The sequence below is a fragment of the Flavobacterium poyangense genome (assembly GCF_011751075.1).
Classification (GTDB): Bacteria; Bacteroidota; Bacteroidia; order Flavobacteriales; family Flavobacteriaceae; genus Flavobacterium; species Flavobacterium poyangense.
The window spans coordinates 57,672-100,309 of sequence record NZ_JAALLN010000017.1 but is presented as its reverse complement, the minus strand read 5'-3'; the positions used below and the strand labels follow the sequence as shown (position 1 = coordinate 100,309).

At 35.0% G+C, this 42,638-nt stretch carries 37 protein-coding genes (1 of these 37 only partly in view); 9 read left to right on the top strand and 28 right to left on the bottom strand.

Annotated elements, in window-relative coordinates:
- The first annotated feature begins 390 nt into the window (after positions 1–390).
- Positions 391–786 (top strand): hypothetical protein, encoded by a 396-nt coding sequence (locus tag G3A47_RS19210; protein WP_166925339.1) that lies wholly within the window; start codon positions 391–393, stop codon positions 784–786.
- A gap of 183 nt (positions 787–969) precedes the next feature.
- On the opposite strand, the gene G3A47_RS19205 is transcribed toward G3A47_RS19210, so the two are convergent.
- Positions 970–1,464, bottom strand: coding sequence for a TlpA family protein disulfide reductase (locus tag G3A47_RS19205; RefSeq protein ID WP_166925337.1), 495 nt, complete (start codon positions 1,462–1,464; stop codon positions 970–972).
- Positions 1,465–1,882: 418 nt separating this feature from the next.
- Here G3A47_RS19205 and G3A47_RS19200 point away from each other — a divergent pair, with 418 nt between their 5' ends.
- Both G3A47_RS19200 and G3A47_RS19195 read left to right on the top strand, forming a co-directional pair.
- Positions 1,883–2,182: an ArsR/SmtB family transcription factor gene (locus G3A47_RS19200; protein WP_166925335.1), complete on the top strand. Its 300-nt coding sequence runs from the start codon at positions 1,883–1,885 to the stop codon at positions 2,180–2,182.
- Positions 2,183–2,188: 6 nt separating this feature from the next.
- Positions 2,189–3,295, top strand: coding sequence for an NADH:flavin oxidoreductase (locus G3A47_RS19195; protein ID WP_166925333.1), 1,107 nt, complete (start codon positions 2,189–2,191; stop codon positions 3,293–3,295).
- A gap of 134 nt (positions 3,296–3,429) precedes the next feature.
- On the opposite strand, the gene G3A47_RS19190 is transcribed toward G3A47_RS19195, so the two are convergent.
- The 5 genes from G3A47_RS19190 to G3A47_RS19170 form a co-directional block, all read right to left on the bottom strand.
- The gene (locus G3A47_RS19190; RefSeq protein ID WP_166925331.1) at positions 3,430–4,572 is read right to left on the bottom strand and encodes an acyltransferase family protein; all 1,143 of its coding nucleotides are present in this window, start codon (positions 4,570–4,572) and stop codon (positions 3,430–3,432) included.
- Between the two features lie 781 nt (positions 4,573–5,353).
- Positions 5,354–7,570: a glycoside hydrolase family 3 C-terminal domain-containing protein gene (locus G3A47_RS19185; protein WP_166925329.1), complete on the bottom strand. Its 2,217-nt coding sequence runs from the start codon at positions 7,568–7,570 to the stop codon at positions 5,354–5,356.
- A 208-nt stretch (positions 7,571–7,778) separates the two neighbouring features.
- Complete coding sequence (locus G3A47_RS19180; RefSeq protein WP_166925327.1) at positions 7,779–9,422, bottom strand: DUF6377 domain-containing protein; 1,644 nt, start codon at positions 9,420–9,422, stop codon at positions 7,779–7,781.
- 75 nt (positions 9,423–9,497) lie between these two features.
- Entirely contained in the window at positions 9,498–11,756 is a 2,259-nt protein-coding gene (locus tag G3A47_RS19175; RefSeq protein ID WP_166925325.1) for an acyl-CoA dehydrogenase family protein, read from the bottom strand.
- A gap of 123 nt (positions 11,757–11,879) precedes the next feature.
- Positions 11,880–12,800, bottom strand: coding sequence for an EamA family transporter (locus tag G3A47_RS19170; protein WP_166925323.1), 921 nt, complete (start codon positions 12,798–12,800; stop codon positions 11,880–11,882).
- Positions 12,801–12,904: 104 nt separating this feature from the next.
- Here G3A47_RS19170 and G3A47_RS19165 point away from each other — a divergent pair, with 104 nt between their 5' ends.
- Complete coding sequence (locus tag G3A47_RS19165) at positions 12,905–14,323, top strand: aminotransferase-like domain-containing protein (RefSeq protein ID WP_166925321.1); 1,419 nt, start codon at positions 12,905–12,907, stop codon at positions 14,321–14,323.
- A 575-nt stretch (positions 14,324–14,898) separates the two neighbouring features.
- On the opposite strand, the gene G3A47_RS19160 is transcribed toward G3A47_RS19165, so the two are convergent.
- From G3A47_RS19160 to G3A47_RS19145, 4 genes are all read right to left on the bottom strand, one after another.
- Positions 14,899–15,846, bottom strand: a complete 948-nt coding sequence (locus G3A47_RS19160; protein ID WP_166925319.1) for a bestrophin family protein — start codon at positions 15,844–15,846, stop codon at positions 14,899–14,901.
- Between the two features lie 49 nt (positions 15,847–15,895).
- Entirely contained in the window at positions 15,896–16,618 is a 723-nt protein-coding gene (locus tag G3A47_RS19155; protein ID WP_166925317.1) for an adenine nucleotide alpha hydrolase family protein, read from the bottom strand.
- A 78-nt stretch (positions 16,619–16,696) separates the two neighbouring features.
- Entirely contained in the window at positions 16,697–18,100 is a 1,404-nt protein-coding gene (locus G3A47_RS19150; protein ID WP_166925315.1) for a sensor histidine kinase, read from the bottom strand.
- A 3-nt stretch (positions 18,101–18,103) separates the two neighbouring features.
- Positions 18,104–18,778 (bottom strand): response regulator transcription factor, encoded by a 675-nt coding sequence (locus tag G3A47_RS19145; protein WP_166925313.1) that lies wholly within the window; start codon positions 18,776–18,778, stop codon positions 18,104–18,106.
- Positions 18,779–19,368: 590 nt separating this feature from the next.
- Here G3A47_RS19145 and G3A47_RS19140 point away from each other — a divergent pair.
- Together G3A47_RS19140 and G3A47_RS19135 are read left to right on the top strand one after the other, a co-directional pair.
- Positions 19,369–19,947 carry a pentapeptide repeat-containing protein gene (locus G3A47_RS19140; RefSeq protein ID WP_166925311.1) on the top strand — a complete coding sequence of 193 codons (579 nt, stop codon included), beginning with the start codon at positions 19,369–19,371 and terminating at the stop codon, positions 19,945–19,947.
- Between the two features lie 131 nt (positions 19,948–20,078).
- On the top strand, positions 20,079–20,804 hold the full coding sequence (locus tag G3A47_RS19135) for a DUF6090 family protein (protein WP_166925309.1): 726 nt from the start codon (positions 20,079–20,081) through the stop codon (positions 20,802–20,804).
- Between the two features lie 300 nt (positions 20,805–21,104).
- On the opposite strand, the gene G3A47_RS19130 is transcribed toward G3A47_RS19135, so the two are convergent.
- From G3A47_RS19130 to glyA, 5 genes are all read right to left on the bottom strand, one after another.
- Entirely contained in the window at positions 21,105–21,626 is a 522-nt protein-coding gene (locus tag G3A47_RS19130) for a hypothetical protein (RefSeq protein ID WP_166925307.1), read from the bottom strand.
- 75 nt (positions 21,627–21,701) lie between these two features.
- The gene (locus G3A47_RS19125) at positions 21,702–22,199 is read right to left on the bottom strand and encodes a GNAT family N-acetyltransferase (protein ID WP_166925305.1); all 498 of its coding nucleotides are present in this window, start codon (positions 22,197–22,199) and stop codon (positions 21,702–21,704) included.
- Between the two features lie 20 nt (positions 22,200–22,219).
- Positions 22,220–23,260, bottom strand: coding sequence for a GMP reductase (locus G3A47_RS19120; RefSeq protein ID WP_166925303.1), 1,041 nt, complete (start codon positions 23,258–23,260; stop codon positions 22,220–22,222).
- A 160-nt stretch (positions 23,261–23,420) separates the two neighbouring features.
- Positions 23,421–24,014 carry a tRNA-(ms[2]io[6]A)-hydroxylase gene (miaE, locus tag G3A47_RS19115; RefSeq protein ID WP_166925301.1) on the bottom strand — a complete coding sequence of 198 codons (594 nt, stop codon included), beginning with the start codon at positions 24,012–24,014 and terminating at the stop codon, positions 23,421–23,423.
- Positions 24,015–24,156: 142 nt separating this feature from the next.
- Entirely contained in the window at positions 24,157–25,431 is a 1,275-nt protein-coding gene (gene glyA, locus G3A47_RS19110; RefSeq protein ID WP_166925299.1) for a serine hydroxymethyltransferase, read from the bottom strand.
- A gap of 108 nt (positions 25,432–25,539) precedes the next feature.
- On the opposite strand from glyA, the gene fahA reads away from it, so the two are divergent.
- Positions 25,540–26,823: a fumarylacetoacetase gene (fahA, locus tag G3A47_RS19105; protein WP_166925297.1), complete on the top strand. Its 1,284-nt coding sequence runs from the start codon at positions 25,540–25,542 to the stop codon at positions 26,821–26,823.
- A 274-nt stretch (positions 26,824–27,097) separates the two neighbouring features.
- Here the strand turns inward: fahA and G3A47_RS19100 are convergent, their stop codons facing one another.
- The 4 genes from G3A47_RS19100 to G3A47_RS19085 form a co-directional block, all read right to left on the bottom strand.
- The gene (locus G3A47_RS19100) at positions 27,098–28,258 is read right to left on the bottom strand and encodes an agmatine deiminase family protein (protein ID WP_166925295.1); all 1,161 of its coding nucleotides are present in this window, start codon (positions 28,256–28,258) and stop codon (positions 27,098–27,100) included.
- A gap of 56 nt (positions 28,259–28,314) precedes the next feature.
- Positions 28,315–29,142, bottom strand: a complete 828-nt coding sequence (locus tag G3A47_RS19095; protein WP_166925293.1) for an AraC family transcriptional regulator — start codon at positions 29,140–29,142, stop codon at positions 28,315–28,317.
- 32 nt (positions 29,143–29,174) lie between these two features.
- Positions 29,175–29,870 carry a hypothetical protein gene (locus G3A47_RS19090; protein WP_166925291.1) on the bottom strand — a complete coding sequence of 232 codons (696 nt, stop codon included), beginning with the start codon at positions 29,868–29,870 and terminating at the stop codon, positions 29,175–29,177.
- A gap of 211 nt (positions 29,871–30,081) precedes the next feature.
- Positions 30,082–31,122, bottom strand: coding sequence for an agmatine deiminase family protein (locus G3A47_RS19085; RefSeq protein WP_166925289.1), 1,041 nt, complete (start codon positions 31,120–31,122; stop codon positions 30,082–30,084).
- A 186-nt stretch (positions 31,123–31,308) separates the two neighbouring features.
- Here G3A47_RS19085 and G3A47_RS19080 point away from each other — a divergent pair, with 186 nt between their 5' ends.
- Positions 31,309–32,832, top strand: coding sequence for a choice-of-anchor I family protein (locus tag G3A47_RS19080; protein WP_166925287.1), 1,524 nt, complete (start codon positions 31,309–31,311; stop codon positions 32,830–32,832).
- Between the two features lie 69 nt (positions 32,833–32,901).
- Here G3A47_RS19080 and G3A47_RS19075 read toward each other — a convergent pair whose 3' ends face one another.
- From G3A47_RS19075 to clpB, 6 genes are all read right to left on the bottom strand, one after another.
- Complete coding sequence (locus G3A47_RS19075) at positions 32,902–33,789, bottom strand: carbon-nitrogen hydrolase (RefSeq protein WP_166925285.1); 888 nt, start codon at positions 33,787–33,789, stop codon at positions 32,902–32,904.
- 10 nt (positions 33,790–33,799) lie between these two features.
- The gene (locus tag G3A47_RS19070) at positions 33,800–34,057 is read right to left on the bottom strand and encodes a hypothetical protein (protein WP_166925283.1); all 258 of its coding nucleotides are present in this window, start codon (positions 34,055–34,057) and stop codon (positions 33,800–33,802) included.
- Positions 34,051–34,296, bottom strand: coding sequence for a hypothetical protein (locus G3A47_RS19065; protein ID WP_166925281.1), 246 nt, complete (start codon positions 34,294–34,296; stop codon positions 34,051–34,053). Before G3A47_RS19065 ends, G3A47_RS19070 begins: the two co-directional genes overlap by 7 nt.
- 280 nt (positions 34,297–34,576) lie before the next feature.
- Positions 34,577–34,999 carry a hypothetical protein gene (locus G3A47_RS19060; protein ID WP_166925279.1) on the bottom strand — a complete coding sequence of 141 codons (423 nt, stop codon included), beginning with the start codon at positions 34,997–34,999 and terminating at the stop codon, positions 34,577–34,579.
- A gap of 192 nt (positions 35,000–35,191) precedes the next feature.
- Positions 35,192–36,067 carry a DUF808 domain-containing protein gene (locus tag G3A47_RS19055; protein ID WP_166925277.1) on the bottom strand — a complete coding sequence of 292 codons (876 nt, stop codon included), beginning with the start codon at positions 36,065–36,067 and terminating at the stop codon, positions 35,192–35,194.
- A gap of 334 nt (positions 36,068–36,401) precedes the next feature.
- Positions 36,402–39,005: an ATP-dependent chaperone ClpB gene (clpB, locus tag G3A47_RS19050; RefSeq protein WP_166925275.1), complete on the bottom strand. Its 2,604-nt coding sequence runs from the start codon at positions 39,003–39,005 to the stop codon at positions 36,402–36,404.
- A gap of 155 nt (positions 39,006–39,160) precedes the next feature.
- On the opposite strand from clpB, the gene ytxJ reads away from it, so the two are divergent.
- Positions 39,161–39,550: a bacillithiol system redox-active protein YtxJ gene (ytxJ, locus tag G3A47_RS19045; protein ID WP_166925273.1), complete on the top strand. Its 390-nt coding sequence runs from the start codon at positions 39,161–39,163 to the stop codon at positions 39,548–39,550.
- A 207-nt stretch (positions 39,551–39,757) separates the two neighbouring features.
- Here the strand turns inward: ytxJ and G3A47_RS19040 are convergent, their stop codons facing one another.
- The 3 genes from G3A47_RS19040 to argH all read right to left on the bottom strand — a co-directional run.
- A complete protein-coding gene (locus tag G3A47_RS19040; RefSeq protein WP_166925271.1) occupies positions 39,758–40,927 on the bottom strand; it encodes a hypothetical protein in 1,170 nt (389 codons plus the stop codon).
- Positions 40,924–41,919, bottom strand: coding sequence for a DUF2157 domain-containing protein (locus G3A47_RS19035; RefSeq protein ID WP_166925269.1), 996 nt, complete (start codon positions 41,917–41,919; stop codon positions 40,924–40,926). Before G3A47_RS19035 ends, G3A47_RS19040 begins: the two co-directional genes overlap by 4 nt.
- 161 nt (positions 41,920–42,080) lie before the next feature.
- Positions 42,081–42,638: the end of an argininosuccinate lyase gene (argH, locus tag G3A47_RS19030; RefSeq protein WP_166925267.1), read on the bottom strand. The gene runs 723 nt beyond the window's last position; only the last 558 of its 1,281 coding nucleotides appear in the window; its start codon lies beyond the right edge, outside the window; its stop codon occupies positions 42,081–42,083.

Sequence of the window (42,638 nt, the reverse complement as noted above, 5' to 3'; positions counted from 1 at the left end):
AGATTTTAGATTTTAGATTTTAGATTTTAGATTTTAGATTTTAGATTTTAGATTTTAGATTTTAGATTTTAGATTTTCTAATAAAATGATCTTGCGATCATTTTATTAATTGTTGTGAGCGACACCATCTTGCAAACCTTTCCGACAAAATAGACAAAGTAAGTTTCAGCATTCCAAAAAATTAAAAAATCCGTTTTATCAGCGTCCAAAAAACACTACTGTGCTTGTTACCCAAAAGGTCATCAAAACTTTATAAACCACTGGAATAATGCGAATTAAAACCTTAAATATCAGGCGAGAAAAAATTTAGAATCATTCTACTGGCTCTTATTTAACTATTCTTATTCATTTAACTTAATTTTACTTACAACTAGAAAAATCACACAAATTATGAGTGTTATCAAAGATGTAGACACGTTTCATAGCACCCTAAAAAGCATCGATCAGAAGATTAATATACTGAATGATGAAAAAATAGTTGCTTTTTTTGAGTCGCTTGGTCTAAATGAAAGAGAAGATATCCCTAAAGATTTCCTGCAATGGGAAACGATACTTGTTATTGTTCCCGATCGCCATGTTTCTAATGAATTAAAACCATATAAGTATTCTATTTCAAGGCTTGCCTTCGTTACCAATCCGTATGCCAGCCAGATTCATATTCTTGATTTTCAGGAATGGAAAAATACGACCAGAAGCAAAACACAGTTTCAGATCAGAGAAATGCTCAAAACGAGCTTTGGTGGTGTTAAAAAAACACCCAATGACTCTGAGGAAAATATAGGTTAAATTTCAATAAAGAAATTCCAAATTCCAATAGTTTTAGATTGGGAAAAGGCAAGACAACAACTTCGGGGTACTAAACAAAGAAGGAGAAATTCCAATAAAAAAATTCCAAATTCCAGCTTTACACTTGGGATTTGGAATTTGGAATTTGGAATTTCTTTAATTGGAATTTTAAATTTTACATCTTTATTTTGTTGTAACTAAGCTTTTAACTAGCTCATTCAATGCATTTCCGTGAATATTCTTCGCCAATATGACTCCGTTTTTATCTACTAGAACATTAAACGGCAATGCCTGAATCATATAATCCCCAACAACGGGTGAACTCCAATATTTTATATCGCTAACCTGAGGCCAGGGTTGTTTCAGTTTTGCAACCATTGCAACCCAATTCGGTTTTTTATTGTCTAAAGAAACACCGTAAATGGACAATTGATCCGGATAAGTGTTGTAAAGCTTTAGTAATTCTGGCTGTTCTTTAAGACATGGTCCACACCAGGTTGCCCAAAAGTCAACTAAAACTAATCCGCCTCTTAAGGACGAAAGTGCGATTGTATTTCCTTTGGTGTCCGGAAGATCTATTTCAGGAGCAATATCCCCGACTTCTGTTCCAACTGACTGCGCGTTGCTATTGTATAAGGTAAAAAATGTGAAAATTATAACTAAGTAGCTTTTTTTCATAGGTAATGGAGTTTATAAGATAAATTTGGGACTATCTTCTTTTATATTAATTTATAGATTCTTGATTCTACATCTTTTGTAATTCACAATAATGTAAACTTTGCGTGCGAATTTTAACCATATAAGTGATGTAAGTTCATTTAAACTAACTTTATGATGCAGTGCTCACTTATACAGTTAAACTTGCTAAAGCTGTTTGATAAAACTCACATTAAAGCAAGTCAAAAAAACCAGTATTTCTGCGACTTGCCAGAATAATAATTAATGGTCTAAATCAAAAACAAATATAATGACTTCCTGAAACATTTCTATAACCCACTGAAAATTTAAAGCGAGATCCCCACCTGCTCCATCTTAAAGTTATCCTAAATATCAATCAGCAAATAGATATATCGGGAAAAGTCGATATCTTTGCTGCATGGAACATATTGAAATATTCAAAGCACTGTCAAATAAATCCAGATTACAAATGCTGGAATGGTTAAAAGAACCTGAAATAAACTTCCCGGATCAAATCGCTGCAGGGTTTGAACATGGCGTTTGTGTTGGGCAAATACAGGCCAAGGCAGGCCTTACACAATCAACAGTTTCAGAATACTTGTCGATTTTACAACGTGCAGGGTTTATCGAATCTAAACGTGTTGGACAATGGACATACTACAAACGCAACGAAGGTGCCTTTGAAGCACTCAGTAAATTAATTAAATCTAATTTATAAATTACTATGAGTACAAATAGTTTATTTACACCCTTTCACTTAAAAACTTTAAGTCTCAAAAATAGAATCGTAATGGCGCCAATGACGCGTTCCTTTTCTCCTAACGGAATCCCAACTAATGAAGTAGCCACTTACTATCAAAAAAGAGCTGAAGGCGAAGTCGGATTAATCTTGTCTGAAGGAACTGTAATCGACAGAGCTTCCTCTTCAAATGATGCAAATGTACCTCGTTTTCACGGAGATGCGGCTTTACAAGGCTGGAAAAAAGTTATAGATGAAGTTCATGCAGCCGGAGGACAAATGGGGCCACAGATCTGGCATATGGGAATTATGGACAATCACCATTCAGGATGGGTACCTCCTGTTCCGTTTGAAGGACCATCCGGATTAAACCGACCTGATTTTAATAACGGAAATGCAATGTCTGAAAAAGATATTGAAGAAACTATAATCGCTTTCGGAAAAGCTGCTGCCGACGCAAAAAGATTAGGTTTTGATACCATCGAAATTCATGGCGCACATGGTTATCTGATTGATCAGTTCTTTAGAGCTGAAACCAATTTACGTACAGATGGCTATGGTGGAAAAACATTACCGGAACGCAACCGTTTTGCAATAGAAGTGATTAAAGAAATCAGAAAGCAAGTTGGAGAAGATTTCGCCGTTATCATGAGATTATCTCAATTTAAACCTTCCGATTACAACTACAAACTCGCTAAAAATCCACAGGAAATGGAAGCCTGGCTTACTCCCCTTGTTGATGCCGGAGTTGATATTTTACATTGCTCGCAACGTCGTTTTTGGGAACCTGAATTTGAAGATTCTGATTTGAATTTTGCAGGTTGGGCTAAGAAAATTACAGGAAAATCAACAATTACAGTTGGTTCTGTGGGACTTTCGAGTGATTTCTTCGGTGCTTTTGCCGGTGAAAGTTCTCAACCAACATCATTAGAAGAACTAAACAGACGTTTCGACAGAGGTGATTTTGACCTGGTTGCCGTTGGAAGACCACTTTTATCTGATCCGAATTGGGTAGCAAAAATCAAAGCCGGAAAAACAGAACAATTAAAAGGTTTTAGTAAAGAAGCCTTAGTGCAATTGGTTTTAGAATAATTATTCATTTAAGAACTTTTCTGTTTTTAAACCTCAAATTTAAAAAAGACTTTAATAATAAAGGGATGATGGTTGTTAACCTCATCCCTTTTATCAATTTGTAGCTAACAAAATTACAAATGAAATTTTATCTTTTATAAAGCAGACACACTTTGCTTTTGGAACTTTCTCTGCAACCAATTCCTCACCGGTTCATCATATAATTTCAAACATAAATACGCCAATACGATACTGGTAATCAAAACTCCGATTCCCAATACGTAACCTTCTTCTATAGTAACTTTATTATTTACAACCCAAGCCGTATACCAATAAATAAGTGGGTAATGTGTAATGTAAATCGGGTACGAAATAGCTCCCAAAAACTGGCATGCTTTTATTGAAAATGGATTTTTTAATTCCCCACCTGCGCCAATAGAGACAATTAAAGGAAACAATACAATAATACAAACGGATTCATAGATCCCATTCATCCATAAAGTGTTTTCATTTCCAATTCTTGGAATGGCCAATAATATTGTGATTAAAAAGCTACAGATCCAAAAAGCTCCTTTTATGTGAATTAATTTTCCTAAACGAGAAAGCAAAACTCCGGCAAAAAAAGGATACAATAAACGGGTAAAACCAACATTCATTTGTTCCAGATTTAAAGACCAGCCCCCAATTACATCCCCTTTTGGCCCAAAAACAGTATAGTTGATTAGCAGTCCGGCAAATATCAGAACAAATAATACCATAACTTTATTCGAAAATTTACGAAAGAACAAGGCATAAAGTATATTGGCGATATATTCAAAAAACAAAGACCAGGCCGGTCCGTTTAGCGGATGCATTTCGCCCCATCCTCTAATTTCTGCTGAGGGCGTCAACGGAATTAAAGTAAATCCAACGAACATCACCAGAATCACTTTCCAGACCGGCATGGTCGCAATTTGTGGAAATAAAACGTCTGAAGCCTGAAAATAATACAATGCCGCCCCAATGATCATTCCCATGATTACCATAGGTTGCAAACGAATTAAACGTCGTTTGTAAAATTCCCATTGTGTCATTTTTACCCAACGATCATCATAAGCATATGCTACTACAAATCCTGATAAGAGAAAAAAGAAATCCACAGCCAAGTAACCGTGATTGATAATTTGTACGAAACGATTCCCTCCCGAGAAAGCTTCAAAAATGTGAAAAGCAACTACTAAAATTGCCGCAACACCACGCAATCCGTCAAGAATCTCGTAATGTTTTTTGGCTTTGATATCTGATAAAATGGTACTCATAAAGTATTCTGGTGGTTAAAGATTTATTTTGGTATAGTCTAAAGTATTAAAATTCAAATAAAGCTTTTATTTTTTAACACATAGAAACATAGTTTTGTAACTTAAAAAGAGGCGTTTCACTTGTTCAAACAATCATAGCTTCATGGAATGCCACCAATAAAGATAGTAAGACTTTGCACCGAAAACTGCTGCAACAAAAGAAAAACACCTCCAACTAATACAATTCGTTTCATGCTATATTTTTTTAATTAATTCAAGTTGCTAGTTGCAATTGTATAAAAAAAGAAGAGGTTCACTAAATTTATTTTGCGAATCAATGCATAAGATTAGGAAATCTTTTTATATGAATTAGCCTAAAAAGGGTATGTCTTTTTTTTTTGAATTTTTAATTGGCCTCCATCAATTGCCTCCAGTTTTTAACTGGAGGTAAAGAATTGATTAATAATAAAGAGGCTTTAGCCAAACTCTTTGAAGGTTCGGCTAAAGCCTTTGTCTCCTTCCTTACAAACAACCTCCAGTTAAAAACTGGAGGCAATTCACATAAAACCTACCTTATTTGTATTCGAATTCCAAGTAAATAAAGTGATCAACTAACAACTTGAATTAATTACTATAATTTCAAAACCCATCTCCACATTTCACATCTCCACATTTCACATCTCACATCTCACATCTTCACATTTCACATTTCACATCTCCACAAATAGCCACTTTAAAAAAAAGCTGCAACTTTTTATCATTGCAGCTCTACAAACCAACCAAAGTTTAGAAATAATGAAATTTATTGAAGCGAGAAACTCACTTTAGATTTTATATCAATTGCTGAAGCCCCAATTATGGCTTCAAAAGCTCCGGGCTCTGCCACCCAGTCGTGTTTTTTATCATCAAAAAAGCTTAAAGCTGTTTTATCTACTGTGAAAATTACCGTTTTCTCTTCTCCCGCTTTAAGCGAAATTTTTTCAAATCCTTTCAATTCTTTAATCGGACGTGGCAAAGACGATTTTAAATCACTGATATACAGCTGAACTATTTCTGATCCTTCTCTGTTTCCTGTATTTTTTACTTTTACCGAAAATGTAATCTGGTCTCCGACTGTCATTTGTTTTTTGTCTGCCGTAACTTTTCCGTATTCAAAAGTAGTGTAGCTCAAACCATGTCCGAAAGCAAATAAAGGTTTTGCTTTTTGCTTGTCAGCCCAACGGTAGCCAACAAAAATCCCTTCTTTATAGGTTACCTCATCTCCGCCGGGAAATTCTCCTAAAGCATGAGCACCGTTATCCGACAATTTTGCAGGAAAAGTAAAAGTCAGTTTTCCTGAAGGATTTACATCTCCGACTAAAACAGCTGCCAAAGCATTTCCGGCCTCCGTACCTAAAAACCATCCCTGAACAATACCAGGAACTTCTTTTACCCACGGCATCGCCACAGCATTTCCTGAGATATTTATAAAAACAATCTTTTTATTTACCTTAACCAATTCAGCAATTAATTTATCCTGACCGTATGGAAGGCCTAATTCTGTACGATCATACCCCTCGGCATCCTGAAGATCACTTTTATTCAATCCTCCAAAAAACAACACTATATCAGCATCTTTTGCCACTTTTAAAGCTTCGGCAGTCAACTCTTCCGGAGAACGTTTGTCTTCTAAGCTAACTTTAGCCACCACACCGTTATACTTACTTGTCGGGTCTCCCACATAACCACGAGCGTATACAATTTCGGCTTGTGTACCTACTCTTTTCTTTAAACCGTCTAAAGGCAGCACCTCGTATTTCGCTTTAAGCGAAGAACTTCCACCACCAACAGTCATCATTTTGATCGCATTTTCTCCGATTACGGCAATTTTTCGGGTTTTAGAAAGATCGATTGGCAATACATTATTTTTGTTTTGAAGCAATACAATTCCTTCTTCGGCAATTTTCAAACCGGCATCTGCGTGTTCTTTTGTTCCGAAAGAACCAAAAGGCCTTTCTTTATTCATAGTAGTTAAGAAGGACAAACGTAAAATACGACGTACTTTTTCGTCCAGTTCTTTCGTCCCTACTTCTCCATTTTTAATCTTATTTGAATAAGGCTTAGCTAAATAATAGTTATCGTAAGCATTACTCGTTCCCCACGAAAGTCCGTTTGTCCATGAACCAAACTCCATATCCAAACCATTGTAAATTGCTTGGTTGGTATCGTGAACTCCTCCCCAATCTGAGATTACAACACCCTTAAAACCCCATTCTCCGCGAAGAATATCATTCAATAAAAACTCATTATGACAACAATGCTGTCCTTTGTATTTATTATATGACCCCATAATCGCCCAGGCATCACCATCCTGAACAGCCGCTTTAAAAGCCGGTAAATAGATTTCGTATAAAGCTCGATCATCAACAATTACGTTTACGGCGTTACGATTGGTTTCCTGATTATTTAAGGCAAAGTGTTTTACGCAGGCAGCAACTCCGTTGGACTGAACTCCTTTGATATAAGGGACAACCATTTTTGAAGTCAAAAAAGGATCTTCTCCCATATATTCGAAGTTACGGCCGTTTAATGGTGTTCTGTAGATATTTACACCGGGGCCCAGTAATACATTTTTATTACGAAAACGCGCTTCTTCACCTATTGATTTTCCGTATAATGCTGCTAATTCTTTGTTCCAGGTAGCAGAAAGAGCCGTAAGTGCAGGAAAAGCAATACAAGAATCATTGGTCCAGCCGGCCTGATCCCATTCGTCCCATAATACCTCTGTACGTATTCCGTGTGGCCCGTCTGTCATCCAGTTTTCCGGAATCCCTAATCGGGGAACACCCGGTGAACTAAATTTTGACTGGGCATGAATCATGGCAATCTTTTCGTCGGTAGTCATTCGCAAAAGCGCATCTTCTACGCGCTCCTGAATTGGCTTTTTATCATCCAGATAAACCGGAACTTTATTTTGCGCATTCAATCCGAATGAGCTCCATAAAACTAAAACAACAATTGTTTTAACGTTTTTAAACATAACTATGTAATTTATTAAAGCGTTTACGTTAGTAAGGAAACTCTTTTAACAAAAAGCGCCTTTTAATACTATTGTAAAGCTAAAACGTTATCGTACACATTACATTTCTAAACGAAAAAAAGTAGCGATTTAAAAATTCAAATCACTAATAATCAATTATTTAAATTGTTTAATAAGACAAAAAAAGTAGTAGATTTAAAACTAATCCTTAGGATTTCGGAGAAATTAAACCGATTTTCATGACCATTTCTTCAAAATCATTTCGCGAAACAGCGGCTTTATTTCGGGCTCTGGTACGGTAATTATAAATCGTACTTAAAGAGTATCGAAGAAAAGCGGCAATTTTTACACTGTCGGTAATCCCAAGACGGATTAAGGCAAAAATTCTAAGCTCTGTATTGAGTAGTTCCCCCTGCTTTAAAACGATCTGTTCTTCTTTAATAAGCAGTTCATTAAAATCTTTTACAAAACTTGGGTAAAGGTTTAAAAAGATAGTATCGAAGTTTTTGTATAATTCCTCCAATTCATTATCAACCAATGTGGTTGATTTTAGTATTTTGTATATCTCATCAAATTGTTTAGCCGTTGCTTTTTTGTTCAAAATGATTCGGTAATTCTCCAATTTATTGATATAAGTAGAACACAAACTAAAAAAATGAGCAATATATTCTTCTTTAATATGATTGGATTCTGATAATTGTGCGTTACGTTCCTGCAACTGATTATTGGTTTCGGTAATATCTTTGTTTAATTCGGCTAATTTTTGACTGCTTTCATAAAGTTCGCCACGAATTCTGGACACTTTTTTCATTTGTTTGTAAACGTAAATCACCGCTACAATCAAAAACACCGAGAGCAAACTGATACATAAAAGGTAAAGCTGCAACTCTGTTTTCCTTTTAGCTTCTTTTTCTAAATAAACGGTATTGATTATCGAATACACTTCCGACATCAAAAGCGTTCTAAACTGTACATTACAATACAAGGCATCTTCGATAGCAGACTGCGTCAATTTATAAGCCATATCTACATCGCCCGCTTCATAATACACCAATGCCAATTCCTGAAGGGAAGCATTGTCTTTATTTGCATTTTTTATATCTGAAGTAGCCGAAAGGGCGTAGTATTTTTTTCTTAACTCAAGTTGATGCGTTCCTTCATAAATAGTTCCCAGAAGGTAGGCTATCATGGCATATTCCGGATTTTCTTCTCTTTGATTCTGCAATAGAAAAACTAATTTCTTTTGGGCAACAGCATATTTTTTCTGATAAATTTCCTGCTGAATTTTATTTATCTTATAATTTAAAGAGTTTGAATCTAAAACAGCCAGTAAAGAATCACGATACTGCTGTATTTGATCTATATACTTTCTATTGTAACTATTGGCCGCATAATGTTCAAAAAACTCCCGATAGGCAATGTAATAAGTCGGAAGCAACGATACGGCTAATTTTCTTTTGTCAATACTTCTTAAAATCGCTTCCGATTCGCGGTATTTCCCGGAAGAGGAATAGAGTGTTACCAATTGCAGGTTTGCTAAATCGGAAAGCTCTTTGTTCTGAAGTTCAGCAGCTATTTTCAGATTCTTTTTTACATAAAAAATAGCCGAATCTGAATTGAACTTCTGATATTCTGCATATAAAGCTTTATTGTAATTGTACTCCTGCTCTTTGGTTAAATTATCCGATTTAATTTTCTTAAAGTTCAGAATTCGCTCTTCCTTGAGCTTCACGTAATGCTGCTTATTTTTTAAAGCATCATTCAGTTTATCCACAATAGTAGCGGTACTGTCCGAGGAGTAGACCGGAAAACAAATCAAAAGGGTTAAAACAAACAGATAATATTTTTTCAAGCTACTAAAAGATAAAAACAGAATTACAAATATAACGAAAGCGATAGTATAAAAGGACTTCTTTCGAAAGTCACACTAAACTGCAATTGGCGCGGCAAGGCAGCTCTCCGGAATGTCGAAGGCATTCACCAGAGCGACAGCATCAGGTCGGATATCCCAACAAAGCTGATTGACCATTTTACGAATTGCTTTCGTTTTTACTGCTTCCATATAACCGTCTTCAAGATACCAGGCTTTATTTTTCTCTATTTGTGAAAGCGCATACAACTGATTTAGCTTTACCAGAATAGCTTTAGATTTCTCGTCTTCTACCGTTTGAATCACGGCTTGAAATTGCTCTAAAACTACTCGTTCCAAGTAAGCTTGTGCTACGTCTATCATTTGATGTTGCACCACATTAAAAGCATCATAAGCCTCTAAACCTTCGGCAACCAATTTTTTGATTCTCTTTGCTGCCGATGCCAGAATTGTTTTTTCTCTGTGTTGAAAGGCCAGTAAATGAAAGCTTCCGTCTAATAAATGTTCCTCATCGGTTTTACGGGTTGTAATTGGGTTTTTCTCGGCAATGGCGGTTTTTGCATTCTCGTACACATAATTAATGATTCCTAAAGACCCCATTTCACCAAATGTTTTTCTGAATTCAGCCAAACGGTTTTTGGCTACCAATTGCATTAAAACTGTATTATCTCCTTCAAACGTGGTATAAATTTCGGTATCGTTTTTTAAAGCATCAATTCTGTTCTCTGACAAATAGCCTTTACCACCGCAAGCTTCGCGGCATTCCTGCAAAATATCTCTTGTACTCCAGGTCGAATAGGATTTCATTCCCGCTGCCAAAGCTTCTATCTCCTGCATTTCTGATTCGGTTCGATTGAGAAAACGATTGGTAAGGTACTGTAAAGCAAAATGCATGGCGTACGTTTTTGCTAAATGAGGCAATAATCTGCGTTGGTGCATACGGTAATTCAGTATTGGTACTTCTGATCCGCCTTCAGGACCAAATTGCCTGCGTTGATCGCTATAGCGAATGGCAATAGTAAGCCCTGATTTGGCAGCTGCCAAAGCGGAACGCGGAATCCCAATTCGCCCCCCGACCAGAGTTCCTAACATCGTAAAAAAACGTCTGTTGTCACTCGGAATCGGGCTTTCAAATTCTCCCTTTTCATTTACAGAAGCAAAACGATCGAGCATATTTTCTTTTGGAATTTCGACCTGATTAAAACTGATCGTTCCATTGTCAACACCATTCAATCCCATCTTGTGACCACAATCTCCTATAGTGATTCCTTTTAAAGTAGTTCCGTTTGTATCTCGCAAAGGAACCACAAAAGCATTCACACCATAATTATGTCCTTCAATAATTAGTTTCGCGAAAACGGTAGCCATTTGTCCGTGAACAGCGGCGTTACCTATATATTCTTTTTGCGCATTTTTATTGGGTGTATGAATTGTAAAAGTTTGATTGCTATGATTGTATGTTGCGGTAGTCTCAAGCCCTTTTACATTCGAACCATGATGGGTTTCGGTCATTGCAAAACAACCCGGAAGTTTCAGGGAACCGATATCTTTTAAATATTTTGCATAATGTTTCTCTGTTCCCAACGACTGAACGCTCATTCCCCAAAGCCCAAATTGAACTCCAAACTTAATAACCAAACTTAGATCATGGTAACTCAGTGTTTCCATAATAGCAAAATAGTCGGCTATGTTATCTCCGCCACCATATTGTTTTGGATATGCCATGTTGCCGAGGTTTTCTTCGGCCAGAATTTTACACCAATTATAAACCGTCTGCCTATAGATAGCCGTATCTGTCGAAGTTTCGTAAGCAAATTCAGGTTTTGATATAATCGATTTTACCTTTTTAATAATTTCGGCTTCTTTCCCGTCTAGAAGTTTTGTTATTTTCAGGACATCAAAATTAGAACCGGTTTGCGAATTGGCTGTAAAAGAACCGGTTTTGGTTTTAAAATTCTGAATTACTTCTTCTCCTAAAATCCCAAGATCATTTTCCAGTTTTATAAAATCTGATTCCAATGCCGAAATATCCAAATCTTTCTCTGAGAGCGCTACTGCAATATCAAAAATAGATTTTATAGCTGTCTTATCTTTTATGCTATTCTCAATATCTGACTTCCATGCTGCAAGTTCATTTCTCGAAGGCGGATTTGCAATATCTACTTTAGAAAGCAGGAACTGTCTCTCGTCCGGTGCAAGCATAGACAAAGAGGTTATAAATTCCTGCAAAGTCGCAAATTCTTTCTGAGTCAAAAGATCATCAGACCATACCAGATAAAACAACGGAATAAAGGCTTGGAGCTTCGTATTTTTCATAAAAAATATTGAATCGGTTTCGGAAATTAAACTTAGACTGTCTTTCCACAAACAAAAAAACAGAAATGAAAAATACTCATTCCTGTTTAAATATGTTGTTAAGATTCTGGTAATTTTATCTTTCTATGATACGGTATTCTTTGTAGTCGACAGGTATTTTTTTCTGAAGGCGAAAATATGATGCGAATTAAAAACTAAAACCGCTATGAAAATAATACTATAAGCTGCAATCTGCAAGGCTCCGATTTTTTCGTGATAGACAAAGGTGGCCAGACAAAAAGCGATCATAGGATTAATATTCAAGAGCATACCAACCGTTGATGAATTGATTCCTGAAAGGGCATACAAATTCAAAAACAACGGAAAAATAGTAAAAAGTATGGCTATGGTTTCAATACAGAAATAAAACCTGAATTCTGTTGGAACCGGTCCGCTGTATGCCGGATAAAAAGGCAATAGAACCAAGGCTGAGAAAGTGATATGAAAAGTAAGTACAATAAACTTGTCAAACCCTTTATTGATACGCTGACTCACCAAATATGAAGCATAAGTTAAACCGATTATAATACTAAAAAACATGTCCATAATGGCCGTGTAAGACAATAACAAGCAACCTGAAACACTCAGACCTACTGAAACCCACTGCAGTTTTGACAGTTTTTCATGCAACAGAAAATAAGCCAATAAAGTAGTCAGAATCGGACACACCAAATACGCCAGGGAAGTTGCTTTTACACTTACATGATTCATTACATAAATAAACGTAAACCAATTGGCCATTAGAAAAAAACTGCCTCCGAAATTTAATAGAAGAGTCTTTCTTTTTTCAACTTTTGATAAAGCTTTAAAAGTATCAATTGTTTCTTTTACTCTTTTTCTCTTAAAGACAAAGACAATCAATAACATTAAAACACTACAACTAAAAACGCGGTTAAATAAAATATCTAAAGAAGGATAGTCATGAATTGGCTTTAAAGCCAAGCTAAAAAATCCCCAAATAGTATAGGCGGTAATGGCGGCCAGGTAATATTTTGTTGTTTTCACTAAGTTTTCTTTTTTTGATTGTTTACTTATAAAGCAAATTTCTAAAAAATAACACAGCAATACAGATACAGTTTTTGTAAATTGCACCATAACAGTTTTGTTTTATGAAAAATTCAAATTACTTATATCTGCAATTTGCTGATCGAATTGAAAAGCAAATAAAATCGGGCGTTTTGAGTGTCGGAGACAAGCTCCCTTCTATTCGTGAAGTCTGTTCAGAAACGGGATACAGCATGAGTACAGTCAGTAAAGCCTACTACGAAGTGGAAAGTCGCTCTTTGATTGAATCAAGGCCACAATCGGGTTATTATGTAAGCAATATTTCTGCCCGAACTGCCCCTGAACCCTCAGCAAGTTCTCCTATTTTAAGCGGAAAAAATGTGGAACGAGAAGATTTAATTGATTTGTTCTACAGTGACATGAAAACAAAAGATGTTACGATGCTTTCACTAGGTTTTCCTTCTAATGAGCTCCTTCCGATTGCTAAACTAAATAAAGGAATGGTTCAGGCTATGCGGTCATTACCTGATAGTGGTACCGGTTATGACGACATGCAGGGAAATCTTAATCTGAGAAAAGAAATTGCGCGTTGGTCATTTACCTGGGGAGGTTCTCTTACTGAAGACGATATCATCACAACTCCCGGTTGTGTAAATGCCATATCGCAGTGTTTAATGACTGTGACCAAACCTGGTGATACTATCATCACAGAAAGTCCTGTTTACTTTGGTGTTTTACAACTGGCCAAATCTTTGGGTTTATATGTGATGGAATTGCCAACCAACATTACCACAGGAATCGAACTAGAGGCCGTGAAAAAGGCCCTTACCACCAAAAAGATAAAAGCTTGTGTACTGATTAGCAATTTCAGCAATCCGTCGGGTAGCATGATGCCGAATGAACATAAAAAAGAGGTAGTCCGATTGATGGAATTTTACAATGTTCCGCTTATTGAAGACGATATTCACGGGGATTTGTATTTTGGCTCGAGTCGCCCAACGAATTGCAAAACCTATGATGAAAGCGGAATTGTGCTTTGCTGCAGTTCAGTTTCCAAAACATTGGCTCCCGGATATCGCGCAGGCTGGGTTATCCCGGGAAAATTTAAAAAGGAAATCCTGCGTACCAAATTTTATCACACCCTCTCCTCTCCTACTATCACGCATGAAGTTGTTGGAGATTTTCTAAAAAATGGACGTTATGAGAATCATCTTCGGAAGATTCGGCAAATACTAAATCACAATTGCAACAATTATATCAATACCATTTTGGAATCTTTTCCGGTAGGAACAAAAGTGAGCCAGCCACAAGGTGGTTTTTTCCTTTGGTTAGAACTTGACAAAAGAATTGACACAGTCGACTTGTACCATTTGGCACTAAAACACCACATCAGTATTGCTCCCGGAAGGGTTTTCTCTTTTCAGGATCAATTTTCAAATTGCATGCGCTTGAGTTTTGGCCTGCCCTGGACCAACGAATTGCGACAATCTATAGTGACCTTAGGCAAACTGGTTGATTTATAAACCTGAATTCGATTAATTTTCTATTGCCGTTAGCATTCAACAATTGATGGCGAAAATAAGGTTGCCACAGATTGCACGAATTTCCACGAATTAATTTAAGTTGACACTTGTGAGTTGTGAGATGTGAGATGTGAAATGTCAGTCTGAATGTTTTACGGTTTTATTTTACAAGATAGAGATAGAAGCTAATAGAGTTTACAAGAATTGTTGAAGAACAGTAATTAATATCAATTCGTGCAAATTCGTGCAATTCGCAGCAAAAAAATAGCCACAGATTATAGGATTAAAAAAATTAAAAATCTGTGTGAATCCTTTTAATCAGTGGCAAAAAAATAATTCGTGAAAATTCATGCAATTCGTGGCGAAAAAAATAGCCACAGATTATAGGATTAAAAAGATTAAAAATCTGTGTGAATCCTTTTAATCAGTGGCGAAAAAATAATTCGTGCAGATTCGTGCAATTGCTTCGCCTGTTCGCTATCGCTCGGGTCGTGGCAAAATAAAAAAACCAGGCAGCGTAAACAATAAACACGCTGCCTGGAGTAACAATAACAATTAAAGGACCAAAAAATTAACTATAAAACGAAGTAAGCGTCGTTTTCCGCTTTTCTAGGCTCGGGTTTAAGATCAAATTCTTTGATGATATCAAATTCACTCTGATACTCATCCAGCATTTGCATTAAATTCTTTTCGATTGTAGTTGCAATAGCCGTCACCGGTGTATCTGTAGGTCTGTTCTCAAACGGATCCTGCAAATGAATAGCCATTTTCTCTATTAAGAAAAATGTACCTCCAATGATTGTAATTAAAGGAATGGCAAACCAACTTAACAAACTGATCAATCCAAAAGGCAATAAGATAATAAACAAGCACAATGTCATTCTAATATACATACTATATGTTGTTGGGAAAATTGTATTTTTAATACGCTCACATTTCCCCATTGCATCACATAATCTGGTTAGGGTATTATCAATTTCAACTTGTTGATAGGTATTGAAACGTTTGTTTTTTCTGGCGATTCTCAAATCCCTTGCATGTAATAACAAAATGGCATTTGGAATGTTCTGATGGTTCTTTACAAAACGCAATTCTTCCTCACTTAAAAGGTCTTTAATTGGTTTTATAGCGTCTTTATTACGTAAAGCCTGTCCCAAACTATAACACCAGGCAATTTGCCTTTTAGTGAAATTTTCTTTGAATTCATTGGCTTCAACAGAAAAATCAGGATCTTTATAAAAGGTCAATAATTGTCGTATCAGTGTTCTCGATTCGTTTACAATAGATCCCCAAATAATTCTGGCTTCCCACCATCTGTCATACGCCTGATTGGACTTAAAAGCCAACAACAAGGATATAATAGTACCAATCATTGTTGGTATTGCAATCGGGATATCGATAGAAACATTAATAAAATAGTGATGAAAAATCTCAAACAATATCGTATAAGCCATCAATAGAGCCAATTCTACTTTTATTTTCCCAAGAACATACTTCATTGGAATTTTCTTTTTTAACAGCATATTTTTTAGCTTTAAAGTTTAAACTTGAATTTTTTAAACTATTGATTTCTTAAACCAATTCTTCGTACAGCGATAGTACCGGAAGTCCCAGTTTATCATTCATGGTTTCTTTCTTCGTTTTTTTGAACTTGATTTTCTCGCCTTTACGGGTTTCAACCAGCAAATCAATGTCGTATTTCGAAATAGCTTCCGACAAATAAGGTCCGAATTGTTCGAAATTATCATCAAAATTGGCGGTTTGGCTTACAATTTCATACGAGAAATTTTGACTTAAAAACTGCTGAACATCCTTTACATGCATGTTTACATTGCTGTTTTCGATATAAAGTGCTTTATTGAAGTCTTCTCTGATTGCTTCCGTGCCTAAATGCAGAATAGGGCATTTTTGATTTCCGGCTAATTTTACTGAATATTGATGAATGCGCTTGGTTTCTTGTTTATAAGAAGGAGTCAGAATAACCAACTTCACATCAAAAGCATCAATAATACCTTTAAATATTGGCGATGAAAGTCCGTACTGGTTGTGTATTTTGATTTTGCAATTAGCAGTATGCTCTACAATATATCGACAGGTTTCCAGAACTTCTTCCTGACTTACTGTAAGGCCTGCTCTCATTTCACGTAAAAAATAAGATGACGAGAAAGAGTCCGGAGCATCTGCAACCATCATTAAAACAATTTCGCAATTGCTATTTTTCGCCTGATTAACAGCCGATTTTACAGCGCTTATGGTATCTTCTTTTAATGTGGTAGGGATAAGGAAATTTTTCATAAGTATAATTGTTTAGTTTTATACGTACAAAATAACTCCGCAGAAATTAGAAGGGTCTTAACTCAGGATTAGATTTCTCTAAGATTCAATATTAGATTTTTTAATATTGGCTTTTTTAGTATTATCTTTCTTAAAAACGATTGTCACAATGGTGCCTTTGTTCTGTTCCGATTGCACTTGTATTTCACCATCATGCATTCGGATAATCTTTGAAGCCAAAGGCAACCCCAATCCATAACCAATGTATTTGGCAGCAATTTTACCACGGAAGAACGGTTCATACAAATGTGGAATATCTTCCGGCGGTATTCCGATTCCGATATCATTTATAGCAATTTTAATCCATTCTTTATTCGCAGAAAGCGATACAAAGACCTCATTGTTGTCTGAATATTTCACACCATTGGTAATAATATTATTGATTGCCAATTCTAAAAGTGGCTTATTACAAGGGATCAACAATAAATTAGAATCTTTTGGCGCAAAGTTAAGTTTTACACTTACACGGTTATCCGGGTAGATTTTATCCAGATCCGATTTTACATCCAGCAATAACTCATCGATTCGGGCAATATCCAAAACCTGTTTTTTTCCATCATAACCCGTTTGCGTCAGTTTTAACAAACTCTCAGTCAGATTTCCTAGTCTTGATGCCTGAGAATAAATATTTTCCAATGACTGAATGTATTCCGGAACTTCTCTTTCTTTGAGAAGCATGATTTCAGACTCTGCAATAATCGTTGTAATTGGTGTTTTTAACTCATGAGAGGCGTTATTAATAAAGTTAGCCTGTATCTCAAAAGAGGTTTCCAAACGGTCCAGCATATCATTGAACGTCTCGGTTAGATCTGAAATTTCATCAGAGTTTTTAACTTCAGGCAATCGATTATGAAGATTAGAAGCACTTATTCGGTTTACTTCTTTAGTAATTCTTGCTACCGGATTTATAACACGTTTTGCCAAAAACCGACCTAAAAAGAAAGCCAGAAATATAAAGCCAATACCTCCGAAAAGCATGATTTTTACAATATAAATTGCAGTCGTTCTTCCTTTTCGGTCACGCGCTCCAACAATTACAATGTATTTTTGGTTATTTTCTGTAAAAACCTGTCCTAAATAGTACTTACTGTTAATTTCAAAATAATCTCTTCCAGTTTTTAATATATTGGTGTAAAAATCATTAGGCAAATTAAGATTAGTGTTGTAATCAAAACTATTGGCACTGTTTATTTTAAGAACGAATTCTTCTTCTTCGATAAGTTCTTCCAGTCCATTTTTTTTAAGATTACTGTAGTATTTTATTTTTTCAGGATCTCTTTGAAAATGTATTGACGCTACAATTTTAGCCCTGTCCTCTAATCGTTTTAAAAAATGATATCGATTGTTTTCCCGAAATAAAACAAAAACAACGATACACAATAGCAGCGTACTAAAAGAAGAGAGAGCTACATAGGTAACCGTAATTTTTTTTCTTATATCCATTTTTTATGGCTGTATGACATAACCCAAACCTTTCATGGTATGAATTAGTTTGGTTGCAAAAGGTTTATCTATTTTTTTTCTTAAATAATTGATGTAAACATCCACAACATTGGTGTTCATATCAAAATTAATGTCCCATACATTGTCTAATATTTGGTCACGGGATACAATTCTGCCATTATTCTTTGCCAGATAATAAAGCAATTTAAATTCTTTTGCCGTTAAAAGAATCGGTTCTCCATCTCTTTTTACTGTTTTGGCTCTTGCATTTATTTCTAAATCACTAATTGTTATGGTATCTATTTTGTCTGTATCCTGATTAGCTCTTCTGTTTAGCGCATTTACTCTTGCATCGAGTTCACCAAACTTAAAAGGTTTTACCAGATAATCATCTGCTCCTGCATTAAGACCGGTTACAATATTCTCGGAAGTTCCAAGAGCTGTTAAAAGCAAAATCGGTACAAAATTTTTGCTTGCCCGTAATCTTCTGCAAATCTCAATTCCGTTAACATCCGGCAGCATTACATCTAATACTACCACATCAAAAGTGTAATTATGAATCATCTCCAAAGCAGTTTTGCCGTCAAGCGCCACACTTACTTCGTTATTGTTTTCAGCAAATCCTTTTCGTAAAATCGATAAAAGGTTTGGTTCATCCTCGACTATTAGTAATTTCATCTTTAGAAAATGGTATATCGAACAAAAATAAGCATTGAATTTTACAAAAGTAGTACATCGGTAAAAAAATATGGGGAATAAAAAGAGGTTAACTCACAATTAACAAAATAACGGCTATTCTGATTCTTAATTTTTGAAATGAGTTCAAATCACCAAAATTAGGCTGCGAAAAAATATACAGTCGATAATCTCCAATCAAAAATATCTCATTGTTTTTTACAGGCTTTAGAATCAATAGAGAATCGTTCTTCTGAAAAAGCTCAAATACCGTTTTGGGAGGGCAAAATTCAGGATTATCGGAAACATTTTGAGCATTGAGCACAATTGGAACAAAAAACAGGGGCACCAGGATTGGAAAAATACATTTAAAAAGAATTATTTTTTAAAAATTCTACCATTTCTCAGTTCAATGTTTTTGAATAATGACAAATCCTATTGCAAACAGGCCCCTTATTTTCAATATTTTACACAACTATTCTTAATAATAAAATTTGATTTACAAAACCGGAACAGCAAAAATTTAGTTTAAAAACCAAAACTATATTGCTTAAATTATTATCTTTTCACTCTGAAAAACCCATAAAAAAGCATTGAAAAAAGAATCAGAATATTTCCTTGACAAAGAATACAATACGATTGTTTATGGCAAAGAAGATCTTAATTTTAAGGATTTTGAATGTTGTATTTTTAATAATTGTGACTTCTCTGCTTGTACCTTTCTGGCCGTTACCTTTATCGATTGTGTTTTTAATGACTGTGCTTTTAACAATGCAAAAATCAATTATGTTGCCTTTAGAACGGTCACTTTTAATCGTTGTGAAATAAAAGAAGTAAATTTTGCCATGTGCGACAAACTTATCTTCGAAGTTCATTTTAATGATTGTACTTTGGACTTTTCTAAATTTTATACCTTAAAAATAAAAGGAACTACATTTATCAATTGCAGTCTGATAGCCGTAGATTTTATGGCTGCGGATTTAACCAATGTTCATTTTGATAATTGTGATCTCTATCGCTCAGAGTTTGATAAGGCCATCGCCAACAAAGCCGATTTTAAAACCAGTTTCAACTACACGATTGATCCGTCTAAAACTAAGCTTAAAAAAGCTGTTTTTTCTTTAAACGAAGTAAAAGGTTTGTTGTTTAAGCATGATGTAATTGTGAGTTAGTTATTAGTTTAAGTACATCATTTCCTATTTGAATTATTACTTAATTTTTAAGAAATAAAATCAAAGTATATTCATATATTTTAACCAATTACTATATTTTTGCACATTACTTAACCAATTAACCAAAAGAAATGGCAGACCAGGAAATCATTAAACACACCAAAAAAGTACACCGAATTGTAACTAATAAGAAGCATAATTTAATAGAAAAAGTAAAAGAAATTGGTTTAGAAATTTTCATCATTGTTTTTGCCGTTTCACTATCGATCTGGTTGCACAGTTGGAGCGAACACCGACACGAACAGCAGGAAGTTAAAAAATTCCTAATCGGACTTAAATCCGATATTCAAAATGACATCAATAGCACTAAATCGTTAATAAAACAGTATGAAGAGTTTGGAAAAATATACGAAAGCTTAAATCAATTGGATAAAACCAAACCTTATAATGAAAAGCAATTCAAAAAAGAATTATCATATATCAACATTAATGCCTATCTAAGACCTAATATCTATCGTTTTAATGGCTTTGTATCTTCCGGAAGAATCGGAAATATAGAAAACGAAGCTCTTTCTCTGAATATTTTGAAATTCTACCAAGAGAGTCTCTCTGAAGTTAATTCGTCTGAAACGGGGTGGATCTCCATGCAAAAAAAACTACAATCCTATATGGAAGATAATCTAACCGATCCTGAAAACCTAGCTGATAATTGGAAATTACTGACCACACCAAAAGGACGAAAATTGACAAAAAATCTTGTTCCATGGAATCAGATTTATGAACGTTATAACAATTTAATCGTTTTAGGAGAAACAATTATTAAACAGATCAATACCGAGTATGATCTGAAAGAATAAGACCTTTCTTTTTATACAACTTATTTTAACCGCAAGGTTCGCAAAGATTAAAAAATAATAAAACTTTGCGAACCTTGCGGTTAAACAAATACAAAGCCTCATTGTTTAAGCACTTAACTTGAGTTAACAGCATAAAAAAAGCCAGCATAAACTACTGGCTGAATACTATATTTTCTTTAGGATTACCCTACAATAACATCTGTTTTCATGGCGTACAATTTTTAAGTTAATTGATTATACAATTTTACTCAATAATTACCTAACAGACAAACTATTAGTGTTAATTATTACTGTTAATTATTAAGCTACTCCCAAATCATCCCCTGATTTAAATTTTTTAGTTGTTATAACATCTTTAGAATAAAAATCCATAACAAAAATATTCGTAAAACCGGATAATGAGTGTTTAGCAATTACAGTAAGTCTTATGTAAGAAGACGTATCACTCCAGTTCGATTCTATATCTTCACTGGTTCTAACTCTCATGGCGTGTAAACTATTGGTGTCAGAATTTCTTTTACAGGGAATATAAGAGATAAAATTATCTTTTAAAGCAATATCTTTTCCCTGAATGTTCATGCCACCAACACCACCTACTTGTTTATAAAACGTCGGTTCAATTCTAATATCAAATATCTCTGAGTTCGTTTTATTTACAAATTTGAAAAAATAGTTCACTTCTCCCTCAAATACCACCTTACTTACATGCGGTGATATTTCAATCTTCACCCTTTTCCTTTTTAAAAAATATATTAAAAACAAGTAAGATGAAATTAAGCCCGTAAATACACTTATTACTATTCCTAAAAATATATCTGTCATTATTAGCACTTTGACAGAAAGTTAAAGAACTAATTCAACAATTAAAAGATCATCTTACCTATCTTTGATTTCAATTTACAATCGTTTTTCCATCACATAATCCTCCATCAAATAATCATTTCCGATTTCTATATCAACTTCATCAATGATTTTGAAACCTGTTTTCTCGTAAAAATGCAACGCTTTATTAAATCGGTTTACATTTAAAAACAGCGAGCTGGAATTATTCTCTACTGCTAATTTTCCAATACTTTCGATTACTGATTTTCCAATTCCTTTACCTTGTGTTTCCGGCAAAAGATATATTTTATGAATTTTTGTAATCGCTTCTTTTTTATAATTGTGTTCAATTCCTATAAATCCTAAAACTGAATTCTCATCAGAAATCAAATAAAACAACTGCTCTCTTTTATCCAACTGAGCGATTAAAGCTTCATCTGAATAAAATAAATCCAACATATAGTTTAATTGCTCTTCAGACAAAATTTCCCCATAGGTTATAGGCCATGTTTTATAGGTTATATCCTGAATTATTTTAATATCATTTCTGTCCGCTTCTGAAATTGTAATCATACTAAGTTTAATGTTTTTAATTAATTCGTAAAAATTTGATTTTCCTGTTCGCTTACTCTAATAAAAGTAGTTCGTTTGGTAAGCTCTTTTAATCTTGAAGCGCCAACGTAAGTACAAGTACTCCTTAGCCCTCCTAAGATATCCAAAATTGTATTTATAACTTTCCCCCTAAAAGGAACCTGAACTGTTTTCCCTTCACTTGCTCTGTATTCAGCAACACCACCTACGTATTTGTCCATCGCCGTTTTAGAACTCATACCGTAAAATTGCCTGAATTCCTTACCATTAATTTCTACAAGTTCTCCACCACTTTCCGTATGTCCGGCAAGCATACCTCCCAACATTACAAAATCTGAACCTGCTCCAAAAGCTTTAGCAACATCACCCGGTATTTTGCATCCACCATCACTAATGATGTGTCCGCCCAAACCATGGGCAGCATCGGCACATTCTATAATAGCCGAAAGCTGCGGATATCCGACTCCTGTTTTTACACGGGTGGTACAAACGGATCCTGCACCGATTCCTACTTTAACAATGTCTGCTCCGGCCAATAATAATTCTTCTACCATCTCCCCCGTCACGACATTACCTGCTATAACCACTTTGTCCGGATATTCGCTACGGATTTGTTTTAAAAACTGAACAAAATGCTCCGAATACCCATTAGCAACATCAATACAAATAAAGCGCAGCAATGGATTTGCAGTTATAATTTCCTTAATTTTTAAAGAATCTTCTTTTCCGGTTCCTGTACTTACCGCAATGTAATTGTAAAAATCGGGACTAACTTTCTCCAGAAAACTATTCCATTCCTCAAGAGAGTAATGTTTATGAATCGCCGTGAATATTTTCTCTTTAGCCAAAACTTCAGCCATTTCAAAAGTTCCCACAGTATCCATATTAGCAGCCATAATCGGAATTCCCGTCCAAGTACTGCTGCTATGCAAAAATTTAAAATTTCGCTCTAAAGAGACTTCGGATCTGCTTTTTAACGTTGATCTCTTGGGCCTGATCATCACATCTTTAAACCCCAACTTCAAATCTGTTTCTATTCTCATGGTTGCAAATTTCTGTTACACTCAAATGTAAGGAATTTTAGATTGTAGATTGTGGATTTTAGATTGTAGATTTCACATCTCACATCTCACATCTCACATCCCACATCCCATAACTCATAACTCATAACTCATAACTCATAACTCACATCTCACAAAAGAACTACCCATGAATCGTCTCTCCTTTTCCGTAATTCGAAATAATCGATTCTTCGTAGGCCAGCCATTCTCTCCAACGTTTTTCAACATCGATTCCAACACCATATTTTCGGGCATAGGTGATAAATGTAGTGTAATGTCCTGCTTCGCTTTCCATCAGTTCTCTGTAAAAAACAGCCAGTTCTTCGTCTTGAATATTTTCAGATAAAACTTTAAAGCGTTCACAGCTTCTGGCTTCAATCATTGCAGAAAACAACAATCGCTCTACCAGACCGGAAACTCTGCTTCCGTCACCGCTTTTCTTCATATACAAATACAATTCATTTACATATTCGTCTTTGCGCTCACGTCCTAGTTTTAATCCTCTTTTGATGATGATATTATGCACCTGCTCGAAGTGATCAATCTCTTCTTTAGCCAAAGCCAATAAATCTTGTACCAAATCCTGATGTTCTGAATTATTTGTTATAATCGTTATCGCGTTTGTAGCAGCTTTTTGTTCACACCAGGCATGATCGGTCAGAATTTCCTCGATATTTTTCTCTACAATATTAACCCATCTTGGGTCAGTTGGCAGTTGTAATCTTAATACACCCATGTCTCTATTTTTGTTTCAGGTTTTCTTTTGTTTCATGTTTCGAGTTTCTTTTTAGTAAAAACTAAAAAAAGTTTAAAGCTTTGTGCTGTTTTAAATCAACACAAAACTTTAAACTTGAAACTTTAAACTTGAAATGTTTTTCTTAGTAAACGAAAATTGGTCTTTCGCTCATCATTTCATTTACTTCATTTGCAACCTCCTCGATTACTGCTTCATTAGTATGATCAACAAGTACTCTATCGATTAAAGCCACAATAGTTTCCATATCTTCTTCAACTAAACCACGAGTTGTGATTGCAGCTGTTCCAACACGAATTCCTGACGTTACAAATGGTGATTTGTCATCAAAAGGAACCATGTTTTTATTTACTGTAATTTCTGCTTTTACTAATGCATTTTCAGCTTCTTTTCCTGAAATACCTTTGTTTCTTAAGTCAATTAACATCATGTGGTTATCAGTTCCGCCAGAAATAATGTTGTATCCTCTTTTTACAAAAGCGTCAGCCATAGCATTTGCATTTTTTTGCAATTGCATAGCGTAAGTAAAGAATTCATCTTTTAAAGCTTCTCCAAAAGCAACTGCTTTAGCCGCAATAATATGCATTAACGGTCCTCCTTGATTTCCAGGGAAAACTGCTAAATCTAATAAAGCAGACATCATTCTGATTTCTCCTTTTGGTGTTTTTAAACCTTGTGGGTTTTCAAAATCTTTCCCCATCAAAATCAAACCTCCACGAGGTCCGCGTAATGTTTTATGAGTTGTGGTAGAAACAATATGACAATGTGGAATTGGATCGTTTAATAATCCTTTTGCAATAAGACCTGCAGGGTGAGAAATATCAGCAAATAAGATTGCTCCTACGCTATCCGCAATTTGTCTGAAACGTGCAAAATCCATATCACGAGAATAAGCCGAAGCTCCTGCAATGATTAATTTTGGTTGCTCCTTAGTTGCAATTTCCTGAATTTTATCGTAGTCTAAACGGCCAGTTTCAGCGTCTACACCATAAAAAACCGGACGGTATAAACGTCCTGAAAAGTTTACCGGTGAACCATGAGTCAAGTGACCTCCATGAGACAAATCGAAACCTAAAATCGTGTCACCAGGATTCAAACATGCATGGTAAACTGCTGTATTTGCCTGAGAACCTGAGTGAGGTTGTACGTTTGCATATTCAGCACCAAATAATTCTTTGGCTCTGTCAATAGCAATTTGCTCGATTACGTCAACTACTTCGCATCCTCCGTAGTATCTTTTGCCTGGGTACCCCTCGGCATATTTATTAGTTAAAACAGACCCTGCTGCTTCAATTACTTCATCACTTACAAAATTCTCTGAAGCGATAAGTTCTAATCCGTGAATTTGTCTGTCCTGTTCCTCTAGTATAAGGTTAAAAATTTGTTCGTCGCGTTGCATTTTTTTGATTTTCGTTAATTTGATGCAAAAATACAAAAAAACGTTTGCCATACAGTTAGATTATGATATATTTGACAAGTAATTTTTCAACAAATAATTAACATTCACATGCCGATAACCGCCAACGATACCAAAAGAAAATCATGGTTAGAAGTGCCTGAAAATAGCGACTTCCCTATTCAGAATATTCCTTTCGGTGTATTTCTTACCAAAGAAAATGTCGTTACAGTAGGAACCAGAATTGGCGATTACGCTATAGATCTAGGGGCTTTACAACAATTAAACTATTTCGCCGGAATAGATTTAACCGATGATATGTTTATGCAGGACACGCTTAATGATTTTATTTCTGACGGAAAAAAAACATGGCGCTTGGTCCGCAATCGCATCGCAGATATTTTTGATGCCACCAACCCACAACTTAGAGATTCAACAAAAGACCGTGATGTCGTTATTTTCAAGATCGATGATGTCGAAATGCAATTACCGGTTTTAATAGGCGATTATACTGATTTTTATTCCAGTAAAGAACATGCTACAAACGTAGGTAAAATGTTCCGCGATCCCGAAAATGCTTTATTACCAAACTGGTTACACATTCCGGTTGGCTATCATGGAAGAAGCTCTACAATTGTTCCGTCCGGAATCCCGGTACACAGACCAATGGGGCAAACATTGCCTAATGGAGAAAAAACACCTGTTTTTGGCGCTTCCCGATTAGTAGATTTTGAATTAGAAACTGCTTTTATTACTACAGACGTAAACATAATGGGAGAAAACATCCCAACATACGAAGCTGAAGATTATATTTTCGGAATGGTTTTGCTAAACGACTGGAGTGCTCGTGATATTCAGAAATGGGAATATGTACCACTTGGACCTTTCTTAGCAAAAAACTTTGCGACTTCTATCTCGCCTTGGATCGTAACCATGGATGCTTTAGAGCCTTTTAGAACAAAAGGGCCTAAGCAAGATCCGGCTCCGCTTCCTTATTTACAGACTAAAGGAAAAAGAGCTTTTGATATTCATTTAGAAGTTTCCATTCAACCTTTAAATCAGGAAGAAACTGTCGTTTCTAAGTCTAATTTTAAATATTTATACTGGTCTATGTGTCAGCAATTAGCACACCATACCTCAAACGGATGTCGTGTTAATTCTGGTGATATGATGGGCTCAGGAACTATTTCAGGACCAACACCGGACAGCTTTGGTTCGATGTTAGAACTTACCTGGGGAGGAAAAAATCCATTAAAATTAAACGACGGAAGCGTACGTAAATTTATCGAAGATAATGATACGGTAATCATCAGAGGTTTCTGCGAAACTAATGAAGTTCGTATTGGTTTTGGCGAAGTAGCCAGCCAATTATTGCCTCCTTTTGTGAGACAATGAAGAGCAGATGAATTACATGAATAATATAAAAAAACTTGTTAGCTTAAAACTAACAAGTTTTTTTTTATTTTTGAGCTCCTTTATGGTTAAAAGCTTAAACGCAAAAAAATCTTTTTCACGCAGATTAAGCGGATTTATTTAGATTATTTTTATCGAAATAACAAAACAAAAATATCGGCTAAATCTGCGTGCAAAAGACTTTCCGTCTTTATATTTAAACTATCACGCGAAGTCGCTAAAGCGCAAAGTTTTTCTTTTTTTTAACTAATTGCTTTTATTTCTTAGGTTGCTGTTGCGTCACACAATGTACCATTCCGCCGTTTGCGTATAAGTTTCTTACATCAATCCCGATCACTTTTCTTCCCGGATATAGACCTGCAATGATTTTATTTGCCACACTATCGTTTGGATCATTATAATTAGGTACCAAAACCTTACCGTTTGCTACATAAAAATTAATATAACATCCTTTGTAACCTAAAGCTTTACCAGTTTTTGTTATTACATTACGTTGTGTCAATGGCAAAATAACTTTAGTATACACCTCATTTTTAGCATTCGAAGCTTCATTTAAAATATCAATATCCGAATCTTTAACACCCCACTCTGCCAAATCAGAATCACTCATTGTGATCAGTTTGTTGCCTGCTGCAAATTTTGCTATACCGTCTATGTGCATATCGGTCACGTCGTCTTCACTAAAACCACCTTCAAGCCAGATAAACTTTGTAGCGCCAAGATACTTTGTAAAATTCGACTCGGCTTGTGCCTGACTCATTCCTTTATTTCTAACAGAGTAGTTACTGGATTTTTGACTAAGTATAGCACTTTTAGTAGCCATCAGCACACCATGCCCGTCTAATTCTACTGAACCGCCTTCGTTTGTCATGATTGAATTTAAATTCAAAACAGTCACTCCTGTAGCAGCTCCAATAGCACTAGGTATTGCATCACAATTAGCAGAATCGTATTTACCACCCCAACCGTTAAATCCCCAATCTTCGATCAATAGATTTCCTTTGGCGTCTCTCACATATATTGGTCCGTTATCTCTCACCCAAACATCATCTGTACGGTGAATTTTGAAATCCACATTGACTAATGAAACACCTGCCTTATTCAGCAAATTAGTAATTCTGTTTTTTTCTGTAGCGTCATAAGCTACTATATGCACCTTTTCTGTTTCTTGCAATGCATTTGTCATGGCTACCCAGGTTTCATCCAGATCGTTTCTGTATGTCATACCATGTTGGTATTGGTGTGGCCATTGCAACCAGGTACCTTCATGCGGTTCTGATTCGTCCGGCATTTTGTACATTATTTGTGAGGGATCCGGTTTAGCTATTGCCTCTGCCACACTTTCTTCGCCAGCACAAGAATTTAAAACTGGTGCAGCAATCGAGGTGATTAAAATTAAAATTTGAAATTTGATCATGATATATACTTTTTTAGATACGCAAAACTAAAACATGTCTGAGTACCAGGATTGTCTTATTTTGACAACTTACGTTTTACAGGAACATATATCGCTGTTATCAATTGGTTTATAGATTTTTCATCATCAATATAATGCTCTATAATTGAGGAAGTCCCCAACTCATAGTCACTCTCATAAAGCCATCGATAATATATCTTTCGGTAGGTTTCTTCAATTTTGTCATAATCTCCAAGATGGATATACTTGGCATACCAACCTCCAAAAATAGCTTTTGAAAGATATAACTTTGCATTAACGCAAGCATCAACACTGGCCTCGTATCTGGATTTTTCCTTATCTGAGATGATAGGCTGATCTACAATTACACCAAAACAATTGTATGCTGAGATTGTTTTATTCTCTTCTGTAATAGTATCCCAAAGCTCGTTTATTGCTACATTATTATAATTATTAGTAATAAGTGTCTTAGCATAAACTTCTATTCTCTCTTTGTACTCGTATTCAAAATCAATAAAGAAGAGCTTGTTTTCTTTAACCTTAATATATTCCTCAAATAAAGCTTTCTTATTCTGTCTGGCCTGCAAAGGAGTAATTAGAAATTTATTTTTAAAAGCTTTAGCAAAAGACTGATTGTTGCTATACCCAACATCATAAGCAATATCTGTAATAGAATGATCAGTGTAAACCAATTGTTTATAAGCATTTTCCAGCTTTAACCGGGTGCAGAAATTACCAATCGTTTCCAGAAGTATCGCGCTAAAAATGCGCTGTATGTTTCGATAAGAATAATTCGAAACTGCTTCTAACTCTTCAGGATCGATTTGTCGATGATAATTGTCTTCTAAAAAAGTTAAAATCTTTTGTATGTTTTCTATTTTCATCGATTATGGGCATTTGCTGCAAATAAACACTATCAATTTTTCAAATCCTCAAACTCTAAATAAAGCTGCTTTAACAAATCAACTTTGAGTTTCCTGCCGTTAAAATTAACGTCAATAGTGTTTCCGCTAACACCAACAGGCGCGTTAACATTTTCATCAAAGCTCAAAATTTTATAGGTATCTAACCTCTCTCCTGTTTTTATTTGCAAAATTTGATCAAAATCAGGAGCTTTTGAAATACTATGAACGGCAAATTGTTCTGTTTTATTTCCAAACAAAATAAAATCTGACGATTTTGGCTTAATTGCATTCGGATCAAACTTTTTAAAATAAATAACTTCCTTAATTTTTACCGTATTCGTTTCTGCAATTTTAATTCCTCCGCGTTCAAAATGTCCACGGTAGATACTTGCTTTAAATATGCGTGGATTTGCAATCATATCCGGCAAAACAAAAACCTCCGGTTCAATCGTATAGGTAGCATGTTCCGGATGTCGCAACTGGTCATTTATAAACTGCTGCTTTGTCCTTTCATCAAAAACCAATTCTAAAATAATCTGATAATTGTGTGGAGACCGAAACATTGGTAAATGGTAAGCATAAATTTTATCTCTTCCGAAGAGAGTCATACCATGTACTGAAGGTTCATCTTGCATCTTATGATCGTGTTGTTGCGAAAAAACACTACAAGATATAAGAATAACGAAAAGAAGTAATACATTTTTCATCTTTCAATAGGTTTAGATTGGGAACTTATTTACACTTCAAAGTTAAAAACAAATCTATTATCAATATCATTTTTTAGAAGGCAAACTATCACAGATTCAATAAATAAACATTAATTTGAATAAGGAAAAGCAAAAAAAATATCCGTACACAGTCTGTACGGATATTTTTATCAAATGTCAACTCGTAACATTCTATTTCAAAAAGACTTATTTAAGCCGGAATCTGCTGACTTAAACAGTGCAATGTTCCAAATCCCCAAATAAAATCAATACAACTAATACCGATCACCTCACGATCAGGAAAACATTCCGAAAGAATATTCAAAGCCACACGATCATTACTATCATTAAAAGTCGGAACCAAAACACAATTGTTTAAAATCAAGAAGTTAGCATAACTCGCCGGTAATCTTAAATCTTCAAAATCAATACGTTTTGGCATTGGCAACGCTACAATTACCGGAGACTTTCCGTTTTCTAACTTTGCATTTTGCAAACGTTTCAAATTATCCTGTAACGGTTTGTAATTTGAATCGTTTTTATCTGTTTCAACAATGGTAACAATAGTATCTTCGTTTACAAATCGACATAAATCATCTATATGCCCATGCGTATCATCTCCTTCAATTCCGTCTCCTAACCAGATTACATTGGTAACTCCCAGATATTCTTTAAAAACAGCCTCGTAATCTTCTTTGGTAAAACCTGCATTTCTAACCTGAACAGTAGGATGCATCAAACATTCCTCAGAAGTCAGTAAGGTTCCTTTACCGTTTACATCAATCGCTCCACCTTCTACAATTACCGGTTTTCCTTTGTACATTACCTGTGTTAAAGGAACATCAATACAATCGGCTACTTTTCCGGGAACAAATTTATCTAACTGATAGTTCTTGTATTTTGCCCATCCATTAAAATTAAAATTCAAGGCTTCTCTTTTTGAGCCATTTTTTACGATAATTGGGCCCGAATCACGCATCCAGCTTCTGTTGGTTTTATGAACCATAAAAGTCACATTGGCTTTATTTACTCTAGCGCTTTCCAGCATTCCGGATACTTTTTCTTTTAGTTTTTCATCTGCCACAACCAGAAAAACGGTTTCAAAAGTGGCTACTTTTTTTATAAATTCTACAAAAGCCCATTGAATAGCTTCGTATTTCCCTGGCCAATCATTGCCATTATGTGGAAAACACAATACAATTCCTTGTTGTTTTTCCCATTCTGCAGGGAATCTTCTATTATTTGCTGACATAAAGTATTTCTAAATTTGAAAGAGTACAAAGATAATGATTCGTAAGGATTATAAAACAACTGAGCGAAAATCAAATCAAAATCAGTCAAAAACAAATCCTAAAATTAAGTTAAAGATTAAATAATACAGTCTTAATACAAAGCCAGGTTCTGCTATTTACATTTGAAAAAACTAAAAACAAATACAATGAAAAAATTAAGTATCTCTTTATTAACCGCTTTGTTTCTAATGGCAAGCTGTAATAATGACGAAAACTCAAACAATGAAAAAACAGAAGCTGTTGTAAATGAAAACCCTGCCTCTTTTAAAGAAATCGGAAGCATAACGATAGGCGGAGAAGGTGCTGCAGAAATTTCGGCTTATGATGAAAAAACAAAAAGACTTTTTACTGTTAACAATAGCGGAACGAATCAGATTGATGTAATTGATTTATCTGACCCTACAAAACCAACCAAAATTGGAAAAATTGATTTAACTCCTTACGAAGGTGCTTCTAACAGCGTTGCTATTTACGATGGAAAACTGGCTGTTGCACTAGAATCTACAGCTAATAAACAAGGAAATGGAAAAGTAGTTGTTTTTAATACTACAGATTACAGTCTGATCAAACAAGTTACTGTTGGAGCTTTACCCGATATGATTACTTTTTCGCCGGACGGAAAATATATCATGACAGCCAACGAAGGGGAACCAAATGCAGATTATTCTCAAGATCCAAACGGAACGATTTCGATTATAGAAGTAACCAACAATTATGCTGTTGCCACCTTAGATTTTACTTCTTTTAGCAGTCAGGCAGCGGCTTTGAAAAAAGACGGTTTCAGAATTTCAAGCTTTGCCAAATCTTTCGCGCAAGATGTTGAACCTGAATATGTAACTATTTCTGATGATTCTAAAACGGCATGGGTAACACTTCAGGAAAACAATGGTGTTGCAAAAGTAGATTTGGTTTCCAAAACCATTACCGCTATTTTTCCTTTAGGTTTAAAAAATTACAATACTACCGAAAATGCAATTGACGTTAGTGATAAAGATGATAAAATCGCTTTTAACCCATGGAAAGTTAAAGGGCTATTTATGCCGGACGCTATCAGCCATTTTTCTGCCAACAACGTTCCTTATTTTGTTACTGCCAATGAAGGTGACGCCAGAGAATATGCTGCATACAATGATATAAAAAGAATGAAAGACATGAAACTGGACCCAACTGTTTTTCCTGATGCTGCTACTTTAAAATTGGACACCAATCTGGGAAGACTTAATCTTGTAGCCGATATGGGAGATACTGACGGTGATGGCGATTTGGACGAAATGGTTAGTTTCGGTGCTCGTTCTTTCTCGATCTGGAATGGTAATACCGGTAAAATAGTTTACGACAGTAAAAATGATGTTGACAAAAAGACCAATGAATTAGGCACTTATGACGACAAACGTAGTGATGATAAAGGCTCAGAACCGGAAGCTGTGGTAGTTGCTAAAATAGGTACTCAAAATATACTGTTTGTAGGCTTGGAAAGATCCGATGCTTTTATGACATATGATGTAACCAATCCGGCTTCGCCACAATATCTACAAACTGTAAAAACAGGCGATGCTCCTGAAGGAATCCTATTTATTCCGGCAGCAAAAAGTCCGACAAAAAGAAGTTTAGTTGTAGTGAGCAGTGAAGGTGACGGAACTATCAAAATTTTCCAACCAAATTTGAAGTAAATCTTAGGTTTCACTATAAATTAAAAGGCCGTTTCAAATATTTTGAAACGGCCTTTTATATAATTTGAATTAGTCAATTGCTCTTTTTGTAATATCTTCAAAAGCATCGATTCTTCTGTCTCTGAAAAATGGCCAGTTCTGACGTACATTTTCCTGCAAATCCAAATCAACTTCGGCAATTAGAATCTCTTCCTGATCGTGTGATGCCTGAGCTAAAATTTCTCCTTGAGGTCCCGCTATGAAAGAGGCTCCCCAAAACTGAATTCCCTCCGTACCATCGATATATTGTTCTAAACCTATTCTGTTTGCTGCAGCAACGAAAACTCCGTTTGCAACAGCGTGACCTTTCATTACATTCATCCAGGCCCCATATTGATTCTCTCCGTATTCTTCTTTTTCTTTTGGATGCCAACCAATTGCTGTTGGATAAAACAATACTTCAGCACCTTTCAAAGCAGTAATACGTGCTGCTTCCGGATACCATTGATCCCAGCAAATCAGCGTTCCAACTTTTCCTTTTTTAGTTTGGATAGCCTGAAAACCTAAATCACCCGGAGTGAAATAGAATTTTTCATAAAAATGCGGATCATCCGGAATGTGCATTTTACGGTATAAACCGGCTTCTGTTCCGTCAGTATCAATAATATAAGCACTGTTGTGATAGATTCCGGCCATTCTTTTTTCGAAGAAAGGAACGATAATAACAACCCCTAACTCTTTCGCCAATGCGCTAAAAGCAACAAATGAAGTACTGTAAAGTGGTTCAGCTAATGCAAAATTATCTACATCTTCGCTTTGGCAAAAATAATGACTGCTATATAATTCAGGTAGTAAAATAACTTCAGCTCCTTTAGTGGCTGCATCTTTTACCCAACTGATACATTTTTTTAGATTATTCTCCGCAACATCATTCAGATTTAACTGAATAACGGCTATTTTATATTTTCTTTTCGGCATGACATAAAATTTAAAGTGCAAAAATAGTAATTTTTAGAGGAATGGCAAAGATGTCTTTATAACCGATTAATATAAAAAAAAGAGCTCTTATGAACTCTTTTGATAATTCTTTGCGTGGATTTTGCTTTGTAGAAAAAATTTTGACAATACTATCATCTCTTAATGTAATAGCGTTTTGAATTGATTTTTCTTTGTAATAATTAAAAATTGTTCTCAATTCATTTTTAGCTCTATTCGTCCAAACTATTGCAATTCTATTCTTTACCAATTTTTAGCCTCTTTTTCCAAATCTTCTTGCGAAATAAATTCTCCATTCTCAATTTCCTTTTTTGCTTTTGCCAATTCTTGCATATAAACAGCTCTTGTTATAGGCTCACCCTCTACCGAAAAAGTGACAATTTCTTCTTCTCTATAACTTTCAATCACAGCTTTCACAACTTTTAAAAGACGCTCATCCGCTGCATTAATATACTCCAAAACACTATCTCTTAATTCTAAAGCTCCCATAATTTTAAATTATTTTACAATTCAAAAATAGCAATTTTGATTTGCTTTTTTCAACCTCTTACTTATAAAAAACAAGCACAACACTTTTGTTACGATATTCTCTACCAATTCTTTACGTTCTAATTTCTCATCAAAGAAGAAAATAAAAAGCAAAACAACTGTCTTTAAAAATACATTTTACTTATTATCTTAAACAAAAAAAACACCAATCATAAGATTGATGTTTCTTCACATAGAATTCAAAGGGCAAGCATCTAACTAATAACCAAAACCAAATTAATTAGTCTATCACTACTTCAGTTGTAATAAATTCAGTAGCAGATTTTTTGAATTTAATCTTAAAAGTTCCTTTAGTTGCAGATTTAAATTTGTAAGCTGCTTTCTTCGCAGTAGATGCTTCTTTACTGCACTCTTTTGCCGGGTATTTCACCTCAACCTGCAATCCTTTATCGGTACCAATTGTTGCTTCAGTGAATTTATTAAATTCCCCACAATTAGTCTCTGGAGTAAATGTTACATCGTAACTTAATTCAACATTCACTTTTCCTGTTGCAGGACCTTCCACTTTACTTGCGAAACTATTTTTCATCACAGCTACAGGATCTGGTGTTTTACCTTTATTATCATCATCACTACTGCATGAAGATAATCCAATTAACAAGAACAAAGCTACTAAAGACGATTTTAATCTAAAATTTTTCATATAAAATATTTATTTGTTATTTTAATATGAAGAGTGTGAATAAATAATAAGGTTGCTTAGATTAAATGTTAAATTATTAAACAACCTCATCAAACAACTATAAATAAAGGGATTACCTTTAAAACAAAAACATAAAAAAACACCAGCTTTACAAACTGGTGTTCTATTTATTCGAAAAATTCAATCTTTATGTTAATGTGCTTTTTTACCAAAAAGCTTTTTGAAAAGATTTACAATCGCTAAAACTACAAATCCAACTACAAGTCCTACTATAAACTCTTTTAAAATAGAAGGAAATTGAGGCAGTACATGATGTAAAAATTCAATATTATGAACAAACAAACCTCCGGCTACCAAAATTAAAGCAATCGTCCCAATAACTGTTAAAGCCTTAATTACTTTTGGAAGTGCCTGAACCAATAAATTCCCAATAAATTTTAATGCACTTTTTTCTTTTTTACTATGCTGAATCATCTTAAAACCTACTTCATCCATTCTGACGATTAAAGCAACAATACCATAAACTCCAATTGTAGCAATTAATGCGACAATTGAAACTACCGCAATCTGCGATGAAATTGGTTTGCCAATTACAGTTCCCAACGCAATGATTACAATCTCAACCGAAAGAATAAAGTCGGTTACAATAGCAGATTTTATTTTGTCTTTTTCAAGAGCTAAAATTTCCTCTTCTGTAAATGTTTCTTCCGTAATTCCTTCTGAAGCATGATCATGTGGAAATATAAACTCATATATTTTTTCGGCACCTTCATAAGCAAGAAAAAGCCCTCCAAGTACTAAAATTACAATGATGGCAATAGGAAAAAAAGCACTCAACAAAAAAGCAATTGGCAAAATAATAATTTTATTGAGAAGTGATCCTTTGCTGATTGCCCATAAAACAGGAAGCTCTCTTGAAGAAGCAAACCCTGAAGCTTTTTCAGCATTAACCGCTAAATCATCTCCTAAAATACCTGCCGTTTTCTTTGCTGCCACTTTACTCATTACTGCAACATCATCCATGATTGCTGCGATATCATCTAATAGTACGAAAAAACCTGATGCCATTTATTAATTTATTTATTTTTAAGAATTACGTAATCCATTGGTTTACAAAACCTAATATACTCTACGATATTTATTTTTTTACCTGTGCGAATCTACTACTTTTTTATCTAATCTTTTTCTAAAAAAATTAACTGTATTGTCCCATTTGCCCTTTCTGACTAGCATTTCACATTTCACATTTCACATTTCACATTTCACATTTTACATTTTACATTTTACATTTTACATTTTACCATTTACATTATACATTATTCAAGGTTTTATGACTTATTCGAACAAAAAAAACACCAGCCTTTCGACTGGTGTCTTTCCAATTAATAATTAACTAAAAAAATTAATCTACTTTATGTGTTTGGTTTCTAAAAACCAATTTTCCGTCGAAAGCATCAATCAAAATGATACTATCGGTTGTAATATGGTTTGCCAGAATCTCTTTTGACAATTGATTCAATACTTCTCTCTGAATGACACGTTTTACCGGTCTTGCTCCAAATTGCGTGTCATACCCTTTGTCTGACAGATAAGCAATCGCTTCGGGTGTCGCATCCATTGTAATGCCTTGTAAGGCCAGCATTTTGGTAACACTCTTAAGTTGTAAACTAACAATTCTCGAAATATTTTCGATTGTCAGAGGCGTAAACAACACAATTTCATCAATACGGTTTATAAACTCGGGACGAACTGTTTGTTTTAATAAAGCTAACACTTCTACTTTTGCAGCTTCCGTTGCAGCCTCAATACCGCCCTTTAGATTATCAAATTTCTCCTGAATAATATGACTTCCCATATTAGAGGTCATGATGATAATTGTATTCTTGAAATCAGCCAGACGCCCCTTATTATCAGTCAATCGGCCTTCATCTAAAACCTGCAATAAAATATTAAACGTATCCGGATGTGCTTTTTCAATCTCATCCAGCAAAATTACAGAATAGGGTTTTCTGCGAACGGCCTCCGTCAATTGCCCTCCTTCATCATAACCTACATACCCTGGAGGCGCACCAACCAATCGACTCACGCTATGACGTTCCTGATACTCACTCATATCAATACGGGTCATCGCATTTTCGTCATCAAAAAGGTATTCTGCCAAAGCTTTTGCCAACTCCGTTTTACCAACACCGGTTGTTCCTAAAAATAAGAACGTACCAACAGGTTTTTTCATGTCCTGCAATCCGGCTCGGCTTCTGCGGACAGCATCACTTACTGCTTCAATCGCCTCTTCCTGACCTACAACACGTTTGTGTAATTCGTCTTCCAGATGCAACAGTTTCTCTCTTTCGGTCTGCAACATTTTCATTACCGGAATTCCTGTCCATTTTGCTACCACTTCGGCAATATCTTCTCTGGTGACTTCTTCTTTTATTAAAGAATTACCGGATTGGTATTCCTGTAATTGTTTCAACAGTATATCTAAACGTCCTTGTGCTTCTTTGATTTTTCCGTAACGAATTTCTGCTACTTTTCCGTAATCACCATCGCGTTCTGCACGTTCTGCTTCATGCTTAAAATCTTCAATTTCTAATTTTACCGCCTGAACGCCATCAACGACATCTTTTTCAGATTTCCATTTGGTGTAGATTTCATTTCGCTCTTCTTTCAGGTTGGCCAGATCCATTCCCAAAATTTTAAGCTTGCTTTCTTCTTTCTCACGTTTAATGGCTTCGATTTCGATTTCCAACTGCATGATCTTACGATCCAAAACATCTAATTCTTCCGGTTTTGAATTGATTTCCATACGTAATTTCGAAGCCGCTTCATCCATTAAATCAATGGCTTTATCCGGTAAAAATCGATTGGTAATATAACGTTGCGAAAGCTCTACAGCCGCAATAATAGCCTCGTCTTTGATCTGAACTTTATGATGCGTTTCGTATTTTTCTTTAATTCCACGCAAAATTGAAATCGCACTTTCCGTATCCGGTTCGTCGATTAAAACTTTTTGGAAACGACGTTCCAAGGCTTTGTCTTTCTCAAAATATTTCTGATACTCATCTAAAGTTGTTGCTCCGATCGCTCTTAACTCTCCACGGGCCAAAGCCGGTTTTAAGATATTTGCCGCATCCATAGCTCCCTCACCTCCACCTGCTCCTACAAGTGTATGAATTTCATCGATAAATAAAACAATATCTCCTTCTGCGGCTGTAACTTCTTTTACTACCGATTTTAGTCTTTCTTCAAACTCTCCTTTGTATTTAGCTCCGGCAATCAATGCGCCCATATCTAAAGAGAAAACGATTTTATCTTTTAGATTTTCAGGCACATCACCATCTACAATTCGGTGTGCCAGACCTTCGGCAATAGCTGTTTTACCAACACCGGGCTCTCCCACTAACATTGGATTGTTTTTTGTTCTTCGTGTCAAAATCTGCAACACACGTCGAATTTCTTCATCACGCCCGATAACAGGATCTAATTTTCCGGTACGCGCTAATTCATTTAGATTTTTTGCGTACTTATTCAATGAATTATACGTTTCTTCAGCAGAAGCGGAAGTCACTCTTTCGCCTTTTCTGAGCTCTGCGATAGTCGCTTTTAAAGCTTTTCCGGTAACGCCCTGATCTTTTAAAATCTGCGCTACCTTGCTTTTTGAATCAAAAATTGCCAAAATTAAATGCTCGATTGATACATATTCATCGTTCATTTTTTGTGCAATCATTTCTGCTTCATTCAATGCTTTGTTTGCATCACGGGAAAGCATAATATCTCCCCCCGAAACTTTTGGAAAACTTTGTAATGTAGAGTCTAAAATTTGCAAAAACAAAGGCACATTTACATTGAGTTTTTTTAATATAAAAGGCGCTACATTTTCATCAACTTCAAAAATAGCCTTAAAAATGTGTTCGTTTTCTATTTGTTGTTGACCATATCTTTGAGCCAACTGCTGCGACAGCTGAATGGCTTCCTGAGATTTAGTTGTAAATTTATTTATGTTCATATTTGTATGATTTATGATTGTTTTTTATTTCTAATAAGTAACTTTGCAATTCAACATTCAAATTACATTCCACAACAAAAAAACAGACAAAACGTCATTAAAAATCAATATTTTGTTTGATTTAAATGTCAAAAAGTCACAAAAACAGTCAAAACATGGGTTTTTTAAATTCTATCTTTGGAAATTCAGATCATTCTGATTCTCAAAAAAACAATATAAACTGGATTCCTCTTACAAATTTAACACAGTTAGATGAGATTAGTAACACTTCAAATGTTAAGCCTATTGTAATTTTTAAACATAGTACGAGATGCAGCATTAGCAGAATGGCTTTAAAACAATTTGAAAAAGAATACGATTTAAACGAAACGGTTGATGCCTTTTTCCTTGATTTAATTGCTCATCGCGATGTATCTAACGAAATCGCCAACCGATTTAACGTCTACCACGAATCCCCTCAATTGATATTGATTAAAAACGGAAAAGCGGTTTACGATGTTTCACACAGCGATATTGATGCTGAGGCTTTGAAGGCGGAAGTGTGAGTTATGAGATGTGAGATGTGAGATGTGAGATGTGAGATGTGAGATGTGAGATGTGAGATGTGAGATGTGAGATGTGAGATAAAACCGCTGAATTTTTAATTCAGCGGTTTTGTTTTATTTTAGTTTGTCAATTTTGACAAAGTATTCGTTGCAAAGAAAACATTTCACATTTTACAGAAAACATTTCACAAATGACATTTCACAAAACTAGAATTTCCCTTCCGATCCCCCACCACTAAATCCACCATCGCCGAATTCCATTGGAGAATCAGCAGGTTTTACTTCCGGTTTCATTGCAAATGTTGATGCAATAATCAAGGCTTCTGCATTTAAAAAGTCATTTGAATTGGAGATTCTGTCCGGTTTAAATGTCAATCCTTCTTCCTGATTCTTTAATTTTTTTATGGAGAAAAATGCAATTGCAAATAAAAGCAGTCCGCCTAGTGTCAGCGCCACTTCTATTGGCAAAACCGAATAATAAAATCGAAAGCTGTAAAACGAAAAAGCAATGGCGATGAAACTAATCCAAAGCATGCTTCGGTCTTTGTTTTTTAAAGCATAAAACAAATAGAAAGCAGGAACACTAAATGTAAAAAACCAAAAGAAAAATGCAAACGGAATTTCAGGGCTTATTTCGTAATAAGTACCTAAAAGCATTGCTGATAATTCTCTAACAACCATATAATTCCCGGAAAGATAAAAAAGAATCAAACTAATGCCTTTTATTAAAGCAAGTCCCGAAAAATAAAATGGTTCTGTTAAGTCTTTTATAAGTTTTCGGGAAAAATAATAGGTAGCTGCGCTATATAACATCATAAAAAAGGGCAAAATGGCTTGTCCAAATTCCAAAAAATCAAATATAGCATATCCCAATGTTGCTGTTAATGCCAGATAAAAACCCCATACTGACAATATATGCACATAACGCAAATACTGAATAAATGAAACTATTGTAATCGCAATTGTAATTGACAGTACATTATTCCCTTCACTCCAAACTCCAACTGCAAGACCAACATTTAATATAGTTCCCAAAATGAAAGCATCGTCTAATCCGTGATTATGATATCCTTGTTTTGCTAAAACTTCCGATCCTACAATACCAATTACAGCAAAAACAAAAGGAAAAAATCGCCAATTGCTATCGGCACCTGAAAGTCCAAAAAGCGAAACTGCACCACATAAGGACAAATACAAAAATGATCCTAATAAAAAGAACCCAATACACACCAAAATATTTTTATGGCTATTAAGTACCGGCAGCTCTTTTTTAATAAAATCAAGCTGTTCTTTACCGATAAAACCGGCATTCTTTAACGAATCTGCCTCTGCTGTTAAAGCCGAATTGCCTAATTTATTTTTGTCTAATATTATCATTGCGTAATTTCTTTATTGAAGTTTTTAATTAGTTTAATAAACAAGACTATTGAACCTATAAAATAGATCGGAATTACCAGAACAAATAATTCCCATATCTCTGAAAAATCAATATATTCAAAAAAACGGAACAGCACTATATTAATCCCGATATAAGCGTAAATGATCATAAAAACAAACAAAGAAATTGCCTTAAGCTCATGACTTATTTTATAAAAATAATAGGACGAGCCAGCAAGTATCAGAACAAAAATCGTCCAAATCCAATCGAATGTATCCAGCAAATTACTGATTAATGCGATACTAATCATATGCAGGGCAAAGGTTAAATAGACCAGATTAAAATGTATTTTTAATTGAATCCTCGAACTATAAATAGTCCATAAAATCAACAGACCGCCTAATACAATGGCTGAATAACTCAACCCTTGGAGCGCGTAAAAATTACTCATAAGAAGATCCTGTGGTGTTACAGAAAACCCTACATAAGCAGCTAAACCCGTAATCGCTATTGTCAGAACACTTCTGTTGTCAAAGTAATAGGCACAACAGAAACTCACTATTGTGGGGACCAGAGTTGCCAAGCCATAATGCGTACCAAATGGCTTGTATTGAAATTGCAAATAACCAATAAAAATACATGTTAGTATATTTGCAGCAAGCACCAAATATTCTAAAACAGGGTTCTCGAAAGTTGTCTCTGTTTTCTGAAATCCTTTTGAGTTTTTGAAACAAAAATAAAAACAAACGCCAATACCGATCAGCAATAATGTCAAAATTGCAATATGACCTATAGTATCAATGTTTTTATAAATTAAAATTCCAATACCCGATGTAAAAAGCAAAACCGATAGATATAAAAACATTCTCAATTCAGCATGCAGTGAAAAGATACCTAAACTGCGATACTTTTTTATCTGGTTGTATTGTTCTTCGGTAATAAAATTCTTCTCAAAAAGATTCTGAGTAGCCTGTTCGTCAAATTTTGCCATACTTTTATTTAAAAAAACTGAATATCAAATATATGTATTTTAAGGTAAATTTACTTCGTTAGAAAAAAAGGTTTTAATAAAAAATGCGCCATAAAATAGCGCATTCTGAAACTTAAAACTTCAACTCCTTCCTATTATGCTGAAGATATAAAACTACAACATTAATAAGTAGCGTTCATCTTCTCTTTTATAGCCTCCAAGCACAAATTATTAATACTTCCTTCGTGCGTGTGTTTTGTCTCTTTTGGAGATTTATAGGTACCTGCCTCCAATTGCTCTGCAACAGCTTTATAGGCATCTCTGAATGGCATTCCCGCTACAACCATTTCGTTTAAAGTATCCACTGTAAACAAATAATCGTATTTTTTATCTTCTAAAATATGGTCTTTTACGGTGATGTCTTTGATAGAAAAAATTGCAATATCCAAACAGGCCTTCAAGTTTTGGATTGCAGGAAACAAACCTTCTTTTAGCAACTGCAAATCTCTGTGGTAACCACTTGGAAGATTATTGGTTATCAAAGTAATTTCGTAAGGCAAGGCTTGAATTTTGTTGCATTTCCCTCTGATCAATTCAAATACATCGGGGTTTTTCTTATGTGGCATAATGCTCGAACCTGTTGTAAGATGCGATGGCAAACCAATAAAATCGAAGTTCTGACTCATATACAAACAAACATCCATAGCAAATTTAGACAAAGTAGCAGCCACACTGCTCAT

Bases quoted from the DNA above. Each gene is read 5' to 3' on its own strand.
- G3A47_RS19080 (WP_166925287.1), top strand. From the start codon at position 31,309: ATGAAAAAATTAAGTATCTCTTTATTAACCGCTTTGTTTCTAATGGCA.
- ytxJ (WP_166925273.1), top strand. From the start codon at position 39,161: ATGGGTTTTTTAAATTCTATCTTTGGAAATTCAGATCATTCTGATTCT.
- clpB (WP_166925275.1), bottom strand. From the start codon at position 39,005: ATGAACATAAATAAATTTACAACTAAATCTCAGGAAGCCATTCAGCTG.
- G3A47_RS19085 (WP_166925289.1), bottom strand. From the start codon at position 31,122: ATGTCAGCAAATAATAGAAGATTCCCTGCAGAATGGGAAAAACAACAA.
- G3A47_RS19120 (WP_166925303.1), bottom strand. From the start codon at position 23,260: ATGAGAATAGAAACAGATTTGAAGTTGGGGTTTAAAGATGTGATGATC.
- G3A47_RS19165 (WP_166925321.1), top strand. From the start codon at position 12,905: ATGAAAAATTCAAATTACTTATATCTGCAATTTGCTGATCGAATTGAA.
- G3A47_RS19095 (WP_166925293.1), bottom strand. From the start codon at position 29,142: ATGAAAATAGAAAACATACAAAAGATTTTAACTTTTTTAGAAGACAAT.
- G3A47_RS19090 (WP_166925291.1), bottom strand. From the start codon at position 29,870: ATGAAAAATGTATTACTTCTTTTCGTTATTCTTATATCTTGTAGTGTT.
- G3A47_RS19200 (WP_166925335.1), top strand. From the start codon at position 1,883: ATGGAACATATTGAAATATTCAAAGCACTGTCAAATAAATCCAGATTA.
- G3A47_RS19160 (WP_166925319.1), bottom strand. From the start codon at position 15,846: ATGCTGTTAAAAAAGAAAATTCCAATGAAGTATGTTCTTGGGAAAATA.
- G3A47_RS19145 (WP_166925313.1), bottom strand. From the start codon at position 18,778: ATGAAATTACTAATAGTCGAGGATGAACCAAACCTTTTATCGATTTTA.
- fahA (WP_166925297.1), top strand. From the start codon at position 25,540: ATGCCGATAACCGCCAACGATACCAAAAGAAAATCATGGTTAGAAGTG.
- G3A47_RS19155 (WP_166925317.1), bottom strand. From the start codon at position 16,618: ATGAAAAATTTCCTTATCCCTACCACATTAAAAGAAGATACCATAAGC.
- G3A47_RS19150 (WP_166925315.1), bottom strand. From the start codon at position 18,100: ATGGATATAAGAAAAAAAATTACGGTTACCTATGTAGCTCTCTCTTCT.
- G3A47_RS19035 (WP_166925269.1), bottom strand. From the start codon at position 41,919: ATGGCAAAATTTGACGAACAGGCTACTCAGAATCTTTTTGAGAAGAAT.
- G3A47_RS19175 (WP_166925325.1), bottom strand. From the start codon at position 11,756: ATGAAAAATACGAAGCTCCAAGCCTTTATTCCGTTGTTTTATCTGGTA.
- G3A47_RS19125 (WP_166925305.1), bottom strand. From the start codon at position 22,199: ATGATTACAATTTCAGAAGCGGACAGAAATGATATTAAAATAATTCAG.
- G3A47_RS19205 (WP_166925337.1), bottom strand. From the start codon at position 1,464: ATGAAAAAAAGCTACTTAGTTATAATTTTCACATTTTTTACCTTATAC.
- G3A47_RS19210 (WP_166925339.1), top strand. From the start codon at position 391: ATGAGTGTTATCAAAGATGTAGACACGTTTCATAGCACCCTAAAAAGC.
- G3A47_RS19100 (WP_166925295.1), bottom strand. From the start codon at position 28,258: ATGATCAAATTTCAAATTTTAATTTTAATCACCTCGATTGCTGCACCA.
- G3A47_RS19130 (WP_166925307.1), bottom strand. From the start codon at position 21,626: ATGACAGATATATTTTTAGGAATAGTAATAAGTGTATTTACGGGCTTA.
- G3A47_RS19040 (WP_166925271.1), bottom strand. From the start codon at position 40,927: ATGATAATATTAGACAAAAATAAATTAGGCAATTCGGCTTTAACAGCA.
- G3A47_RS19055 (WP_166925277.1), bottom strand. From the start codon at position 36,067: ATGGCATCAGGTTTTTTCGTACTATTAGATGATATCGCAGCAATCATG.
- G3A47_RS19065 (WP_166925281.1), bottom strand. From the start codon at position 34,296: ATGGGAGCTTTAGAATTAAGAGATAGTGTTTTGGAGTATATTAATGCA.
- G3A47_RS19185 (WP_166925329.1), bottom strand. From the start codon at position 7,570: ATGTTTAAAAACGTTAAAACAATTGTTGTTTTAGTTTTATGGAGCTCA.
- G3A47_RS19195 (WP_166925333.1), top strand. From the start codon at position 2,189: ATGAGTACAAATAGTTTATTTACACCCTTTCACTTAAAAACTTTAAGT.
- miaE (WP_166925301.1), bottom strand. From the start codon at position 24,014: ATGGGTGTATTAAGATTACAACTGCCAACTGACCCAAGATGGGTTAAT.
- G3A47_RS19135 (WP_166925309.1), top strand. From the start codon at position 20,079: ATGGCAGACCAGGAAATCATTAAACACACCAAAAAAGTACACCGAATT.
- glyA (WP_166925299.1), bottom strand. From the start codon at position 25,431: ATGCAACGCGACGAACAAATTTTTAACCTTATACTAGAGGAACAGGAC.
- G3A47_RS19060 (WP_166925279.1), bottom strand. From the start codon at position 34,999: ATGAAAAATTTTAGATTAAAATCGTCTTTAGTAGCTTTGTTCTTGTTA.
- G3A47_RS19190 (WP_166925331.1), bottom strand. From the start codon at position 4,572: ATGAGTACCATTTTATCAGATATCAAAGCCAAAAAACATTACGAGATT.
- G3A47_RS19075 (WP_166925285.1), bottom strand. From the start codon at position 33,789: ATGCCGAAAAGAAAATATAAAATAGCCGTTATTCAGTTAAATCTGAAT.